This is a genomic window from Pseudomonas rosaeacicularis (assembly GCF_057128745.1).
The window spans coordinates 217,054-274,240 of sequence record NZ_JBSKHT010000006.1 but is presented as its reverse complement, the minus strand read 5'-3'; the positions used below and the strand labels follow the sequence as shown (position 1 = coordinate 274,240).

Below are 57,187 nucleotides of genomic sequence, written 5' to 3'. Positions count from 1 at the left end.
CCACCGTCAACGTGGTCCCGTGAATCATCGCCGCGTCATCGCTCAACAAAAACGCGATCGCTGCCGCTACTTCGCCTGGTTGGGCGAAGCGGCCCAGCGGTATGCGGGCCAGCATCGGGGCGGATTTGGCGTGGTCGCTCCAGGCTTTGTCAGCCATGGGCGTCAGGGTGACGATGGGGTTGACGCTATTGACACGGATGCCGTGTGGGCCGAGTTCCAGCGCCATGACTTGGGTGATGGCGTCGAGCGCGGCTTTGGACGCGCAATACGCGAGATGATCACGGGTGGCGACTTTGGCGGCCAGGCTGGAGACGTTAACAATCGCCCCGGGCTGGCCGCGTCGCACCCAATCCTGCGCCACCAGTTGCGCGACCAGGAGCGGCGCGCGGGTGTTGATGGCCAGGGTGCGGTCAAAGGTTTCCATGCTGGTTTCGAGTACCGATTCAAGCTCGACGATGCCAGCGCAATTGACCAGTTGATCGATGGGCAATACCGACGCGACGGCAATCCGGGTGGCATCGACATCGGCCAGATCCACCACCAGCGGATTGTCGCTGTAATCCAGGTCGGCAACGGTACGGCCCAGTGCAACGACCTCGGCGCCGAAGCGTGAGAGCAGTTGTGCGGTTTCGCGACCGATGCCTTTGCCGGCACCTGTGACCAGCACGCGTTTGCCGCTGAAATCATGTACCGCCATCAACCGTCACTCCAGGTTAGTGTGCCGGGCGCGCATGGCCTCGGCGCTGATGCCCAGCCGTTCGCGCAGGCGCAGCAAGAGGATTTCAAACAGCACGTATTGCGCGCCCTCGTAGGCGCTGCCCATCGATAACACTTTACTGGCGGTGGGGCCGGTATCGTTCAGCATGGTTTGCGCGGGCAACGTCACCACCAGGTCGGCGAAAATTGTCGCAGCGCCGTCGGGCTTGCCGGTGATGATTGCAACCTGAGCGCCAGCCGCTTTGGCCGTACAGATCAACGCCGACACTGTTGAAAAATCCCCCGGTCCGGCGCTGGTCATGAACAGATCGCCTGCGGCAAGCGGCGGGGTCGTCATGTCGCCGACCGGGTGCGCGTCGAGGCCTGCGTGATAGAGGCGCATGGTCAGCGCGCGCATCATCAGGCCTTCACGGCCGACGCCGTACAGCGCGATGCGGCGGGCACCGATCAGGGCGTCCACCAACGCGTTGACCTGGGTTTCATCAACGCGCGCAAACGTGGCGGCAATCTCGTCACAGGCCTGTTTTGCCAGTTGTGCGACTGATAAAGACATCTCAGATCCCTCGGTCAAACAGCTGCTGGGCGGTGGCCTCATCGATCACCAGTTCATGCACGAAATTGCGCAGTAGCACGGCGCGGATGATCTCGGCCTTGTACGGTCCCCCGGACACCAGCACCACTTTTTTGATGCGTTTGAGGTCGTCCAGCTCAAGGGAAATGGCCCGGTGATTGAGCGGGTGATTGACCTCCACGCCGTCGCGGTCGAGCCAGCGCCCCAGCAGGTCGCCCACGGCGCCTGCCGCTTTTAGGCTTTGCCGGTCTGCCGGGCTGACCATCCCCAGCTCGAAGATCAGCGAGCGCTCGGTCAGGTCACCCACGGTGACAAGCGCCAGGTCGGCCTTTTTGGCTTTGCCCAAGACATCCTGCACCGTAGGTTCGGCGAGGATCATGTCGCGATACTGCGCTGACGGCGCGTAGATCGGCGCTGCCAGGTAGTAATGCGAACCGCCGAACAGACCGGCAAAACTGGAGGCGATCTCCACCGTATTGTTCGCCGAGCCGTAATGCATGCCGCCCAGGAGCGACACCACAGTCATGTTTTGCAGCGCGCGGCTCTGGGTTTCCAGCACCGCCTGACGCAAGGTGCGCCCCCAACCAACGGCGACGATGCAGCCGTCGAACAGTTGCTCGTGAATGGTCGGCGCCACGCCGACGCCCAGCACCCGAAAAATCATCCGCGGGTCATCCGGCGTTGGCACCACCGTCACGCGGTCCAGGCCGAACAGCTCCTGCAGGCCGTGTTCCAGCTCTATGCAGGAGGTCAGTTTGGAGTTGATGCGGATCTGCACAATCCCGGTTTCGCGGCTGCTGGCCAGTGCCTTGTTGACTCGCAACCGGGTGATGCCCAAGCGGTCGGCGATCTGCTGTTGGGTCATGCTGTTGACGTAGTAATACCAGGCGATGCGGACCGTCAGTTGGTGCTCTGCGTTAAGCCGTTCGTCATCGGATTCAAGCTCAGGATGAAGGTCTTGCACGGTCTTTTTCCTTCATATTCATTGGGTTGCGCGAGTCTACTTCACCGCGCCCATGGTCAGTCCCTGTACCAGATGCTTGGAAACCATCAACGCGAAAATAATCACCGGGAACACAATCAGCGTGCCGGTGGCCATGATCTCGCCCCACGGCAGGTCGTAACCGCTCATGAAACTGGTGGCCGTGACCGGTGCCGTGCGCGCGACATTGCGGGTCAGCACCAGGGCGTAGAGCAGCTCATTCCACGAGAAGATGAACGAGAAGATCGCCGACACCGCGACCCCCGGCATCGCCAGCGGCAGGGCAATGCGCCAGAAAATCGTGAAGCGCGAAGCCCCGGACAGCCGCGCCGCTTCATCAAGGTCTTTGGGGACGCCGCGAAACTGGTCGGTGCAAATCCACACCACGATCGGCAGATTGAACGTCAGGTACACCAGGATCAGCACCAGACGCGTGTCGATCAAACCCAGGGTGCGAGCCATCAGGAAGATCGGCAGCGCGACGACGATCGGGCTGAGCATGCGATTGGTAATGAACCAGAACCATAAATCTTCCTTGCCCTTGAACTCGAAGCGCGCCAACGCGTAGGCCGCTGGAGTACCAAGGCCTACCGCCAGCGCCGTGGTGGAAGCCGAGACGATCAGCGAGTTGGCGAGACTGGACAGCACATCGCGGTTGAACAGTACCTGCACGTAGTTATCCAAGTGGGGCGTGAACACCCAGATCGGCGGTGATGCCAAGGCTTCGGCTTGGGTTTTCAGACTGGTGGCGACCATCCAGTAGAACGGAAACACGGCGAACAGAAAGATCGCCAGCAAGCCGACCAGGTGCCAACCATTGACTCGGCGGCGTTGTTTGACGATGGCAGGCAGGGCGGCGGAGGTGACGCTCGGGGTGGCCATGTCAGATTTCCTTGTAAACGAATTTGATGTACAGCCGCGCCAGCACGATGGTCAGGATCAGCAGCAGGATGGCCTGCGCCGAGGCGACGCCCTGGTCGAACACGCGAAAGCCGATGCGCTGGATGTAGACGCTGACGAACTCGGTGGCAGCGCCCGGTCCGCCGCGGGTCATGGTGAACACTGTGTCGAACATCTTGAGCACGTCGGCAGTGCGCAGGATCAGAATTACCGTGACGCTGGGCAGCAGAAACGGCAATTGCACATGGCGAATGATCTGCCAGCGGCTGCGGGTTTCCAGCCGCGCGGCTTCTTCGATCTCGGTAGGGACCATCGTCAGCCCTGCGAGCAATACCAGCGCGCAGAAGGGCGTCCACTGCCAGATGTCCATCAACGCCACGGCAATGAACGCATTGGTGGTTTCGCCTAGCCATTCCACAGGGCCAGCGTTGATCAGGGCGAGCAGGGCGTTGGCGACGCCGAAGTCGCGGTTGAAGATCAGGCGGCCAATCAAGCCCGCCACGGCAGGCGCAGTCGCCAATGGAACCACCAGCGCCATCCGCGCCAGCAATTTGAAGCCGGAAAGGCCGGGCTTGTGCAGCATCAGCGCGATGATCAGGCCAAGCACCAGTTGAATCGGCACCACGCTCGCCAGAAACATGAACGTGCGACCCAGCGACGCCCAGAACGAGGGGTCGTTGAACACGCTGATGTAGTTATCAAAACCAATGAACGGCGTCGCGTCGCGAGGCCGCGCCAGGTTGTACTGGCGGAACGAATTGACCAGCGCGAACACCGTCGGAAATATCCCGATCAGCGCCAGCGCCACAGTGGCAGGCGCGAGAAAGGCGAAGGCGACACGGGTGTTGTTCCACAGGGTCGGGAACACCGGTTTTTTGGGGGTGGACATGGTGGTCGGTCTCTTTTCAGCGCAACGATAAACCGCTCGATTTCGGTGTCTGGAGATATCTTGTGCCCCGCAACTGTGGGAGCGGACCTGTCCGCGAAGGCTGTCTGTCAGGCGCCAGATCTTTATCGGGCACAATGGCCTCTTCGCGGACAGGTCCGCTCCCACGATCCGCCGTGATATCAACGACGGCGTGGGGTTTGGAGGGGGATTTACTTCAGCAATTTAGCCTTGCCGTCGTAATAACCCGCTTTGCCCAGGATCTCTTCGACCCGCGCACCGATAGTCTTCGCCCCGGCTTCTACGGTGGTTTTGCCAAGCATGATCGCGGTGCCGTTTTCGCCGACCACTTCGGAAATTTCCGGCCATTGCGGGAAGCGCGGACGGTAGTCAGGCACGCCGCCATCCCATGACGTCACCATCGGTTGCACGAACGGGTACTTCTTCTGCACGTCCGGGTCTTTGTAGACCGAAGTTCGGCCACTGACGCCGCCGGCATCCAGATACGTCTTGGCCATGGCTTCCGAAGTGACCCACTGAATGAACAGCCACGCAGCGGCTTTTTTCTCATCCGTCGCGCTCGCATTGACGCCCAGCGAGAAACCGCCCAGTGCCGGTTTCAGCCCGGCAGGGCCTTTGGGCTCGGTGGCGACGGCCAGGCAATCGGTGATTTTGGATTTCTTCGGATCGGCCAAGGTGCTGTAGAACGCCGACCACTCGGTGATCATGGCCACGTTGCCCTGAGCGAGCGCGTTGACCGCTTCGTTATGGTCGTAATCGACGATGCCCGGCGGCATGAACTTCATCAGGTCCTGGCGGAATTTCAGGCCCGCCTGAGATTCTTTGGAATTGAGGTTGGACTTGAACTTGTCGTCCAGCAACGAGCCGCCGAACGGCCAAAGGAAACGCATGAAACTGTCCGCCGACTGGGTTTCGCCACGGCGCGATTGCAGGGCGTAAGCGTATTTGCCTTTGGCGGCGTCGGTAAGTTTTGGCGCGTAGACGTTGAGCAATTCGTCCCAGGTGGCAGGCGGCTTGTCGAAGCCGGCGTCCTTGAGCATGCATTTGTTGTAGAACAGCAGCCCCGAGTAGTTATCGAACGGCAGCCCGTAAACCTGTTTGTCCCAGGTGCCGAACGACTCCAGCAGGATGGGGAAGAAACCACTAAGGTTGAGGTCCGGGTCGGCCAGCTTCTTGTCGTCGGTGAACGTCTTGATCGGCTCCAGCCAGCCATTGCCGGCAAACTCACCCACCCACACCACGTCCGTAAGGACCACGTCCTGCTCTTCGCCGGAGGTGAACGTCAGCACTTGCCGCTCGCGGCTGTTTTCGTAGGGGATGGTTTCGTAGCTGACCTTGATCCCGGTGCGTTTTTCGAAGTCCGGGAGCATCTTGATAGCGGCGGCATAACCCGGCCGATCAAGGAAAATCGCCTTGATGGTGGTGCCTTTGTAGGGCGCTGCGGCTTCTTCCAGGGTCCACGCTTGCGCAGCCCCTGAGTTGAACGCTGCCCCGGAGCCGAGGGCAACCGACAGGGCAAGCGCGTTCCATACCAGCTTCTTCTTCATTACGTGACCTCATTTGTTTTTGTTGGTGAGGAGTAAGTCGTTCGGGCACGTTGGGAGCGCGCCTTGACATTTGTAATTCTTGAATTACAAATGATCGTAGAGCGAAAACGCTGACTGTCAAGCGTCACATGTCCTACCGTATTTGTACTCGTCACCTACATCCGAAACACCCCCGTGCTCACGCACCGCACAACAATAATCAAGGGGAAACCATTTTGACTGAGCTCAGATTGACCGGCGTCGAAAAGGCCTACGGCGACATCAAGGTCCTGCACGACATCCAGTTGGAAATCCAAAGTCGCGAGTTCGTGGTATTCGTCGGGCCTTCGGGCTGTGGCAAGTCAACGCTGCTGCGCTCCATTGCCGGGCTGGAAAGCATCACCCAAGGGCAAATCCGTATCGGCGCGCGCGACGTGACGTACCTGGAACCGGCCGATCGCGGCGTGGCCATGGTGTTTCAGTCATACGCGCTGTACCCGCACATGTCGGTCTACGACAACATCGCCTTTGGCTTGAAGATGCAAAAGCTGCCCAAGGCCGAGATCGAGGCCAAGGTGCGCAACGCTGCGCGTATTCTCCAACTTGAGCCGTTGCTCGACCGCAAGCCCAAGGCCTTGTCTGGCGGCCAGCGCCAGCGGGTGGCGATTGGTCGCGCGATCGTCCACGAGCCGGAGGTCTTCCTGTTCGACGAACCTCTGTCCAACCTCGACGCTTCGCTGCGAGTGCAGATGCGCATCGAGATCGCCAAGCTGCACGCCGACCTGCAAGCCACGATGATTTACGTGACCCACGATCAGGTTGAGGCCATGACCTTGGCCGACAAGATCGTGGTGCTCAACAAGGGACGGATCGAGCAAGTAGGCTCGCCGCTGGAGCTGTATCACCATCCGCAGAACCGCTTTGTGGCCGGCTTCATCGGCTCGCCACAGATGGGTTTTTTGCCGGTTCAGACTGTTGCGGTGGCCGCCGACGGGGTGCAAGTCAGTCTTCCGGGCGGCGAGCTGCTGTGGGTGCCGGTCAAGTCGGACGGCATCGCGATTGGCGCGGCGCTGACGTTGGGCTTGCGGCCTGAGCACCTGTCGGAGACGGGGCAGGGCGAGGCACGCATCCCGGCCAAAGCGCTGGTGGTCGAGCACTTGGGCGGCGAAACCTTCACCCACGCGCAAACGGCCGAAGGGCATAACGTGATGGTCAAGGGCGAAGGGCATTCGCAAATGAAGGCGGGGCAGACGCTGGCGATTGGTGTCTCTGGCGCGCGTTGTCATTTGTTCGAAGAGCACGGCGCGGCATTGCCCCACCTTACGCACTACAGCGCCATGGCGATCGAGGCACGGGCGGCGGGCTGAAGACCGACGAGCGCAGCACCAATCCTGCGGCTTGGTACTAGACTTCTACGGTTCCCCTGGCTGGGGAGCTGGTTAGTGATCGATCTGACCACCGCCTACAGGTAGTGGGTTCGAGATGCCCTTGCGGACGGTGGCCTTCTGACAGGAGGACACGTAATGGACGAGGCCAGACTCAATCAATTCGTTGGCAAGCTGATTTCCGACGTTGGCGCCGCAGCGATGCTCGCCAATGTCATCATCGGCGAAGAAACCGGTCTCTACCGGGCCATGGCCGACGGCCAAGCCCTCACCCCGCAAGCGCTTGCCGACAAGACCGGTTGCAATGCGCGGCTGGTGCGGGAGTGGTTGAGCGCCAACGCGGCATCAGGCTACATCGAACATCAGGATGGGCACTTCAGACTTCCCGAAGAACATGCGCTGGCGTTGGCGGTGGAGGATTCCCCAGTGTATATCGCAGGCGGTGCCGGCCTGGTGGCATCGCTGTTTCACGACAAAGACAAACTGGTAGCCGCTCTGCGCGGAGATGGCGGCCTGGCCTGGGGCGATCACCATCCGTGCATGTTCAGCGGGACCGAGCGGTTTTTCAGGCCTGGCTATAAGAATTATCTGGTGGCCCAGTGGCTGCCGACGCTGGAAGGCGTGGTGGAGAAGCTTGGCCGCGGCGCTTCGGTAGCCGATATAGGCTGCGGACACGGGGCTTCGACGGTGGTGATGGCGCAAGCCTTTGCAGCGTCGCGCTTCGTTGGTTTCGACTGCCACGCTCCCTCGATCGACATTGCCAATCAGCGGGCGAAAGAAGGCGGCGTGGCTGATCGGGTCAGCTTTGCCGAAGGCACGGCGAAGAACTACCCGGGCCATGATTATGATCTGATCTGCTTCTTCGATTGCCTGCACGACATGGGCGATCCAGTGGGTGCCGCGCAGCATGCGTATCAAGCTTTGAAGCCCGACGGCACGGTGCTGTTGGTTGAGCCATTCGCCAACGACACACTGGATGAAAACATCACCCCGGTCGGACGGCTGTTTTACGCCGCATCGACCCTGATCTGCACGCCTAACTCGCTGTCTCAGGAAGTGGGTCTGGGACTCGGCGCACAGGCGGGAGAAGGGCGACTGCGGGAAGTGTTCAGGCAAGCCGGGTTCAAGCATTTCCGTCGCGCGACCGAGACACCCTTTAACCTGATATTGGAAGCGCGCAAGTAGTGCGGTGCAACAGCGCTTGCGCCGCAATCATTGATGTGATCGCCCAGGTAACGCTGCTTACATTCACCAACTTGCTCAATAATGTCGCCAAGACCACCCTGGATTTCCCGCCTGGAAAAATGTAAATGCCGATGCTTTGAATTCGCCGCAAATGAACTATGGAGTGAACCATAGCCTCATTTGCGGCGTTTTCATTGGCGCTGCAAATGGTCGTTGTAACTGTTGAAAGCGCGATAAAAAACCTTCTATCGATCCGATCCCGCACCTCTTTTGGCCTAACCGATTTCGGTTACCTGGTCGGCGTGAATACGGCACACAAAAACTGTCCTGGTTAAAACAAAGATGACCGAAAAAGTGGGAAGTACGACATACAGTCGCAGAATTTCGGACGTAATCTAATTCCACTGAAACGACTTAACCATCTTGAGGATTATGAAATGACTATCGTAAAAGCTGCCGCAGTTCAGATCGCCCCAGTGCTTTACAGCCGTGAAGGCACCGTCGCAAAAGTCGTCGCAAAAATTCTGGAGCTGGGGGAGAAGGGCGTTGAATTTGCCGTCTTCCCGGAAACCATCGTCCCGTACTATCCCTACTTCTCGTTCGTGCAAACCCCCTATGAAATGGGCCGCGAGCATTACAAGCTGCTTGAGAACGCGGTGGTCGTGCCATCGGCAACCACCGACGAAATCGGCAAGGCTGCAAAAGCGGCGAACATGGTCGTCTCCATCGGCGTCAATGAACGCGACGGCAGTACCTTATACAACACGCAACTGCTGTTCGATGCCGACGGCACGCTGATCCAGGCTCGCCGTAAGTTAAACCCCACTTACCACGAACGCATGATCTGGGGCATGGGCGACGCGTCCGGCCTGCGGGCTGTAGACAGCGCCGTCGGCCGCATCGGCCAACTCGCTTGCTGGGAACACTACAATCCGCTGGCGCGCTATGCGCTGATCGAAGACGGCGAGCAGATCCACGCTGCCATGTACCCAGGCTCCTTTGCCGGCGAACTGTTCACCCGTCAGATGGAAGTGAGCATCCGGATGCACGCTCTGGAATCGGCTTGCTTTGTGGTCAACTCAACCGCTTGGCTGTACCCGGAACAACAGGCGCAGATCATGGCCGACACTGGCTGCGACATCGGCCCGATCTCCGGTGGTTGCTACACCGCGATCATCGACCCTCAGGGCGAAGTGCTGGGTGCGTTGACCGAAGGCGAGGGCGAAGTGATCGTCGATATCGACCTCTTCCAGATCGAAATCCGCAAGCGTCAAATGGATGCTCGCGGCCACTACAGCCGTCCGGAATTACTCAGCTTGAACATCGACCGCACGCCGCATCGCCATGTTCATGAGCGCAACGATCGTCCGGTTGTGCAGCCTCGTGATGTGAAAGCGCGTGATGTAAAAGAAGAAACAGCTTACTGATACCGGCTGTACCTGACTCGCGCCTGCCCTAGGGCAGGCGTGATCGTTTGATCACTTTCGACTGTTGCCTGGCTTCTGGCGACCAGACATCCGAGTCATCTGGCAAGGAAGAACGTTGCCCATTGGTGCCGTGGGCGAAATCCTCTAGGCTAGCGCCGTTGCCCCGAATGCTCCGGTCCCGGGCGGGCCGTCACCCCGTGTCGCTGATTTATCCCCCTCCAAACGACTGATCAGGATTTCTATGAGCGTCAATGACCGCGTTGCCGATTACCCGATCCATGAACAATTTACCCAGCGTTGGTCTCCGCGCGCTTTCGCCGATGAGGCCATCAGCGAAGACACGCTGTTGAGTTTTTTTGAAGCGGCGCGGTGGGCGCCTTCGGCCTATAACTCGCAACCGTGGCGCTTTCTTTATGCGCGCCGTGACACACCTAACTGGGAGCGTTATCTGGGCTTGCTCAACGAGTTCAACCGCAACTGGGCGCAACACGCCTCGGCGCTGGTGATCGTCATTTCCAAGACCACCTTCACGCCACCGGGCGCCACCGAAGAAGGACCGGCGTTGTGGCACAGTTTCGACACGGGGTCTGCGTGGGGATACCTCGCACTCCAGGCCAGTATCAGCGGATGGCACACTCACGGCATGGCCGGTTTTGATCAGGAACTGACGCGTAAAACGCTGAACGTGCCCGAGGAATACGCGCTGCACGCTGCCCTGGCGATAGGCAAGCTGGGCGATAAATCCACGTTGCCCGAGTACCTGCAGGGTCGTGAAACCCCAAGCCCGCGCCGCCCGGTGTCGGAGCTGGCAGCGGAAGGCGATTTCACCTTGTAATCCTGTTAACCGGGCTTCGGCCGAAGGGGAGGTCTCCTCAGGCGCCGAAGCACCCGGTATCGCTGTCTCTCAGGGCAGCGAGTACCTCGGCAGCCCCCACTTTACTGCGCGTGTTCTGCTTTGAACTCGCTTCCCTGCGTGCGCAAAACCCCCTCTGAAGACGGATGTGAAAATTTTGTTATCTGCTGATAACAATTTGCAATCACGACTGCTAGTATTTCCCGCTTATGAATGAGTCGTATTGCCAGGGAGGCATTTCATTATCCTTATGATGCCCGCTTAGGTACTCCGCCCCATGGTCTTTCCATTCCCGTCTCGCCCCACTTTGCTCGCACTGTGCTGCTCAGTCAGCTTCATGGCCCAGGCCGCCGATCCGGTGCTGGAACTCGGTGCTACCGACGTCAATGCCGATGCCGTAAAAACCAACTCCAACACCCTGCCGGACACCTTCGCGGGCGGTCAGGTTGCGCGGGGCGGTCAAATGGGCGTGCTGGGTAATCAGGACAGCATGAATGTGCCGTTTGTGATGACCAGCTATACGTCGAAGTTGATTGAGGATCAGCAGGCGGAAGACGTAGGCGATGTGCTGGCAAATGATCCTTCAGTGCGCCAGTCTTACGGATTTGGCAACCAGTCGCAGGTGTTCGTGATTCGTGGCTTGCCGCTGTCTGGTGACGACATTTCTTATAACGGCCTTTATGGCGTATTGCCGCGACAGATTCTTTCCACCGACGCTATCGAGCGTGTCGAAGTGTTCAAAGGCCCGAACGCCTTCATTAACGGTGTCAGCCCGACCGGCACCGGCCTGGGCGGCAGCGTCAATCTGCAGCCCAAGCGCGCTGGTGATGTGCCAACACGTCGTTACACGCAAGACATCAGCACTGACGGCCGTATCGGCGAACACTTGGATCTGGGCCAGCGTTTCGGCGAAGGTAATCGCTTTGGCGCACGGGTAAACCTCAGCCAGCGTGAAGGCGAGACGGCTGTCAACGATCAGGATCAGCGCAGCAAGCTGTTTGTCGCAGGACTGGATTACCGTGGGGACGACTTCCGGGTGTCCACTGATTTCGGTTACCAGAAACAACGCGTCAACCACCTGCGTAACACCGTGCAACTGGGCAGCGCGACCAGCATTCCTACCGCGCCCGACGCTGACCATAACTACGGCCAGGATTGGACATATACCGAAACCGAAGACACCTTCGGCATGATGCGTGGCGACTACGACCTGAACGACAGCTGGACCGCTTACCTGGCCGGTGGCGTCAAACACACCCGGGAAACCGGCGTGTACGGCACGCCTTCGCTGGTAGGTAATACCGGAACTGCGACCATCAGCGGCTCGGAAATCCCGCACAACGAAGACAACACCAGTTTCGCCGCTGGCCTCAACGGTCGTTTCCAGACCGGTCCTATCAGCCATCAGGTTGCTATTGGCGCCACGACCATCTGGACACAGCAAGAAAACGCCTACACGTTCTATAGCGCCACGGCGGGCAATACCAACATCTACAACAGCAACACACTGGCGAAACCTACCAACGGCTATTTGACTGGCGGTGACATGGGCGATCCGGGCGTCACCGGCAAAACCCGCAACCGCAGCTTGGCCATTTCCGATACGTTCGGCCTTTTCGATGACACCCTGTTGCTGACTTACGGCGTGCGTCGCCAGCAACTGCGGGTAGAAAACTACCTGTACGACGGCAGCACCTTCAACGGTCAGGCCAACCTCGCTAACGACGGTAGCCGCAGCTCGCTGTACGACGAAGCCATCACCACGCCTGTCTACGGCATCGTTTACAAACCCATCGAAATGGTCTCGCTCTACGCCAACCGCATCGAAGGTCTGGCGCAAGGTCCTGTTGCTTCCGGTACCGGCGTCACCAACATTGGCGAAGCGTTCCCGCCTGGTCGCACCAAGCAGCTGGAAGCCGGCATCAAGCTGGACATGCAAACCTTCGGCGCCAACCTCGCGGTGTTTCGCATCGAACGCCCGACAGACGGTTATGTAGACGCGAGTCAAAACCTCTATGTTCGCGACGGCAAACAGGTCAACAAAGGCGTCGAACTCAGCATCTTCGGCGAACCCATTGAAGGCCTGCGCTTGATGGCTGGCGGCACCCGCATGACCTCCGATTTGAAAAACACCTCAGGCGGTCTGAACGACGGCAACCACGCCATCGGCGTACCCACCTTCCAGCTCAACGCCAGCGCGGACTGGGATATTCCAGGCCTTGAAGGCGCCGCACTGAATGCCCGCATGCTGCGAACGGGCGGCCAATACGCCGATCAGGCCAACAACCTCAGCCTGCCAACCTGGAACCGGTTCGATGCGGGTGCTCGTTACAAGATCAAGATGCAGGACAAAGACCTGACCTTGCGCGTGAACGTGGAAAACATCACCGACAAAAACTACTGGGCCTCCGCCAACGGCGGCTACCTGACCCAGGGCGATCCACGTCTGGTGAAGTTCTCCGGCACCATCGATTTCTAATCCTTACTCAGCCAGCGGAACGCGCATAAACCTGCCGACGCAATGTCGGCAGGTTTGCCTGTAGCTACTTCAAAACCCCTTCTTACAATCGCCACTTCTCCCCGACAATCCAGACGATCCAGTCAATACTGACGGTGTTACCTTGGGCGCCAGCTGAACCGAGCCCCTTGATGGCCGGTCCCATCAAGTCTCAAGCATTGCCTTTGAGCGGCCCTGATGACCGCATCGACACGATACGAGGTTTGTCCCATGAGCGAAGCACCGTACGTTCCCCCCAAGGTCTGGCATCACGAAGCGCCGTCCGGCGGCCAGTTCGCCAGTATCAATCGGCCCACAGCGGGGCCGACCCACGAAAAAACATTGCCGGTGGGCGAGCACCCGTTGCAGCTCTATTCGCTGGCCACGCCCAATGGCGTGAAGGTCACCATCCTGCTTGAAGAGCTGTTGGCGTTGGGGCACACCGGTGCCGATTACGATGCCTGGCTGATCCGCATCAATGAGGGCGATCAGTTCTCCAGCGGTTTTGTCGATATCAATCCCAACTCCAAGATTCCGGCGCTGTTGGACCACAGTGCGCAGCCTCCGATTCGGGTGTTTGAATCGGGCTCGATCCTGCTGTATCTGGCCGAGAAATTCGGCGCCTTCCTGCCTGCTGATCCGGCGGGCCGCACTGAAACCCTGAACTGGCTGTTCTGGCAGATGGGGGCCGCGCCTTATCTGGGCGGGGGCTTCGGACACTTCTATGCTTATGCGCCGGAAAAGCTCGAGTATCCGATCAACCGATTCACCATGGAAGCCAAGCGTCAGCTGGACGTACTTGACCGTCGGCTGAGCGAAAGTCCTTTTTTGGCGGGCGCCGAGTACACCATTGCCGATATCGCCGTCTGGCCTTGGTACGGGCAACTGGTACGGGGCAATTTGTATTCGGCAGCCGAGTTTCTGGCGGTGGACGAATACACCCATGTGCAGCGCTGGGCCGAAGAGATCGCCAAGCGTCCTGCGGTGATTGCCGGCGGGCGGGTCAATCGAACCTGGGGTGATGAGGCCAGTCAGGTGCCTGAACGGCATCAGGCGGCGGACCTGGACTGAGCCGGGTTGCACGGCTGCGATTGAGCCGGATAATCGCGTGGCGCGCTGAGCGATGTTCAACGCGCCGGCATTTAACGCTGACTCACGTTAATCACTTCTACCAAGAGAGCCCCATGGCTAACCACGACATCACGTTTACTCCCGATCCTGATGCGGATTCCATCTCCTCGGACGTCGCCGGTTTCGGCGGGCTGCTGGTTTCTACGCAGGTGCCAACCCATGCCGATGGCAGTCTGGAACTGGGCGATATCGCGCTACAAAGCGAATGCACGTTGCAGGCCCTCAAGCTGGCGCTGGAAAAGGCTGGCAGCTCCATGGACCGGGTGCTGCACTTGACTATCTATCTCACCGACATGGCTGATCGCGCCGCCTTCAACGAGGTGTACAAGCGCTTCTTCGCCAAACCGTGGCCGGTGCGCGCTGCCGTCGGTGTCGCCGCTTTGGCCGTGGACGGCATGCGCGTGGAAGTGACAGCAATGGCGGCCAAGGCCTGATTGCCAGGCTCAACATAGCGGTCAGCCAAGCCGGTGGCCGTTTGCCAATACGAGACCATGCCAATGAACAAGCAAGCACTTTGCGAGCGTTATTGTGGCTACATCGACTGTCTCAATCGGCAGGATTGGGAGGCCTTGGCAGGGTTCGTCGACGAAGAGGTGCACTACAACGGCAACTGGGTCGGTCTGGCCGGTTATCGAAAGATGCTGGAAGCCGATTTTCAAGCGATCCCGGATTTGCGTTTCGTCATTGACTTACTGATCGCTGATGCCGGGCAAATCGCGGCGAGGCTGTTATTCGACTGCACGCCGGTGGGAGAGCTGTTTGGCCTGCCGGTGAACGGTCAGCGCGTCAGCTTCAGCGAGAATGTATTTTATGCGTTCAGCGAGGGCAGGGTTCGCACGGTGTGGTCGGTCATCGACAAGGCCGCCATCAGCGCGCAACTTGCCCGCTGAATGTTGCCAGTATCTCGGGCAGGCTGATCAGGCCGCAGTCCACTCGACGTTGGACAGCCCCAGGTCTTCAGCTTTCGGTTTGCTGAGCTTGGGGATCTTGTCAGAGCGAAACTTCGGGATCTGGCTGAGGCCTGCGTCCACCGATGCCCAGTGCCAGGCTTCGGAATTGTCCATCCCGGCGGCGCTGATATAAAACGTCTTGTAGCTGCCGTGCAGCAGATAGTCGATTCTGAAATGCTTGTGTCCGGCCATCATCCATTCTCCCAATCACGTGATGTCTTGAAAGAACAGATTGCTCGCCCCGCAAAAAATTCAGCTGATTAGCGCTTAACGGCAAATTTCTGTACGCCCCATGTACGCTTGTCCGATTACGCGTTCAAAATCGTTACAGCCGGCGTATTTTAAAAATGGTGAAGCCCCTGGAGGGTATCGCTATGAGTACCGACGCACGAATGCTTGCCTGGTGTTCGGCCTGGGCGCTGGCTGATGGTTTGGTTATTTGTCCTTTTTGCATGCGAACTCAGCTGCTGACCTTGGCAGACGAGCCCTTTCAACATGCACTTTCGTGCAAAGCCGTTAGACAACGCGACCCCCACCCGTGGGCAACGCTGCACGATATTCTTGACCGAGAGCGAGGCTAATTAACATCAATAACCCAAACGGATGGCTACACCGTTAAATCCATCTGCGCGAGGCTTGTCTGAAAAAACTCATCTGCTTAAGCTTGGCGATTGATATCAATAGTCTGATAGGCAACGGCAAGTATGGACACGTTCGGCAGTCGGTTGAGAGAAGAGCGTATCCGCAACAAGATGACTCAAACAGCACTCGCAGAGCTTGGCGGCGTGCAGCCCAATGCCCAGGGCCATTATGAGAGCGGCCAGCGCATGCCCCGTGTTGACTACCTCTTGGCAACTGCAAGCGTCATTGACATCGGGTATTTGATAACCGGATTGCGCACCTCAGAGGCTTTCGGTGAGCTGTCTCGGGAAGAGCACGACATACTTGCCGCACTTAGAAAGATGCCGCAGGAAGACAGAGACGCTGTCAGCCATCTATTCAAAGCGTTTGCTCGACATGTTTATTAATTGATAACTTCTTCTAAAGATATATATCTAATTAACGTTAAATTCTTTTCCCTATCTTATTAAGTTATTCGCCAATTCGATTGAATCAGCATCGGAAAACGGGTGAGGACCTGATCAGTCCCCACCCGTTTTTGTATCGGCCCAAAAGTTTCTACAGCCGATTCCTCAAGCCAGCATTTCAGCACCCAACTGGAAGGCCACCCACAAGGCCAGTCCAGTAGCGAAAGCCAGCGCGATGTTTTCGAACCAGTTATTGCGGTACTCCTTGCCCAGCAGTGATTTCTGGTTGGACATAATCAGCAGGCCCAGAGAGATGACCGGCAAACCCACAATGTTCAGCGCATTAACACCAATGGTCAACGTGACGAAGTCCGGCATGCCCGGCAGCGACCACACCAGCGGCGTCACCAGAATGAACAGCATGAACCACTTGTGCAGCGGGTCCTTGTGGAACTCCTTGCCATAACGCTCGCGGCGTTTAGGACGGATGTGCTGGAAGGCGTCGGTGATCAGCATCGGGAAGGCCGTGGTTTTGCCGGCAATGCTGGCGAACAAGGTGGCGAACACGCCGATGAAGAATACGAACCAGCCCAGAGGCCCGAAGAACATTTCCATGGCCTTGCCCAGGTCGCTCAAGGTCTTGACCTCAACCCCGTTTGGACGAAGGATTTCTGCGCCCACGACCCAGATCGCCAGGTTGATGACGATCCCCACCATCACCGCGAACAGCAGGTCGTTGCGTTGCATGCGCTTGTGTTGAGGGCCGGTCCAGCCTTTTTCGCGCATCACGTAAGGATGGACGAAGTTGGCAATGGAGCCAGCCACCGCGCCGATCACCGACACTGCGACGAGTACCGCGCCGTGCACGCCTTCATCCGGCGGAATGCTGAAACCGATGGTGCCCTTGAGAATGCCAAGCAGGTCCGGGCTGGACATCAGCGCCAGTGCAAGAAAGGCCAGGGTCATGACCGCCAGTAGCACTTTCATCACGCCTTCGATGAGGCTGTAGATGTTGCGACCCACCAGTAACCAGACCGCGATCACCACCACCAGCGAACACAGCAACGGCTGTTCGACGTGCAGCAGCATGGCGAGGGCTTCACCGGCACCTTTGATCATGTAGGCGTTGATCAAGTGGCCCATGAGCAGCGCGTAGCCAAACATGAACCAGGCAAACAATGGGTGCAGTTGGGCGTAGCCCTGCAGGATGGTCATGCCCTGGTTATTGCACAGCTGGAACCTGGCAATGATGTTGACGATCAGGAACCGGAGCAGCAGTGATACCGCCAGCACCCACATCATCGCGTAGCCATAACTGGCGCCCGCGACGGAGGAGGTGATGAGATCGCCGGCGCCCAGCCATGACAGGACCGCAATGATGCCCGGTCCCAGTAGCTTGCCCAGTTGAGCCAGACGCGACACTGGCTTGCCTGCAGGTTTTTCTTCGACTGAACTGCCAATCGCCATGAGCGAAACCCTCGTTGTTATTGTTAGTTGGAGGTCGCAAGTTGAGCACTGGGATATGATGTCGTACAACTGTAAAAGGGGCGGTAAAGTGTTTTCAGATGTTGCGAATACGAATCTTGCCGTCGGCGTGGATCCCTGTAGGAGCGAACTTGTTCGCGAGACGGGCTTCCTGACACACCTCGAAGACCTCTCGCCAACAAGTTGGCTCCTACAGAAAAGTCGCGCCGTCTGCAGGCGTGTTATCTAACCAAACAAGCACATCCCTTCAATCCCGCTCGCCTGCATGGCTTCATCCTCAATCGGTCCGGCAACGATCCGTTGTCCCAACCTTGATGTGAGGAAACCCATGCGCTCATCTCCCGCCGCAATCGCCGGTGGCCTGTGCCTGACCCTGGCGATGTTTTCCGCTCTGGCCAGCGCAGAACCTGTGCCGCAACAAAAGACTCAAGCTGCGGGTTATTTCCGGCTGGCCGTCGGTGATTACGAAGTGACGGCCTTGTTCGACGGCTACAACGACCTGTCTCCCCATCTGCTCAAAGGCCTGAGCGACGAGCAAATCCGCGCGTTGCTGGCGCGTCGGGACCTTGATGCGCCCGGCATGCAAACTGCGTTCAACGCATTTCTGATCAATACCGGCAAACGGTTGATTCTGGTGGATACCGGGGCAGGGCAATGCATCGGCGAAACGGCGGGCAACCTCTCGGCCAATATCCGCGCCGCCGGTTATGCACCGGAGCAGGTCGATACGATCTTGCTCACCCATTTGCACCTGGATCACGTCTGCGGACTGGTCGACGCCAAGCACCAGGCGATCTTCGCCAATGCGATGGTCTATGCCTCCAAACCCGAGGCGGATTTTTGGCTGGACCCCAACGCCATTGCCCGCGCACCTGCGGCTGGCAAGGAGGGTTTCAAGATCGCCCAGGAGTCAACGGCGGCCTACATTGCAGCGGCGCGATTCAAGACGTTCAATCCTGGTGAATCCCCTGTCGAAGGTGTGAAGACTGCGCTGGAAGCAGGGCACACGCCGGGGAGTACGACGTATCAATTCACCTCGAACGGCCAAAGCATTTTGTTCATGGGCGACTTGATTCATAGCCTGGCGGTGCAGTTTGAACACCCGGAAGTCTCGATCAGCTTCGACTCCAACGCCAAGGCCGCGATCGCCAGTCGAGAGCAAGTGTTCAGTGCGGCAGCGGTCAGCAAAACGTGGGTGGCGGCTGCGCATTTGCCATTCCCCGGCATCGGCCACATCACCCGCGTGGACAAGCATTTCAACTGGATACCCGTAGAATACGGCCCTTATCAGCGCGCCGCGCATGTGCCGTTGCTTGAGTGATTGATTAAGTGCAAGCCTGGCCTGGATTTCAGCCGTACCGCACATTCATTATGGGAGCGGACCTGTCCGCGAAGGCTGTGCGTCAGGCGCTGAATGCGTTTCTGATTCACTTGCCCCTTCGCGGACAGGTCCGCTCCCACGGGGTTTGTGCCTTAGCGAAATCCTGGCGCTGTTGAGAGTCACTGTAGGAGCGAACTTGTTCGCGAGACGATCAGCCTGACACACCGGGTATCCGTCTCGCCAACCAGTGGGCTCCTACAGCAATCTGCCGAAGCTACCAACTCATCTTCAGCTCGACGCCCAGGTAATTGCTGTCATGCCCACCCGCATCGCGCAGGGTCTGGCCGATGTCGTAATGGACCGCTTCGATGGCGCCGGTCAGGTTGGAGGTGAAGGCGTAATCGGTACGAATCTGGCCGTACGCCCCTGTCCAGCGATCGCCTTGCCCGGCGGTTCCGGCGGCGGCAATGTTCGGTTGCGTGTACACCGCATCGTCGGTGGTTTCACGCCAAAGCAAGCCGACGGCAGTCTGCACACTGAGCCTGGCGATGGGTTTGACCGTGATCGACGGCTTGATGTGAATGAGGTTGCTGTAGCCGGTGTAACCTGCGAGCGAGAAGTAGTAGCCGTTGGGGAACAGCGGATTGAAGGTGCCAACGGTGCCATCGCCGGCACTGCGATCACCGGAGGCAATGTCCATCTGCAAACCGATGCGCGGGGTCCAGGTTACCGTCTCAAATGTGTAACCCAACCGACTGCCGCCAGCCCAGGCGCGAATGTCTTTTCCGCCCACCGAGCCCCGTTGCAGCATGCCCTCGACGTCCCAGTCATAGCCCATGGCTGCGCCGCCCAGGCGGGCGTCGAAAATGTGCCGGGTTTCGTTGCCTTCGGCGTCCAGGTAATTTGCGTCGTTGCGCTCGTACAGGCCGTAGTAGGCCGACAGCTCATTTTTCCCGCCAATCAGCCGCTCGACCCGCAACATGTGGAAACGCAGGTCGCCGTTTGATTTGTCGTCGAAGTTACGGTCGTCCAGGTACTGCACCGGATGGCTGGCGATGCCGATGAAGCGCCAGTTCTCGGTCTCCCAATCCGCCCACAGCGCGTCGAACGATTGCCGCACGTTCGGGCCGTCCCGTGAAGAAACAAAGCGCTGCAGGTCGAAGGCGAAATCCTGCCGGCCGACGCGACTCTTGAACGTACCGGCGTCGAACGTCTTGATGTATTCCAGAAACGCCAGACGCAGATCAACGCGGTTTTGGTCCGCACCACCGATGGAAGTTTTGTCGAAAGCGCGGGCGTCTTCGAATTGGGTAAACAGTCGCCAGTTCTCATTGAAATGCAGGTCCGCGTGCACCTGAAAGCGCTGTATCAAATAGGCATCGCGGGCCACATCGCGCAGGCCGAACGCACTGGCGTCGTTCATCTCAAAGCGTTCGCGCAGGGTTGCGCCGAGTGAGAGGTAAGTGAACGGATTGTCGCTGGACAGCGAGATGTACTTGAGGCTGTCCAGCGGCTGGGTGCGCAGCGCCGGTTCCTTGAGCACTGACCAGTCTTCCTGCCAGCGGTTGGCTTTGATGGCAGGGCGGGTGGGCTGATCGTCGGCATGAACGCTGCTACACATGAACGGCCCGAGCAGGGGCCACACCAGCGCCATTTTCCACCCCGACGCTCGTATCCAGTCTCGACGGCTCATGAATGACCTCCCCCGGTGGTTGGCGATCACTTGGCTGCAATCAGCTGGTGGATCTCTGCGACATAACCCCCGGGGAACTGCACCATGGCCGAACTGCGGCCGTTACTGGTGAACGGCTGGACCAACACCTTGGCACCCGAGCCCGTCGCCTTGGCCAAAGTCTGGGTCAGGTCGGTGACTTCGTAGCCGGTGGTGTCATGGCCGAACGGGTAGGGCAGTTGACCGTTACTGACCAGCACAGTCATGCGCCCGAAGGTGGACTCGATGCTGACGCGGCGATAGGTTTCACCGCTGCGGCCAATGTCGATGGCAGGGGCGTGTTTGTCGTCTGCAACGACTTTGCCGTGGGAGAAGCCGACGAAGGATTTGATGAACGCATCGGCACGGTATGGCGAGACGTAAATGCGGTTTTCCGGAATGCTCTGGAACGCAGCGTAATTAGGGGTTTTGGTGTGCCAGTAAAACTGCATGTTGATGCCGCCCGGCCACTGGATGACCACGTCACGACCGATAGGATCGGGGAAGTCGCTGACGATCACATCGGCACCGTTTTGCCGGGCTGCCTTGATTGCAACATCCATGTCCTTGACCAGATAGCCGTTGCGCTCCTGCCCGAACGGATGCGGGACCGGCGTCGTGAAACCAAACAGTGAGACCGTGCCGACCGGCGTTTGCAGCAGTTGCGATGTGGTGCTGCTTGGCACTGGCAGGACGTTGACCACCACCTGTTTGGTGCTCTGTCCCCCGAAGGTGGCGGTGAAACTCTGGACGAACGCTTCAACGTCGGCCGGAGCGACGTAGACGTGGCTGGTGTCGTACTGCGGCGCGACTGCAACCACCGCCGACTCGGCAGCCTGAGCGCTGCCCATCATCTGTACGGCCAACAAAGTGAGGGCAAGGGTTGCCCCGATCAAACCGTTACGCATGCGTACCTCCAACACTGATGAACGACGTGCATCGCCGCGAACTGACCGACGCAGCCAGCCCGGTTGCCGGGATATCGACGTGATAGAAGCCGCGAGGTTAAGGGCGCACTGGCTCAGGGAATTGAACAGACGTGCTATTGAGTACCGGATGCGAAATCTATGGCGCGCGAAAACCGCAGGGAGCTGTGCCTGGCTCAAATTGCAGCAGCGCTGGGATTCTTGTTGGAGCGAGGCTGACAACGCGGTTTACCTGACACACCTCATTCGCAGCTTCGCGGGCAAGCCTCGCTCCAACAGGTTTGTGTTTGACCGGACGTCAGCAGCGCCGCACATCCAAAGTGGGAGCGGACCTGTCCGCGAAGGCTGTTTGTCAGACGCCGAAAATCTATCGAATGTAGCGGCCTCTTCGCGGACAGGTCCGCTCCCACGGGGTTTGTGCCTGGCTTGAAAGACGAGTGAAATCTTCGTTGGAGCGAGGCTTGCCCGCGAAGCTGACGCCTGCGGTTTACCTGGCACACCTCATTCGCAGCTTCGCGGGCAAGCCTCGCTCCAACAGGTTTGTGTTTGACCGGACGTCAGCAGCGCCGCAGAGCCAAAGTGGGAGCGGACCTGTCCGCGAAGGCTATTCTTCAGGCGATTAACATCTATCGGATGTAGCGGCCTCTTCGCGGACAGGTCCGCTCCCACGGGGTTTGTGCCCGGCTTGAAAGACGAGTGAAATCTTCGTTGGAGCGAGGCTCGCCCGCGAAGCTGATGCCTGCGGTTTACCTGACACACCTCATTCGCAGCTTCGCGGGTAAGCCTCGCTCCAACAGGTTTGTGTTTGACCGGACGTCAGCAGCGCCGCACATCCAAAGTGGGAGCGGATCTGTCCGCGAAGGCTGTTTGTCAGACGCCGAAAATCTATCGAATGTAGCGGCCTCTTCGCGGACAGGTCCGCTCCCACGGGGTTTGTGCCTGGCTTGAAAGACGAGTGAAATCTTCGTTGGAGCGAGGCTTGCCCGCGAAGCTGACGCCTGCGGTTTACCTGGCACACCTCATTCGCAGCTTCGCGGGCAAGCCTCGCTCCAACAGGTTTGTGTTTGACCGGACGTCAGCAGCGCCGCAGAGCCAAAGTGGGAGCGGACCTGTCCGCGAAGGCTATTCTTCAGGCGATTAACATCTATCGGATGTAGCGGCCTCTTCGCGGACAGGTCCGCTCCCACGGGGTTTGTGCCCGGCTTGAAAGACGAGTGAAATCTTCGTTGGAGCGAGGCTCGCCCGCGAAGCTGATGCCTGCGGTTTACCTGACACACCTCATTCGCAGCTTCGCGGGTAAGCCTCGCTCCAACAGGTTTGTGTTTGACCGGACGTCAGCAGCGCCGCAGAGCCCAAAGTGGGAGCGGATCTGTCCGCGAAGGCCGTTACGCCCGCCCGCGCGTATCCGCCAGAATCCGCGCCGCATCGCGCGCAGGCGGCAGGCCGAATACGCGGGCGTAGTCGCGGCTGAATTGAGTGGCGCTTTCGTAGCCGACATCGAAGGCGGCGCTGGTGACGTTTTTCGCGTTGGCGACCATCAACGTGCGCGCCTGAAGCAGCCGAACCCGCTTCTGATACTGCAAAGGGCTGAGAGTGGTGACGGCTTTGAAATGACGGTGAAAAGCGGAAACACTCATCGCGGCCCTGTGCGCCAGCGTTTCGATCCGGATCGGCTTGGCGAAGTCCTGGCGTATCCATTGAATGGCCTGGCTCACCCGGGCCATGGCCGTGTCGGGGGCCGCGATTTCCCGCAGCATCCAGCCATGCGGCCCTTGCAACACCCGGTACAGAATTTCACGCTCGTAGACCGGACTCAGCGCCGTGATGTCGCCTGGTCGGTCCATCAACCGCAGCATGCGCACCCACGCGTCCATCAATTCAGGTGTGACCGCTGCCACAGAAAACCCGGCTTCTTGTGCCATACGTCCGTCAGGTGTTGGCAAATCCGCCAGCAAGGTCGCCAGCACTGCGGGGTCAAGCGTCAGGCTCACCGCCAGATAAGGCTCGCCCGTCGCAGCAGGGTGCACGGTGCCCACCGCAGGCAGTTCGATCGACATCACGAAATAGGTCGCCGGGTCATAGCGCAACGTACGATCACCGACGGTCATTGACTTACTGCCCTGCAGGATCAGGTTGATCATCGGGTCGTAAACCGCTGCGAGCATGTGCTCAGGGATCGCACCCTGAACCATGGCCACGCGAGGGATGCCGGTCTCTGTGCGCCGGTTTTCAGCCCTGGCGGCCAGCGAACGAAGTTCATCGAGTTGAGTATTCATGATCGGCATCTGAACCCAGCCCGACCGCTGGCGCAACACAAAAGCAGAAACAGGCAGGATTGGAGCAGGATCGGTTGCGCCTGCCCACCCTGCGCTCGCTACTGTGGACGCTCACTTGATCGACAGCGGAGCATCACATGAGCGTCATCGTTATTACCGGCGGCAGTCGCGGCATCGGCGCCAGTGCTGCCGAACACTGCGCACAGCGCGGCATGGGCGTCATCCTGACCTACAAGAGCAACCCCGAGGCCGCGGCTGCAGTGGTGCAGCGCATCCAGTCCAATGGCGGCAAAGCGGTTGCGCTGGAACTTGACGTTGCCGACGCCGGAAGTTTCGCCGCCTTTGGTGAAGCGGTGCGGCAGACACTGCAAGCGACTTGGGGCATCTCTACCTTGAGCGGGCTGGTCAACAACGCCGGGTACGGGCTGTTCAATCCGCTGGAAAGCGTCACCGAGGCGCAGTTTGATGGCCTGTTCAACGTCCACCTCAAGGGCCCGTTTTTCCTCACCCAAACATTGCTGCCGCTGCTGAAGGAGGGTGGGAGTATCGTCAATCTCACCAGTGCCACCACCCGCGTAGCGACGGCCGGCGTTGCCCCGTACGCTGCATTCAAGGGCGGTCTGGAAGTGCTGACCCGTTACATGGCCAAGGAATTTGGCGAGCGACGCATCCGGGCCAACTCGGTGTCGCCTGGCGCCATCCGCACTGAGCTGGGCGGCGGTCTGAATGACGAATTCGAAGCCTTGCTCGCCTCGCAAACCGCGTTGGGTCGGGTGGGCGAACCGGGCGATGTCGGTCGCGTCATCGCCACATTGCTGTCCGCTGAAAGTGCATGGATCAACGCGCAAAGCATCGAAGTCGCGGGCGGCTACATGATCTGAATTCGGCACCCCTTCCACATCCCGTTTGAGAGGCACCCATGCTTGATCATATTTTTCTGAGCGTGAGCGACGTCAATCGCTCCATTGATTTCTACACCGCTGGGTTGACGCCGCTGGGGATCACCGCGCGGCTGGATTACGACGGCAAAAACGGCCCGCCCGGCCACCCGGACCTCAAGGGCTTCGGTGCGAACGGGCGGGTGTTTTTCTGGTTGCGCGCGGGCGTGGTGGAAGGCCAGTCGGTGCACGTCGGGTTCGTGGCCAACAGCAAAGCCGAAGTCGATGCGGCCTACACCGCTGCGATGCTAGCAGGGGCTACCGACAACGGCGCGCCGGGTGCCCGCTTGCATTACGACCCTGAATACTATGCCGCCAATGTGCTGGACCCGGACGGATACAGCCTTGAGTTCGTTTACAAAAGCTGGCAGCACGGGTGATCAGTAATGGCCTGTGTCGCGCGGCTAACATCAACCCGTGGGAGGGAGCTTGCTCGCGAAGGCGCCAGTCCAATTGCATCATCTTCAGGGTCTGATCCTAACCCTTCGCGAGCAAGCGCCCTCCCAAAGGGCCTGGCGCAAGCAGATCTGTTTTAAACGGGCTCAGCGACCTCAGCCAGCACGGGATAGTCGGTATAACCCACCTCACCGCCGACATAAAAATGCTCTCGGCGGACGTCGTTGAGCGGGGCGTTTACCTTGAAGCGCTCGGGCAGATCCGGGGTTGCAATGAACGGTACGCCGAAGGCGATGGCGTCCGCTTTGCCCGTCGCGAGCCAGGTATTTGCGGCGTCTTTACCAAATTCTTCGTTGGCGATGTAAGGACCGCCGAACACCTGCTTGAGCATCGGGCCAATGCTGTCAGGGCCTTCCTTTTCCCGGGTGCTGATGAACGCGATCTTGCGCTCGCCCAATTCCTTGGCAACGTGCTTGAAGGTTTCGACCGGGTTGTCATCGCCCATGCCGTGATCGACATAACTGCCGACGCCGCCGTCGCCCCGTGGTGCCAGATGAACCCCGACCCGGCCTGGGCCCCAGACGCTGACCGCCGCGTCCGTCACTTCCAGCAGCAGACGGGCGCGATTGGCGTGGGAGCCGCCATAGATATCAGTGCGCGTATTGCTCGAGCTTTGCAGGAACTGGTCCAGCAAATAACCATTTGCGCCATGGATGAGCACGCCGTCGAAGCCCGCGCGTTTGGCGTTCTCGGCGCCTTTGCGGTAGGCCTCGATGATCCCTGGAATCTCCTCAAGCTCCAGTGCTCGTGGCGTCGGAAAAGGCACCTTGGGCCGAAGATGGCTCACGTGGCCGCCGGGCTGAATGGCGCTGGGAGCGACCGGCAATTCGCCGCCCAAGAACACCGGGTGGGAAATCCGTCCGACGTGCCACAGTTGCAGGACGATCTTGCCCCCTGCCTGATGCACGGCGTCCGTCACCAGGGACCAGCCTTGCACCTGCGCTTCGGACCAGATGCCAGGGGTGTCTGCGTAACCGACACCCATGGGCGTGACGGAGGTGGCTTCGCTCAGGATCAAGCCGGCTGAGGCGCGTTGCGCGTAGTACTCGGCCATCAATGCGTTGGGGATACGGTCAATGGCGCGACTGCGGGTGAGGGGTGCCATGACGATTCGGTTAGCCAGTTCGATATCACCGAACGTGACGGGGTCAAAAAGAGTGGTCATCAAGTGTTCCTGTGTTCCTGAAAATGACGCGAACTCGCCCGACCCTCTGAACCAGAGGGCAACAAAACGGGCGGGCTCAAATGCGCGAGATAAACATCCGAGCGCCGTGTCTCGGCGCCCGGATCAGTGACGGCGGTTCGGGTTTCAGCCCTTGCCCAACTTGACCAGCAGTGCTTTGGCGGCTGCTTCGGAGGAGGCCGGGTTTTGCCCGGTGATCAGCAAGCCATCCTCGACCACGTAGGACTGCCAGTCGCCAATCTTCGAGTACTGGCCACCGTTCTGTTTGAGCATGTCTTCGACCAGAAACGGCACCACGTCGGTCAGGCCCACGGCCTCTTCTTCGGTGTTGGTAAAGCCCGTTACCGATTTTCCGGAGACCAGCGGCTTGCCGTCGGCGGCTTTGGTGTGGCGGAAAATGCCTGGGGCGTGGCACACCGCAGCCAGTGGCTTGCCCGCCGCCAAGGTGCTTTCGATCAAAGCGATGGAATCGGCGTCTTCTGCCAGATCCCACAGCGGGCCGTGGCCGCCTGGGTAGAACACGGCGTCGAAGTCATCATGAGCAACGTCTTTCAAGCGCAGCGTGGTGGACAGTTGCGATTTAGCGCTGCTGTCTGCCTCGAACCGGCGAGTGGCATCGGTCTGGAAGTCGGGCTCATTGCTTTTCGGATCAAGCGGGGGCTGGCCGCCTTTGGGCGAGGCCAGCACGATGTCCGCGCCGGCGTCCTTGAACACGTAATACGGCGCCGCCAATTCTTCCAGCCAGAAGCCGGTTTTCTTGCCGGTGTTGCCCAGGTCTTCGTGGGACGTCAGAACCATCAGAATCTTCATGGGTGTTACCTCTGGTTTGAGTGGATAAGTGTTGTCGAGCAATCAAGCACCTGCCGTGTGGCCGACATCGCCTCATCGAACGGCGCGGTGGTACGCGTTATCTTTGCCATGACACTGGCGCCCAGCCACATTTGATACAGCCTCAGCGCTAGCGTTTGCGGCGTATCGGAGAAGACAAAGGATCCGTCTTCCAACCCTCGTGAAAGCGCAGCTGTCAGGCGTTTTATGACCTGCGCGGTGCCCCGTTCAAGCTCGAGCCTCATGGACTCGGAAAGATCGGCAACCTCCGCACCCAGCTTCACCACCAGGCATTTGCCGAAGTCGTGATGGCGGGTCTGGCTGTCCAGCCAGCGCTGCCAGTAGGTCATCAGTTTCAAACCCTCGCTGCCTGTGGCCGGCTGAAATATCTGATCCATGTCGGCCAGATAGGTCTGAAAGTACGATTCGAGCAGCGCTTGGCCGAAGGCGTCCTTGGAGCTGAAGTAATGGTAGAACGAACCCTTGGGCACCTTCGCCGACAACAGCACTTCGTTCAGACCTACCGCAGCAAAACCCTTCTTGCCGATAATCTGCGCGGCGGCATCGAGAATGCGTTGTCTGGAATCGGTGGGGGCGGGGCTGCTCATCATTGCGTCTCTCTCAGTAGACCAGTCGTCTAGTGGCTGAGTGAATGGTAGGCATTGGGGTCAGCCCCAACAATGTCGTATCCGCAAGGATTTCGGACACGGCCACAAAGATGCGTGCGCCACGGGCACACGGCGAGATAGCATCGGCCCCAGTCGCAGAAAGGCTGGCTGCTCGCCCGCACTGACACTCAGCCATGACCCGCGCAATTGCCGAAGAGGGCGTGATGCATACCGTTGCTTTGATCGTTTATCCCAATTTCCAGTCGCTCAGCCTGTCCGTGGGCTCGGTGTTCGAATGCGCGAACCTGATGCGTGGGGAGCCTGCCTACGCGTTTCGCCTGGTGTCCGAATCGGGTGGGGCCGTGATGTCGTCCCAAGGCTTTTCGGTGCTGACCGAGCCGCTTAATCCTGACGGCTACGACACGGTCATTATCAGCGGCCACATGGAATTCGAGCTGCCAACCCTGAGCCTGCTGCAATTCGTGCAGGCTGCCTCGACGCATTCACGTCGGATTGTGTCGCTGTGTACCGGCAGCTTCGTGCTGGCCGAAGCCGGGTTGCTGGACGGCAAGCGCGCCACCACCCACTGGATTTACGCCCCGGCGTTCAAGAAGCGCTACCCCGATATCCAGCTGGAGGAAGATCGACTGTTCGTGGTGGACGGGCAGATCTGGACCGGCGCCGGCATGAGCGCCGGCGTTGACCTTGCGCTGGCGATGGTGGAGAACGACCTGGGCACCGACATTGCCCGTCGCGTGGCGCGCAAACTGGTCATCTACCAGCGCCGTGGCAGCGAGCAGTCGCAGCTGTCGGCGCTGTTGGAGCTCGATCCAAAGTCCGACCGGGTTCAACTGGCGCTGGTCTACGCCCGCGAAAACCTGAAAAGCGATTTGTCAGTCGAAGCGTTGGCCGCCGTCGCGCGATTGAGCCCTCGTCAATTCAGTCGGGTGTTTCGTGAAGAGACTGGGCAGACGCCCGCCAAAGCCATCGAATGCCTTCGCGTCGAGGCCGCACGGGTCATGATGGAAACCAGTCGCCATCCAATAGAAATCGTCGCGCGCGAAGCCGGGTTTGCTAATCGCGAGCAGATGCGCCAGGCGTTTTTGCGCACCTTCGGCCAGCACCCGCAGGCGATGCAGCGAGCGTTGGCCCACACCGAGCGCGCTGGGTAACCCTGGTGAGCAATCACGGGGTGCCAGGTTTCCAGGTGGTCAGGTGATTTCGGCCAAAACATTTCGTCACGAAAAGCGCTGAACTAACGTCCAAGCGCAGGGCTCCTCTCTTGTGCGCAGTTAGCGCGACCTTGAAAAACCAGTGCTCCCGCACTGAGTCATCGTCCAGGTTCGCCGAACATTAAGGAGCCACCGTGATCCCAACCGCCCACCCCGTCTACCGAAGCACGCCAAGCCCGCTACACGCGATCTTGCTTGCCGGCACCGTGCCGCTGTTTCTCGGCGCACTGCTCAGTGATATCACCTACTACAACACCTACCAGATCCAGTGGGCCAACTTTGCGTCATGGCTCATCGCGGGCGGCTTGGTGTTTTGCGGCTTTGCCCTATTGTTCGCGCTGGTCAACCTGATCCGCGCAGACCACAAGGCTGGTCGTCCCGTGCTGTATTTTCTGCTGTTGCTGGTGACGTGGGTGATCGGGCTGGTCAACGCGTTCGAACACGCCAAAGACGCCTGGGCTGCCATGCCGATGGGGCTGGTGCTGTCCGTGATCGTGTTTGTGCTGACCCTGGTGTCGGCCTGGACCGGCCTGAGCAATCTGCAGTCGCAGCCCCATTCAAACGTGCGCACGGGAGAAGCCAAATGAAGCATTCCAACGCACTGACTGCATTGAGCATGGCGCTGCTTTTGAGCGCCTGCGGTGGCGAAGCGGACAGCACTCAAGCACGCGGGCCTGACCCGAAAATGCCCGAACCCCAAGGCGGTTTGCTACCCAGCATGAAGATCGCTGAACCCATGGCCTGGGGCGATCAGAAGCCCACGGTGCCACAGGGCTACCGCATCACGGCGATTGCTTCGGACCTGAAGATTCCGCGCCAGACCCTCGTCTTGCCCAATGGCGACATCATTGTGGCCGAGGGCCGAGGCGGCAGCGCTGCCAAGCTCAAGCCCAAAGACGTGATCGCCAGCTACATCAAGGCCCAAGGCAATACGCAGGTCAAAGGCGGCAATCGCCTGACCTTGCTGCGGGACGCGGACGGGGATGGCACCTACGAAACCAAAACAGTGTTCGCTGAAAACCTCAACGCGCCCTACGGCCTGGCGTTCGCCAACGGCAAGCTGTACGTCGCCAACCAGGACGCGCTGGTGAGCTTCGATTATCAAGACGGCCAGACCAAGGCCAGCGGTGCGCCGACCACCATCACCGACCTGCCGTCGAAGATTAACCACCACTGGACCAAGTCGCTGACCGTCAGCCCTGACGGTCGCTATCTGTATGTCGGGATCGGCTCGAACAGCAACGTCACCGAGCGCGGCATGGAAGTCGAGATCGATCGGGCGATGGTGTGGCAGATCGATGCCGTGACCGGTGCGCACAAGCCTTACGCCACCGGGGTCCGTAACCCGACCGCGCTGACCATCGAGCCTGAAACCGGCCAGTTGTGGGCCGTGGCCAATGAACGCGACGAGCTGGGGCCTGATCTGGTGCCGGACTATCTGACGTCGATCCGCGAGGGCGCGTTTTACGGCTGGCCTTATAGCTATTGGGGCCAGAACGTCGACACCCGCGCGCAACCGCAAAACCCGGAACGCGTCGCTGCCGCAATCAAACCCGATTACAGCCTGGGCTCCCACGTGGCCGCGCTGGGGGTGGATTTCTCCTTGCCGGCCATGGGCGACAAGTTCGCTGAAGGCGCGTTTGTCGGTGAGCACGGCAGCTGGAACCGGGACAATCCGGTGGGCTACAAGGTGATCTTCGTGCCGTTCAAACAAGGACGTCCAGCGGGTGAGCCCATCGATTTCGCGACGGGCTTCCGTGGCAACGACGGCAAGACTCGCGGCCGACCTGTCGGTGTGACGGTCGACCCGAAAGGCGCACTGATCATCGCCGACGACCTGGCCAACACCGTGTGGCGCGTCACCCGCAACAAGTAACACGCGATCCGGCACGGGGCGGGCAGTCGCCCCGTGTTATTCCTTGATGGCGTCCGGTAACTTCGCGATCACCTTGATCTCGAATTGAAAGCCGTACAGCCATGTCACGCCGACGCAGGTAATCGTCGGGTGTGGCGCTTCTCCCCAGAATTCCGGCACGACCTCCCAGATTTGCTCGAACGTCGCTTCCGGGTTGACGATGAACACGGTGACGTCTTGCACGTCCTCGAATGTACAGCCCGCAGCGCCCAGCACTGCGTTCAGATTGGTGAACGCCAGCCGCACTTGCGCCTGCAAATCGGGCTCCGGGGATCCGTCTTCGCGGCTGCCCACCTGCCCGGAAACGAACAACAAACCATTGGAGAGAACGGCGGGGGAGTAGCGATTGCGCTCATACAGCGCATGGCGGCCGGGCGGGAATACAACTTCACGTTTGCTCATGGTATGGCTCCTTCGTCGGGTCAGAGGCGACCCGCAATTAACGATGAGCTGACTTTAGGTACTTGTGCCGATGGGATAAACGCGCAACTCTGCCCATCACTGTTTGCCAATCCCAAACAATCGCACAATGCCGGAGGCTGGACGTGGACCGTTTCGATGCGATGCAGGCCTTTGCCCGGGTGGTTGAAACCGGCAGTTTTACCAAGGCCGCCGACACACTGCACATGAGCAAGACCACCGTCACGCAACTGGTGCAGCAACTGGAGGCGCGGCTGCGGGTCAAGCTGCTTAACCGCACCACGCGCAAGGTCAACATTACTGCCGATGGCGCTGCGTACTATGAGCGCGTGGTAAAGCTGCTAGCGGACATGGACGACGCCGAGACCAGTCTGTCCAGCGCTGCAGCCTTGCCCCGAGGCCGCTTGCGAGTGGATGTGCCCAGCCCGTTCGCCACTCTGGTGCTAATGCCGGCGCTGCCTGATTTCCACGCGCGATACCCGGACATCCAGATCGACATGGGCGCCAGTGATCGGGTGGTGGACATGATCCGCGAGAACGTGGATTGCGTGGTGCGCGGCGGCGAGTTGACCGATCAGTCTCTGATGGCTCGGCGTATTGGCGACCTGCAACTAGGCGTTTATGCCGCGCCGGCTTATCTGGAACGCCTCGGCACGCCGGCCCATCCTCAGGATCTGGAAAACTCCCATCACCGCATCGTCGGCTACCTCTGGGCGCGCACCGGCAAGGCGCTGCCCTACGCCATGCGCCGCGATGGCGAGAGCCTGAAAGTGCACGGGCGTTACGTGCTGTCGGTGGACGATGGCAACGCCTACATGGCAGCGGGTTTGGCCGGAATGGGGGTTTTATGGTTGCCCGAATACATGGCCAAAGCTTGCGTCACGCGCGGCGATTTGGTGCCGCTGTTCGAGGACTGGCGTCTGGAATCAATGCCGATGTTCGTCGCGTTTCCGCCCAACCGGCACATCAGCATCAAGCTGCGGGTGTTTATCGATTGGGTCATCGAGTTGATGGCGCAGCATGCCCCGTTTAGGCCGGCCATTTGATTCTGTCCGGAGGGTAGCCAAGAAGATGTCTGGTGCGCGGCTGTTTTTGTAGGAGCTGACGAGCCCGTGCGAGGCTGCGATGCGGTACACCTGACACACCGCAATCGCAGCCTCGCGCGGCTCGTCAGCTCCTACCGGTCCGTTACACGTTTCGCAATTAATGCACCGCCCAGCTCAACGCCAATCGTCGAGCACCCAGGCATTCTTGTGATCGTAGCCGGCGCCGCCGCGGTGCATGGAAATGCCCAGAATCTCAGTGCGAAATCCTTCGTTGACCAACCATTGATAAGCGCCCTGACGCGCTGTGTTAACGCCGACTGTCAGGGTAGTCTGGCCCGCTTGCTGTGCAGCGGCATCGCAGGCAGCGATCAGTTTTTCAAACAGGTCTGGCGCCTGCGGGCCCGGCGCAACGGCGGCGAATTTGACGTAGAAAACCCCGGCCCCCGCTTCACTGTGTGGGCCGAAATGACAGACGGCGAAAGCCTGCGGCTGAGCGGCTTCATCCAGCAAAATCAGGGTCGTGCCCAGATTCTGTTGCTGCACGGCGTCCATCTCGCCACTCACATCGAGTCCCGACAAGATGCTGTCAGTGATGGCGATGCATGCCGCTTTCTGCCCCTTCGAATCGCTACCGGGCTGGCCGTAATGCACCACGCTATGAACTTGGTGCCAGAGCTTTACCGGGCGCTGCAGGATGGCGATCAACGCGGCGGGCCAGAATCCGAATCTCTGATACAAACCGACATGTTTCGGGCTGTCGGGAAAGGTCATCAAGCCTGCGTGAGTGACGGCCCAATCATCGAGCTGTTCGACCGCAGTCGTCATCAACCCCTTGGCGATCCCCCGATCCCAATAATCAGGATGTACGGCGACCGGGCCGACGATTGCACTGCTGCCCCATCGTGAAACGCACAGCACGCCGACCATGCGATCGTCGATCAAGGCCTTGAACCAGCGACTGTGAGGGGAGTTCCAGCGGTTATGCACGTAGTCGCGATCGTTCCAGAACTCACCGGGTTCCACGGCGCCGATGTAAGTCGCGAAAGCAAGCCTGACCAGCTCGGAGGCCTGACTCAAATCCCCTTTGTTCAGCGGCACCACGCGGGGCGTTTCGGCATGTTTTGACGGTGTGGGCATGGCACGTTCTCGGCGGTGGGGCGCAATGGCCTGGCAATCACTTGCGCACATTCTGATACAGCATCAGCCTCGAAGTTTCATGCGTGCCGCGCGTCAACTCCACCGGGCGTTTGAACGCTGTGGGGTTCTGCCCGGCGACCTCATCCGGCGTCGTCTGCGTGGCCTTATGGTTAAGCCAGTGTGTGCAGCGCTTTGAACGGGACTGTTTGCGACAAGCGGTGAGCGGATTAATCAGCGATTGCCCGTATCACGCCCCACATCAGCAATCCCCAGATCAATACGAACAATCCTGCCATGACCCAGCGCCCCTTGAGGCTCACCCGTTGGCCCGCCATGGCCTGGGCCTGTGGACGGCAGCGCGAAAGGAGGGCGTCAGGTATCAGCCTCATAGCCAGCGCAATACCCAGCGGCAACAGGATCACATCATCCAGATAGCCCAGCACCGGAATGAAATCCGGGATCAGGTCGATGGGGCTGATCGCGTACGCTACGGTGATCAGCGCGACGACCTTGGGCAGCCAGGGCATGTCCGGTTCGCGGCAGCACAGCCATAGCAAGATCAGATTGGCTTTTAGGCGTTTGGCCCAGGCTTTGAGACGTTGAATCATCGGTTGTCGCTCTTGCGGTCAGGGTGGGAGGGAGCTTGCTCGCGATGAGGCCGGCCCCTTCGACGCATTTGTTCTGGTGCCTTGAATCTGATCGTTCTCGCATCTGCCCTAGGCGAACAATCACGACTTATGTCGCGCTGCCGTCTCGCTTCTGCCGAAGGCGTAGGAGCTTCCGGAGGTTCTTGATCGTCCCCACGCTTCGCGTGGGAATGCCGTGAATGACGCTCCGCGTCAAAGGGACGCGGAGCGTCCGGCTCACCGTTACCACGCAGAGCGTGGGAACGATCATTTATGTCGCGCCGCCGTTGCGCTTCTGCCCGGAGGGTGTAGGAGTCCGGCTTGCCGACGATGGGGCGCGCAGCGGTCCTGAACCTGTCACCCCCGATTTCAGCTGAAACACCGCGTGCACCGGTTTTACTGCCGGTCTCCGGCAGATCGCGAGCAAGCTGCGCTCCTACGCCCTGCGGGCAGAATCATTCTGCGGCGTTTCCACACTCTGCGGCAGACGCATCTGATCGTCCCCACGCTCAGCGTGGGAATGCAGTGAATGACGCTCCGCGTCAAAGGGACGCGGAGCGTCCGGCTCACCGTTACCACGCAGAACGTGGGAACGGTCAAACGATCACGAACTACCGCCAAAACAAACCTGCGCGTGAAATACGAACGGCACGTCGGGCAGGGTGGTGAATTCGTTTATCAACCGTCGGTATTGGGCATCCGGGTCCAGATCGGCGAAAGCATCAGGCCAGAACAGTTTCGCCAGCCATTGCGCGCCGACGATGTTGAACACGCTGTTGTAGAACTGGTGATTGAGCCCCTGCACGCAGCTTTCCGGCGACTGGGCAATCGCCGAAAACCCTGACCGAGCCATCAACCGCTGCATCTCGCCATTGACCTGCGCGACGCTGGCGCCATAGCCAAACGGGATAGCCCCGACGCCATTGCGCAGGCGCTGGGTGCCGGTCATCAGGTAAATATCGGGCTTGCTCAGGATCAGGGTTTCCAGCGCCACGTCGGCGCGATTCGCTGCGCAAATAACGTGAGCCCAGATTGATTGCACCAAGGTTTTCACTCAGCAATCCCCAGCCGCTATGGCCTTGGGTATGACAGCAACCGCCTGCGCCGGCCTGACCGGCACGCGCCTCGACGAACACCTTAGGCGCCTTCAGCCCTGCGGTGCGTTGTTTGAGCTGCGCCAGTTGCGCCCGGTACACCTGCAGATAAGCCTGAGCCTGCGGCCCGCGATCCAACACCTGCCCCAACAGCTCCAGACTGCGCGGCACATTGACCAGCGGATCCAGCTCGTTATCGACGTAAACCAGCGCAATGCCCAAGCGCTGCAACACGCTGTCCAGCACCGTATTCTCTATCGCAGCGCGAGCACCAAGCCGCGCGACAATCAGATCAGGTCGGGTGCGCAACAGGCTTTCAATGTCCAGTTGCCCGCTCTGCGGGAAGTCGATCTCGCGGATGCGTTTCGCCTCAGGCCAGCGTTGGCTGACGACGGTCCACAGCCCAGGATCCGAACTTGCCAGGTTGTTGTCCCAGGCGACGATGCGGGCCAACGGTTGTTCACGCTCCAGCAGCGCAATCGACAGCAGATCATTGCTGTCCTGCAACACAATGCGTTGCGGCGCGTGGCGCAGGGTCACGCTGCGCCCAGCCAGATCGATGACGGTCATTGGATAATCCGCGGCCTGCAACGACGTACAGAATAGCCACAACAGGCACAGCAGCCGGATCATGAAACAGACCCGTCAACATGGATCTGCACCCGGCCAAGGCTGCAACGCTCGACCCGCGCCTGCACCCGATAAACCTGCTCCAACATCGTCGGCGTCAGCGTCTGTTCCGGCGTGCCTGCGGCGTGCAGTCGGCCGCGCTCAAGCACCATGATCCGGTCCGCCCAGCGCGCCGCCAGCCCCAGATCGTGCAGCACCACCACCACAATGCGGCCCTGATCGGCGAGCTGCCGGACCATACTCATCACGTCATTCTGATAGCGCAGATCCAGAGCGCTGGTGGGTTCGTCGAGCAACAGCAAGCGCGGCTGACGAATCACCGCTTGAGCCAGGCTGACCATCTGCCGTTGCCCACCGGACAAGCTGTCCAGCGGCTGAAGCGCCAGGTGCTGAACGCCCAATTGCTCCAGCACGCCGAACGCACGCTCTTGCTGCTGTCGAGCACTGCCTTGTGCGCTCAACGGGTCGCCGCCGCGCAAGGCGCCGAGCAGGGTTTCCAGCACGCTCAACGCAATGCCTTCGGGAAGTGTCTGCGGCATGAAGCCCAGCACCGCCGCACGCTCGCGCCGGTTACAACGCAGCAGATCCAGCTCGCCCAAACGCAGATCGCCGGTCGCCGGTAACAGCCCGGCCAAGGTGCGCAGCAGGGTGGATTTGCCTGCGCCATTAGGACCCACCAGCGCCACCACCTGACCCGGCGCGATGTCCGGCAGATCGATGCCGTGCAGCACGGTCTTGCGCTTGTAGCCAACGGTCAACTGACGCACATGCAGCAGACTCATGCCCGGCCTCGCTTGAGGATCAGGCTCATGAACAACGGCACGCCGACCACCGCTGTGACGATGCCTATAGGCAGGACCACACCGGGGATCAGCTGTTTGCTGACGATGGCCGACAGCGACATGATCAGCGCGCCCATCAAGGCACTGACCGGCAGAAAGAAACGGTGGTCTTCGCCGATCAGCATGCGTGCGATGTGCGGGCCGACCAGCCCGATGAAACCGATGGTGCCAACAAACGCCACGGCAGTGGCCGCCAACAGGCTGATGCGCAGCAGCGCGCCAAGACGCAGCCGCGCCACATCAATGCCCAAGGTGGCGGCACGCTCGTCACCCAGACGCAGGGTGGTCATCTGCCACGCCGCACGCAGGCTGAACGGCAGCACTACGAAAAATATGATGGCCAGGGTTTGCACTGCCGGCCAACTGGCGCGGCTCAGACTGCCCATGCTCCAGAACACCAATTGCTGCAGGGCGTCGGCCGAGGCCAGATACTGCAAAAGTGCGACCATCGCGTTGAAACTGAACACCAGCGCTATGCCGAACAGCACCAGCGACTGCACCCCTCCGGTCATGCTCGCCACCGCCTGCAACAGCAGCACCGAGGCGAACGCAAAGACGAAAGCGTTGGCGGTGATCAACCAACTGGCGGGCACGCCGGGAATGCCGAGATCGAGCACAATGGCGAGCGCCGCACCCAGCGATGCCGCCGACGACACGCCCAGGGTAAACGGGCTGGCCAAGGGGTTGTTGAGGATGGTCTGCATCTCGGCGCCGGCCAGTGACAATGCCGCGCCCACCAGCACCGCCATCAGCGCGAAGGGCAGGCGCAATTCACGCACGATCACCTGTGTATCGGGATCGACACTGGTCGGGCTGAAAATCGCCTTGAGCACATCGCTTGCAGCAAACGACGTGCTGCCCAGCGTGATGTCGGCCAGTAGACAGACCAGCAAGGTCACTACCAGCAGGGCGCAGATCAGCAGGCGCTTACGCAGGATTTTGGCGTAAGCGATGTGCAGCGTTTCGGCGTTGAGGGTGGGTGGTGACTGGCTCAAAACTTCATGCTCAGCGTCGCGACCACTTCGGCGGGATCACCGGCGTAGTTGCCGTCGGTACTGGCCACGGTTTCGATGTATTTGCGATCGGTCAGGTTGCGGCCGTTGAGCGACACGCGGGTCTTGTCGTTGATGTCATAGAACACGCTGGCGTCGATCCGCGCATAGCCGCTGACGTCATAAGTGTTGTCGATATCGCCCTTGCGCTCGCCGACTGCGATCACTCCGGCGCCGAAACCCAGCCCGCGCAACGGACCTTCCTGCAACTGATAACTGGACCATAGCGAGCCGCTCATGATCGGTACGCCTTCGAGCCGGTTGCCGGTCTCAATCACCGTATCCTTGGTGACTTCGGCATTCAGCGCGCTGACGTTACCGATGATTTCCCAGCCTTCGAGTGGCGTACCCGTGACGTCCAGTTCAATACCGCGCACGCGCTGCTCCCCGGTCTGCACCGAGTAATTGTCGTCGGTCGGATCGGGCGCTGCGACGTTCTTGCGGGTGATCTGGAACACCGACAGGGTGGCGCTGAGTTTGTCGGGAATCACATCGAACTTGGCACCGACTTCGTACTGGTCGCCTTCCTCCGGGTCCAGCGTGCTGCCGTTGCTCTGGATGTCGCTCTGCGGGGCAAATGAAGTGCTGTAACTGGCGTAAAGCGCCAGCCAATTGGTCGGCTGATACACCAGTCCGATCCGCGGGGAGACCTTGCTCGGGTCGACGTCAGTGCGCGTCACTTCATAGTCGGCGTTGGTGGTCACGTTCTTTTGCCGGGTGTCGTCGTAACGCGCGCCGAGGATCAACTTCCATTGCTCGCTCAGGTCGATCTGGTCCTGAAGATAGAAGCTGTAGGCTTCCAGGTCGTAGGCAGCCTTTTCGTTGAATGCGAAGGGGCCGGGCGTGGCGCCGTAGACCGGATTGAAGATATCGATGGACGCCAACGACGCGCGATCACTGGTCACCCGGCGTTTGCCGTCGATGTATTCAAAGCCGGCGAGGGCGGTGTGGTTCAGGCCGCCAGTGGCGAAACGGGCAATCGCTTCGAACTGCATGTCCAGGGTCTTGATGCGCTCGTCGCCATCGGTTGCCCGGCGGGACAAGGTGCGGCCGTCGCTGCCGATTCCACGCAGATCGACCACATAGCGGTCTTTGTGCGACTGATCCCAGCGCGTCATCTGGCGCAGGGTCAGCCAGTCGTTGACGTCGTGTTCGGCGCGGTACCACACGGAGAACTTATCGGCCTTGTCCCGCGACCAGGGCTCGCCCAGATAGCGATCGGCGTTCATGTTGATCTTGCCGTTTTGCGGCAGCAGACCACGATCGAATGGGCTGGTCTGGTTGATGTATTCCATGCCGCCATCGACCCGCGTCGAATCGCTCGGCTCCCAGCGCAACGTCGGGGCGATGTAGGTGCGATTGCTGTCGCGGAAGGTGTCGCGAAAACCGCGATCAGTTTGCGTGGCCACGGTCATGCGACCGGCCAGGGTTTTTGCTTCGTCCAGCGGGCCGCTGGCATTGGCTTCCAGTCGGTAAAAGTCATAGGAACCGGTTTGCGCCTTGACCTGTGCCTCGGGCGTGAAACTCGGCTGGCGGGTAACCAGATTGATCAGGCCACCGGGGTTGCCACGCCCGTACAGCACCGATGCCGGGCCTTTGAGCACTTCGACGCGCTCGACGTTGGCCAGGTCGCGCAGCGCTTCGGGGCGCGATACCAGCGGGTTGATCAGCATCCCGTCCACTGCGTAAGTGTTGGCCTTGAAGCCTCGAATCACGAAGCTCTCGGATGAGCCGCCGTGGGTGTTGCCGCGCTGAACGCTGCTGACGTTGGTCAGTGCATCGCCCAGGTTGTTGACCTGTTGGTCTTCCAGCACTTGACGCGAAACGACTTGAATCGACTGCGGGATGTCGCGCAGGGCGGTGTCGGTTTTGCTGCCGGCGGCGCTGCGGGTGGCGCGATAGCCTTGCACCGGACCGTCGGCGTGTTCAATGAATTCGCTGGAGGTAATCACCGAAGGCGCCAGGTTCAACGAACCGCTGGCGGGCTGGGCAAACAGCAGCAGCGTGCGCTCGGCGGTCAGCGACCAGCCCAGTCCGGAATTGCTCAGCAGCTGCGCCAAAGCATCCTGTTCACTTAATTCACCCGCAATCGCCGGGGCCATCTTGCCCTGCGCCAAGGCGGCGTCGAAGCTCAGTTGCAGGCCATTCTGCCGGGCGAACTGGGCCAGGGCGGATGCCAAAGGCTGGGCGGCGATGGCGTAATGCGCGGTAGGTCGTTGCACCGAAGAATCGGCCGCCCAACTACTGCTCATCGGCAACATGCACAGCAGGGCCAGCGAGGGCAGTGAATGGAAGCGTGGCATGGATGCGATCCTTCATACGACTGAATTGCGTTTGAGAGAAATTCTCAAACCGACTATGAAAGACGTAGTGCTCGGGGATTTTTTCCACCCAAAGGCGAAAATAATTCAGAAATTACCTAATGCATGCACCCAAGGGGTCATTTGCCGGCTCTGTACGGCCAGCGATTGCGCCAGCGCCGTGAGCGCGCGATCAGGGTTTTGCAGGTCGAAGACGCCGGTGATGCGTCGCTGTTTCAAGGCCGGATCAGTGATGATGATCCAGCCCGGTGTGTAGCGCTGCAGGTGCGCAACGATGTCGGCCACGCTCTGGTTTTCGACGAATAACGAACCGCTGCGCCAGGACGCCACTTGCGAGGGGTCGAGCTGCGAGCGCTCGACGGCACCCGATCGCCAACTGAACTTCAGGCGTTGCCCCGGCATCAAGCGCTCGCTCAGCGGCGGCTGGGCATTCTCGGCTTGCACTTGGCCGTGCTCAAGCGCCACTTCGGCGGAGTCGGCGTGCAGTTCCAGGTCAAACGCGGTGCCCAATACCCTCACCGATAACTCGCCAGCTTTCGCGATAAACGGATGCTGCTGATCGGGCGCCACCTGAAAGTAGGCCTGACCTTGCATCAACTCCACCTGACGCGCATCGCCGCTCACCAGACGCAGCGCGCTTTGCGGGCTCATAGTGATCGTGGAGCCGTCGGCCAGTTGCACGGCGCGGGTTTCGCCGACCCCGGTGTGGTAATCGGAACGCAACGCCAGTGTCGCTTGCGGCGCGATGATCACCGCAACCGCGGCGAGCCCTGCCGCCATCGCCATACTGAGCCATCGCCGACGGCGCATGGGTCTTGATGTCGCAATCGGCAACGGCGGCGGGGCAGGGTGAGCAACTCGGGGTGGGGTGATTTCACCCAGCGCGCCCCATAGTTTTTCCATGGTCTGCCACGCCGCGCGATGCTGGGCGCTGGCGTGCAACCACCGCTCGAATTCAGCACGCGCGTGAGGGTCTTCCTGAAGACGCAACTGCCAGTCGGCGGCTTGCTCCAGCGGGTCGTCTTCAGGGTTCACGGGAAGGATTCCGCTTGTTGTCATCGCTGTCGTCCGGCTCATCGACTTCTCGCGCCAGCTTGACAAGCGCATCGCGCAGCAGGCGGTGTGCGGTGGTCAATGACACGTCCAGCTGGCGGGCGATTTCGGCCAGCGTGCAACCACCGAAACGGTGCAATTCCAACGCACGACGGCTGGCTTCGGGCAGGGCTTGCAGGGCATTGGAAACGCGGTCGAGGGTCATGCTGTGCTGGCACATGTCTGCCGGGTCGCTGCCATGGGTGGGCAATAACCACACCGGCGGCGCGGCCTCGTGGGTCTGTTCGCGCAGGCGGTTGCGTTTGAGGTCCAGCGCCAGGTTGCGCACGATGCGGTACAGATAGGCGACAGGCTGATCGATGGCCGGAGCGCTCGACGCCTGATTGGGGATGAAACGAATCCAGGCTTCCTGCACCACGTCCTCGGCCTGGGTGTGGTCGCCGGTGATTTTCGCCGCATAACTGACCAGCTCGCGGCGCACGCCGAGAAACAGGTGCAGATGTGCGGTGGGTTCGGTCATGGCAAAGGGACTCGGGCGTTGTGCCCGGTCGAACATCGATTCGGGATTGCCCGCAGTTTAGGCCTGAACGATAAACGTTTTCAATTGCGTTGTGAGGGAAGCTCAGGTCGGTGCAATGCTCCCGCCTAGCTGCGTTGTTTTTCTAGTGCTGAGCGTTGTTGCGAAGGGCGGCCCACGCGAACGCAGCGGAGCCAATGAGAACCGCCACGCCAAAGGCAAACGGACTCCACCAGCCCATGGCATCAAACATCAGTCCGCCAAGGCCGGCGCCCATGGTTATTGCCATCTGGATGGTCGCCACCATCAGCCCGCCGCCCGCCTCAGCATCATCGGGTAGGGTTTTGCTCAGCCACAGACCCCAGGCAACCGGTGCTGGAGTTGCGACCAGGCCCCAAGCGGCGAGCAGAAAACCGGTGGCCAGGCTCGAACTGCCCATCGCGATAAGGATCGCGGCGACGACGGCCATCGATAACGGAATACCGATCAGGTAGGCATACAGGCGTTGTTGCAGCAGCGACCCGATGAAGTAAGTGCCGACGACTCCGAAAACGCCGAGCAGCAGCAACATCAGAGACAATGTGTTGACGCTTACATGCGTGACTGTTTCAAGGAACGGGCGCAGATAGGTGAAGACAGCAAATTGCCCCATGAACAACAGCATGATTGCCAGCATTCCAAGTGCTACCTGAGGATGACCAAGGAGCCGGAAGGGGTTGCTGGAGCGCGTGCCGGGTTCACTGCGCATCGCCGGGATGCTTGCCCACTGCCAGGCAAATGCCAGGACCGCTAACGGCACTACCAGGAAGAACGATCCCCTCCATCCAATGTACTGGCCCAGAAAGCTACCCAACGGGGCCGCAATGGTCGCGGCTAATGCGTTCCCACCGTTGATGAGTGCCAATCCCTTCGCGACAGAATCTTTAGGGACGAGCTTCATGACCGTGGCAGTCGACATCGACCAGAACCCGCCGATGGATATACCCAAAAACGCCCGACCCGTCATAAACATCGGCCCGTTGTGCGCGAAGGTGACTACCAGACCTGACACCGTCAATAGCAAGCTGAAGCCGAGCAGGACTTTCTTGCGATCCAACCCTCCCGTCAGCGGTGTGTTCAGAAGGCTGGTCAGTACTGCGAAAAATCCCGAAATCGAGATGGCCTGGCCTGCCTGGCCCTGGCTGATACCCAGATCCTGAGCGATAGGTGTCAGCAGGCTGACCGGCATGAACTCCGATGCGATCAGAACAACGACGCATAGCGCCATTGAAAATACGGCTCCCCATGCAGGGGGATGCCCGGTGGCTGTTGCTCGCCCAAGCGTAGCGTCAAATGTGCTCATATCACTGCGTACCTAGTGGCTCTGCACCTGCCTGGGCAACGTTATTACCCTCGGCAAATGGCGCTAACAGATGGATTTCGAAGTTGAGTGACAGCTTACAGCGCAAACATTACCCTGATTAGCCACCATAATTTCCATGCGGTAATGAGAAAATCTCAGCAATGAACACCCAAAAAGTTAACGATCTCCAAGCCTTCCTGGCGGTAGCCCGTGACCAAAGTTTTACCAAGGCTGCTGCAAAGCTCGGTGTTACGCCTTCGGCCCTGAGTCATACGATCAGGGGCCTGGAAGCTCGCCTGGGCGTGCGATTGCTCGCGCGAACGACCAGGAATGTTGCGCCAACCCAGGCGGGCGAAAAGCTGATGGGCTCGATAGGGCCGCTGTTCGACCAGATCACCGCTGCAGTGGAGACGCTCGGTGAGTTGCGTGATAAGCCAGCCGGGAGGATTCGCGTGACCTGCTCGGACGATGCAGCCGAAAGCATCCTCAGGCCGATGCTCACTGGATTTCTTGCGCAGTACCCTGATGTCACGGTGGAAATCAGCATCGACTATGGCTTCACAAACATAGTGGCCGACCGATTTGATGCGGGCATACGCTTGGGCGAATCAATCAGCAAGGACATGATTGCGGTCCGAGTCAGCCCGGATTGGCGTCTGGTCGTAGTGGGGTCGCCTGCTTACTTCGCGCGTCATCGAGCGCCTGTTACCCCCCAGGATCTAACGCAGCATAACTGCATCAATATTCGTCACTCGATGGATGGCGGGTGCTATGCGTGGGAGTTCGAGAAAGGCAATCGCAAGCTCAATATTCGAGTGACGGGTCAACTCACGGCCAACAGCATGATTCATGTAGTCAATGGAGCGCTCGATGGCATCGGACTGGCCTATGTTCCTGATTTCATCGCCAAACCTTATCTCGCTGATGGGCGGCTGGTTGAAGCGATGCCGCAGTGGTGCCCCTTCTTTCAGGGCTTTCATCTCTATTACCCGAACCGGCGACAGGCGTCATCGGCCTTCACCGCATTCGTGGAGGCGGTAAGGTATCGCGGCTGAGCCTATCGAGTTTGACGTTTGCTGTGGACCTACACCCGGCGTAGGTCAAAAGATCACGAGGAGCGACCCACTTCACTGCCCATTTTTCAGGTGAACCCAAGGCAGCTCTGCCGACCGCTAACAATGTGCATTCAATGTTAAAAAATGATAACTCGCCGCTGAATCTCCCTGTTCAGGTCCTGGCGCGAGGTTCGGCTTAGGTTGTCGTGTTAATCCTTGTTAAATAAATTGACCTTTCTGTGAAAATCGCTCTAAGGTGGTATCACTCGGTAACAACAAATCCAATAACATTGCTTGTCATCCGGTGGTCGTTACCGTCTTACGTTTTCACCGAGGACGATCCATGAATTTCGAATTACTGTTTGCAGACCAGTCTCAGCCCGTTCGATACGCATTGACCGGCGCCAAGGGTGGGTTTTCCCGCACGTTGCTTGCGCAAACCCTGAGAATGCCGCGCATCAGCGCAGCAGCGTTGTGTGACCTGGATGTGCCGGGCCTGCGCGCGCTGTGCCTGGAGCTGGGTTTCGCCGCAGAGCGCTTGGTCGAATGCACCGACGCCGCCGCGGTTGCCGCAGCGCCTGCTGACGCCATCGTGCTGGTAGCCGATGTCGAACTGTTGGCCGCTGCCACCTATGACATCCTCGTCGAAGCCACCGGTAACCCGGCCATAGGCTATCGCACCGCCAAACGTGATATCGAAGCCGGCCGCCATGTCGCCATGGTCAGCAAGGAAGTCGATGCGGTGTCCGGCATCAGCCTGTCTCGTCTCGCCGCCAAACATGGCGTGGTCTACACCACCGCCGACGGCGACCAGCCAGCCAACCTGATCGGTTGGGTCAGCTGGGCGCGGGTCTTGGGCCTGGACATCGTGGCGGCCGGTAAATCGAGCGAATACGATCTGGTGTTCGATCCGAAAACCGGCGCCATCACCCAGCTTGATCAAACCATTTCTGCACCGGCCATGGGCGAGTTGTTGTCCCTGGGCGACGACATCCCCGCGACCCTGGCGGCCCGCCGTGCAGCCCTCAATGGCCTGAAGACTTCGGCCACCGCGGACTACTGCGAAATGTCGGTGGTGGCGACCAACACCGGCTTGATCCCCGACGTCGAACTGCTGCATTACCCAATCGCCCGCACCAGCGAATTGGCCGATATCTATGCCCTGCGCGAAGACGGCGGCGTCCTCAGCCAGACCGGCGTGATCGAGGTCTTCAACGTCCTGCGTCTGCCGGATGAAGCCAGTTTTGCCGGTGGCGTGTTCGTCATCGTGCGCACCCACGACCAGGAAACCTGGCAACTGCTGGCGCAAAAAGGTCATGTGGTCAGCCGCAATGGTCGCTATGCGTGCATGTACCTGCCGTATCACTTTATGGGTGTGGAAACGCCGATCACGCTGCTTAATGCGGTCCTGCACAAGCGCGCTTCTGGCACTGACAAACCAACCCAATGCACCGTGCTGTCGGGCCGTGCAACGGTGGATATCGCTGCTGGCACGGTGTTGAAAATGGGTGGGCATCACCACGACGTCACCGGCGTACAGGCTGTTCTGCTGGCCGCCAAGGACGCCGACGAAGATGTCGCGCCGTTGTATCTGGCAGCCCATGCCACTGCTGCACGGGACATCAAAGCCGGTGCGTTGCTGCGGATTTCCGATCTGAGCGGCTACAGCGCGGACCTGCATCGGGCATGGCTTGCGGGTCGTAAGAGCGCCTGAAACAAGGCGCCCGCTCAGCGGGCGCCCCTGAAGGCGCAGTGCCTCAACTTATTGGCGTAAAACAGGCTCAATACAACAATGAATAGCGAACTGTTTACCTTCTCGATGGCGGCGGGCGCCATCGTTGTGCTCATCGTCCTGATCACCAAACTCAAGCTCAACCCCTTTCTTGCGCTCACGCTCACCGCCTTGGGTCTGGGCGTGCTCAGCGGCGTCAGCTCGGCGGATACCGTCGACAGCTTCGCCAAGGGATTCGGCGGCGCGCTGGCCAAGACCGGTCCGGTGATCGGTCTGGGCACGTTGCTCGGCGGGATTCTGCTGGGCTCGGGCGGGGCAGACCGCATCGCCAACGCCTTCATCGGCAAGCGCCCGGTTCAGTACGCGCCTTGGGCGATCTGCGCGGCCGCCTTGCTGATTGGCATGCCGCACCTGTTCGACGTCAGCTTCATCATGCTGGCGCCGCTGGTGTACACGGTCGCCAAACGCACCAACAGTCACTTGCTCTACATCGGTTTACCGTTGGCGGCGGGTTTGTATGTGTCCCACGGTTTGCTGCCGCCACACCCTGCGCCAACACTGGCGGTCGCTGCGTTTCATGCCAATACCGGGCTGACGATTTTCTACGGTTTGCTGATTGCCATTCCGGTGGCAGTTATTTGCGGTCCGGTGTTCACCAAAGTGATTAGCCCCTGGTTTGGTCCGGCGCCGGATCTGACCGCAGGCCCGGTCGGTGCGCGGGAAGTGGTTGAAGGTCAGCCGCAAGCGTCGCTGGCCGCTTCAATCATCGCTGTACTGCTGCCGCCCGGCCTGATGCTGATTGGCACGCTGGGCATCGCGTTCTCCGTCAAAGGCACGGCGATGTACGGCTTCTTCAATGCGCTGAACAATCCGATCCTGTCGTTGCTGGCCGCTGTGATTTTTGCCTTCTTCGCTCTCGGCCTGCGCTCGGGCTTTAACCTGGGTCAGGTGCAAAAAATGGCTGGGCAGGGCTTGGCGCCACTGGGTGCGATCGTGATGATTTTGGGGGCGGGCGGTGGCTTCAAGGAAATGCTCACCACCACCCACGTGGACGTGCTGATCACTCATCACGCGTCTGGCTGGGCGATCAATCCGTTGATTCTCAGCTGGGGCATCGCGGCGTTGCTGCGCATTTGCCTGGGATCGGCCACCGTGGCGACTGTGGCCGCAACCGGCATCGTGGCACCTCTGGCGCTGGCGCATCCGGGCCTTTCCCCTGAGCTGTTGGTGCTGGCCACCGCGTCCGGCGCGGTGATGTTGTCCCACGTCAATGACTCGGGCTTCTGGCTGTTCAAGGAGTACTTCCAGCTCACCGTGGCGCAGACCTTCCGCACCTGGACGCTGATGCTGAGCCTGCAATCGTTGCTGGGGCTGATTGGAGTGTTGTTGATTGAGGCGGTTATCCGCTGAGTCGCAAGGTCGGCAAGTGATTGGCAGGGCAAGGGTGTGCATGAAAACCCAGGCCCGACAGGGTATCGTGCGCAGCTGGCTGGGCTTTGGTAGATTCTGCCAACCCATTGCCAGCTGCGAACAAGCAGTTCCCTGTCGTGCTTTGAACCCGGAAACATCATGGCCAAAACTCCTGCAAAGCCCTCCGTCGCGGCGGCTTCACCCCAGCCGAAAAAAGCCTCCAGCCTCACCCTGATTGACGTCGCCAAAGTGGCGGGCGTGTCGCCCATGACCGTTTCCAGGGCGTTGCATCGTCCCGAACTGGTCAGCGAAGACACCCGTGACAAGGTGCGCGAAGCGGTACGCACCACCGGTTATGTGTCGAACATGCTGGCGGGCGGATTGGCGAGCAACAAGAGCCGGCTGGTCGCGATCTTTCTGCCGACTATTGCCAACTCGATCTTTGCCGACACGGTGCAGGCGTTGATGGATCGCTTGACCGAAGCGGGCTACCAGACGTTGCTCGGGCTGACCGGCTATTCGGCCGAGCAGGAAGAAAAGCTGCTGGAAGCGGTGCTGGGTCGGCGCCCGGACGGCATCGTCCTGACCGGCACGCTGCACACCGAGTCCAGTCGCTTGCGTCTTGCCCAATCGGGTATTCCGGTGGTGGAAGCCTGGGACCTCAGCGAGCAGCCGCTGGACATGCTGGTGGGGTTTTCCCATGAGCGCGTCGGCGAGGAAACCGCCCGGCATTTGCTGGACAAAGGCTACAAGCGCTTCTCGGTGGTGACCATCGGCGACCCCCGTGGTCTGCGTCGTTGCAACAGCCTGATCGCCGAATTGAAGCAGCAGGGCATCAAAAAAGTCCCCATGGAAGTGATGACGCCACCGGCCACCCTTGAGGTCGGCAGGGAAGGGCTGCGCCGTTTGCTCGATCAAAAGCATCGCCCTGATGTAGTGGTTTGCAGTTCTGACACCATCGCTCAGGGCGTGTTGGCGGAAGCAGCGAGTCGCGGGCTACAAGTCCCGGCGGATCTGGCGGTCATGGGCTTTGGTGATTTGAGCAGCGCCTCCCAGGTCTATCCGGCGCTGTCCACCGTTCGGGTTGACGGCAAGAACATCGGCCAGCAAGTGGCGCAAGCGCTCCTGGACCGCTTCAACTACCCGCAGGGCAGTCATGACCCTGTGCGTATTGACACCGGTTTCACGCTGATCGATCGCGAAAGCACTTAACTCTCCGTTGTTGAAAATATGACGAACGCGCCGTTGAATGATTGCGCAATCAGTGTAAGATCGGCCCCAGGTGATCTGCTCAGCCAGCGGCGCACTTTTTTTTGATGTGGATATGATTGCGCAATCATTTACTTGCGCCAAGTCTCTGTTCAGGACCAGCAACGCAACGCACAACATCGCGACAAACACACAATAAGGACAATAAAAGTGAACGACACCACGCCATCGATAGCGAAGACCAACGTCCGCTATCTCATCCTCGCGATGATTTTTATCGTCACCGTTTTCAATTACGTCGACCGGGCAACGCTGTCGATTGCGGCGCCCAGCATGCGTGCCGATCTGGGTTTCGACGCCATTACCATGGGTATCGCGTTCTCGGCATTCGGCTGGGCTTACACCAGCATGCAAATCCCCGGCGGCATCGTGCTCGACCGTTACGGTTCGCGGCTGGTGCTGGGCATGAGCCTGATCATCTGGTCGGCGCTGACCTTTCTCCAGGGTTACGTTGACCTGTTCAGCTCCGCATTCCTCGCGTTGTTCGTCCTGCGTTTTCTGATGGGCGTGGCTGAATCCCCGGCATTCCCGGCCAACAACCGCCTGACGGTGATGTGGTTCCCGCGCCATGAACGTGGCCTGGCGACAGCGATTTTCCAGTCGGCCCAATATTTTGCGCTGGCCGCGTTCACCCCCTTGATGGTGCTGCTGCTCAACAGTTTCGGCTGGCAGCATGTGTTCTTCTGGACTGGCGGGGCAGGGATATTGATTGGCCTGTTGTGGTTCAAGATGGTCCATGAGCCACGCAAGGACAAACGCGCCAACCAGGCAGAAATCGACTACATCGAGGCCGGCGGTGGCCTGCCCAACATGGGCGACGTGAAAACCCCTTTCAGTTGGAAACGTGTTCGCGCCATTGGCGGCAACCGCATGATGCTGGGCATTTACCTGGGGCAATTCTGCCTGACATCGATTACTTGGTTCTTCCTCACCTGGTTCCCGACTTACCTGATTGAAGCCAAGGGCATGACCATGCTCAAAGTGGGGCTGGTGGCGGCGATCCCGCCGATTGCCGGCTGCCTGGGCGGCATGATCGGCGGCGTCTGGTCGGACTGGATGCTCAAAAGAGGCTTCAGCCTGACGGCAGCGCGCAAAACCCCAATCATCTGCGGCCTGCTGCTCTCAAGCTCCATCGTCGTCGCCAACTACACCCAGTCGATCACGTTGGTGATCGCCGTGATGTCGCTGGCGTTCTTCGCCAAGGGCGTGGGCAATCTGGGCTGGTGCATCGTCGGTGACGTCTCGCCCAAACGTGCCATGGGCATCAGCGGCGCGATGTTCAATTTCTGCGGGAACATCGCCAGCATCGTCACCCCGATCGCCATCGGCGTTCTGGTCAATCAACTCGGCTCGTTTGACTCAGCCTTGATCTACGTCGCTGCCATGGGCTTGCTCGGCGCCTTCGCTTACCTGTTTATCGTCGGGCCACTCAAACGCCTGGAAATCGACGACGCCGACGAGTTGCCTGTCCCGGCAGTTCGCGCTGGCGCTTCTGACGGCCAAGTACCTGGCCGCGCGCTGTAAATACAATTTCTGTGTTCCAAGGAGAACCTCATGCTCGCACAACAACAAAACCTCAAATCCTCCGATGACGACCGTATTGCCTGGGTTCGGGTGTCGTCTGTTTTCCTGCCGCTGGCCAACCCGATCAGCGACGCCAAAGTGCTGACCGGCCGGCAAAAACCGATGACCGAAATCGCCATCCTGTTCGCCGAAATCGAAACGGTCGATGGCCATCGCGGGCTCGGCTTCAGTTATTCCAAACGGGCAGGTGGCCCTGGCCAATTCGCCCACGCCAAGGAAATCGCACCGGCCTTGATCGGTGAGAACCCCAGCGACATTTCCAAACTGTGGACCAAGTTGTGCTGGGCCGGAGCGTCCGTTGGCCGCAGCGGTATGTCCACCCAGGCCATTGGCGCATTCGACGTGGCGTTGTGGGACCTCAAGGCCAAGCGCGCCAACCTGTCGTTGGCCCGCCTGCTGGGCGCCGAGCGTGATTCGGTGCGTTGCTACAACACCTCCGGCGGTTTCCTGCACACGCCGCTGGACCAGCTGATGAAGAACACCGACCTGTCCCGGGAAAAAGGCATCGGCGGTATCAAGCTCAAGGTCGGCCAACCGGACTGCGCCATTGATATCCACCGCGTCAGCACTGTGCGCAAACACCTGGGCGACAACTTCCCGCTGATGGTCGATGCCAACCAGCAATGGGACCGCCCAACCGCGCAGCGCATGTGTCGGCGCTTTGAAGAATTCAACCTGATCTGGATCGAAGAGCCACTGGACTGCTACGACGCTGAAGGCCACGCAGCCCTCGCGCAGCAATTCGATACGCCGATTGCCACCGGCGAAATGCTCACCAGCGTGTCCGAGCACGCCGAATTCATTCGCTTGCGCGGCGCCGATTTCCTGATGCCCGATGCCCCGCGAGTGGGCGGCATCACGCCGTATTTGAAGGTGGCGGCGATGGCCGAACAGGCCGGTGTGATGCTCGCGCCGCACTTCGCCATGGAACTGCATGTTCACCTGGCGGCGGCGTACCCGACCGAGCCGTGGGTGGAGCATTTCGAGTGGCTGGAGCCGCTGTTCAACGAGCGTCTGGAAACCCGCGACGGCCGCATGTTGGTACCGAAGCGTCCGGGCCTGGGCTTGTCGATGAGTGAGCAGGTCAAAGCCTGGACCGCGCAAGAGGCCGAAGTCGGCACTCGCCCGTAATTGTTTTGGCCGTGCAGCACGCAGGTGCTGTGCGGTCGTTTTTTAACGCCGTGTGAAACCTGTCGGACCGCTTTTTTACATGAAAAAGCGTGCGCACCCTCGCGCCCGTTTTTTGACCCGAACGATAAAAAATACAAGAAGAGGACTTTCATGTGGACCACTCCAACGTTGCAGATTCCGCTCCCTCCGCCGTTGCCACCGCAGCGCGGAGCAAGGTGCGTTACTACATTCTGGCGATGCTGTTTATCGTCACCGCCATCAACGTCGGCGACCGGGCGACGCTGTCGATAACCGGCACCGCACTCACGCAGGTGCTGGGGATCAACTCGATCACCCTGGGCTATATTTTCTCGGCGTTTGCCTGGGCCTATGTCTTGGGCCAGTTGCCGGGTGGGTGGTTGCTTGACAAGTTCGGCTCGGCGCGGGTGTACGGGGTTTCGTTGTTTCTGTGGTCAACGATCACGGTAGCGCAAGGCATGATCGGCTTTCTGTCGGTGCCCATCGCGGTGACGACTTTGTTCGTGCTGCGCTTTCTGCTGGGGCTGATCGAGGCGCCGGTGTACCCGGCCAACAACCGCATCGTTGCAGCGTGGTTCCCGTTGCAGGAGCGCGGCCTGGCGACGGTCATCTACAACTCGTCGATGTATTTGTCGGTGGTGATGCTGGCACCGTTGATGGGCTTCATCGCCCACACCTATGGCTGGGAGCACGTGTATTGGTTCATGGGTGGCCTCGGGATTGTGGTCAGTTTCATCTGGTTCAAACTGGTCAAGGGCCCAACGGATCACCCGATGGTCAACGCCGCCGAGCTTGAGCATATCCGCAGCGGCGGCGCTGAAGTGGACATGGACAAACCCAAGGCGGCAGGTGCTTTCAAGCCACGTTTTGCTGACCTGAAAGTACTGCTGCGCAGCCCCATGATGTGGTCGATTTATCTGGGCAAATACTGCGACACCTCGCTGCAGTACTTCTTCCTGACGTGGTTCCCGATTTACCTGGTCAAGGGCCGGGGTTTGAACATCATGGAGGCCGGTGCGATTGCTGCAATTCCGGGCATTTGCGGACTGCTGGGGGCTTTGTTCGGCGGGGCGGTCTGCGACTTTTTGCTACGCCGGGGATTCTCGCTGACAGTCGCGCGCAAGATCCCGCTGGTGTGCGGCATGAGCATGGGCGCCACCTTGGTGCTGTGCAATTTCACCGATTCGGTGTGGGTGGTGACGTTGTTGATGTCGTTGGCTATCTTCGGCAAAGGCATCGTTGCGGTGGACTGGACGCTGGTGTCGGACACCGCGCCCAAGCAGATCACTGGCATGGCTGGCGGCTTGTTCAATATGTTCGGCAACATCTCCGGGATCATCACCCCGGTCATCATCGGTTACATCGTGCAGACCACCGGATCGTTCGAGGGCGCGCTGTATGTGGTGGCGGGGCATGCGTTGCTGGGCGCATTGGCGTTTCTGAGCATGGGCACGTTGCGCAAGCTTGAGCTGACTCGAGCGGTTTGACTGACGGACCGATGTTTCTGTAGGAGCCAACTTGTTGGCGAGAAGGCTGGCGCGGTGCGTCAGGCAAATTGTCTCGCGAACAAGTTCGCTCCTACAGGTTCGTCGTTGTTGCGCAGGGCGCTGCCGGGTATCAGGGATTTCGGCGTTTCCACTCATTGACCACATCGCCCATGACCTTGGGCGATCCGTCCTTGATCCAGGCCATGAACTCCCGATCAAACCGGAACGTGACGCCGCATTGCTCAAGCATGAAACGGCGCACGTTCTGGGTGTTTTTGTAGTGGGGATCGACGGGGGTGGCGGCGGTGATGGGGTTGCTGTGCCAATCGAACGTCATGCTGTCCTCTTTCGCAATCATCGGGTCGTTAATGGGGAGGCAGTGTAGATGCTCACCGCCCAAACGCATGCGCAGGATAAACACAAAACGAGGTAGGAGCTGACGAGCCCGAGCGAGGCTGAGAAGCGGTGTGTCTGACACACCGTATCGGTCGGGCGCGACCCCGGAGCCTCGCCCGGGCTCGTCAATGTCTACTCCATTAATTGAGGTGCGCTTTGAGCTCCCCAGCCGCCTGACGCATCGCCGCTTTTACTTCCGGAATCTGGCTCAGCGGGTTCAGCAGACCGTAGTCATGCACCATGCCGTTGTAGCGCACGGCAGTCACATCGACCCCAGCCGCATCCAGTTTGCGAGCATAGGCCTCGCCCTCATCGCGCAACACGTCCAGGCCTGCGGTTTGAACCAGCGCCGGTGGCAGGCCTTTGAGCTGCTCAAGCGTTGCACGCAACGGGGAAGCATGAATCTCGGCACGCTGCGCCGCGTCGGTGGTGTAGCTGTCCCAGAACCAGGTCATCATGTTTTTGGTGAGGAAATGCCCCTCGGCATATTGCTGGTACGAACCGGTGTCGAAGTTGGCGTCAGTCACCGGCCACAGCAACAGCTGGAAGCGCAGTTTCGGGGTGTTCTGCTCCTTGGCCATCAGCGCCACAACAGCTGCCATGTTACCGCCCACACTGTTGCCCGCCACCGCCAGACGCTGGCCATCGACGTTGATGTCTCTGCCGTGTTCAGCCACCCACTTCGTGGCGGCATAGGCCTGGTTGATCGCGGTCGGGTAGTGCGCTTCCGGCGACGGTGTGTAATCCACATAAACCGCCACGGCCCCCGAACCCACCACCAAGTCATGAATCAAGCGAGCGTGCGTCGGGTAATCGCCGAGCACCCAGCCGCCACCGTGGAAGAACATGAATACTGGCAACTGACCTTTGACGTTGGCCGGTCTCACGATGGTCAGTTTGATGTTCTGACCGTCAGCGCTGATGGTCTTCTGACTGACCTGGGTGCCGGACAAATCCACTTTCACCGAGTTCTGGGCGCCGGTCAGCACGGCGCGTGCATCTTTCGGGCTCAACTGCTCAAGAGGCTTGCCGCCGCCAGCGGCCAACGCATTGAGAAACCCTTGAGTCTGGTGTTCCGGTACCGCGTTTTCAGCTGCGAACGCAGTGCTGATGGACAAGGCAAGCAGGGTAGCGGTCAGGGCTTTTTTGACGTTGTTCATGGTGGCTCACTTAATAACAAGAAGAGGGGGAGAGCAGCGGGCATCAGCGGCGAAAATATCGGCCGCGATGCCCGTGGCGATCGGTCAGGACACCGTGCGCTGCGGTGCGCCGTGGACCATGGTGTAGGCGTAATCGACGCCGATGCCGTAAGCGCCGCTGTGTTCGCGGACCAGTTCCATCACCGCTTCGTAGGTCTCTTTGTGAGCCCAGTCACGCTGGAATTCGAGCAGCACTTGTTGCCAGGTCACCGGCACTGCGCCGGCCTGAATCATGCGCAGCACCGACATGTCGTGAGCTTCTTTGGTGGTGCCGCCCGAGGCGTCAGTGACGATGTAAACCTCGTAACCTTCAGCCAGTGCGTCCAGCGTCGGGAAGTTCAGGCAGACCTCAGTCCACAGCGCGGCGATGATCAGTTTTTTGCGTCTTGTGGCCTTCACTGCTTCCACAAGCGCTTTGTCTTCCCACGAGTTCATCGAAGTGCGTTCGATAGGCTGTTGATCCGGGAACACGCCCAACACTTCTGGCCAGATGTAGCCGCTGAAGCTCTTGGTTTCGACCGAGGTAAGGATGGTCGGCACGTTGAAAATCTTCGCCGCTTTGGCCAGACCGACTGTGTTGTTCTTCAGGGTCTGGCGATCGATCGACTGCACGCCGAAGGCCATTTGCGGCTGGTGATCGATGAGGATCAGGGCGGAGTTGGTTGGGTTGAGCAGTTCACGGATAGACATGGCGCGTTCCTTTTGATGTCGATAGTCGAGTCGTAGATGAGTGAGCCGCTGTGCTCGCTGGAGCGTTGCTGGCTGGCTTGGGAGTGAATCTACGGACTAATCGATAACGCAACAATTACCCTAAATTGAGACTCATTGTTTCTATTTTGGGGACGTCCTCAAACACACGGATGCGGTGCGCAATTCTCAAACGACAGGCAGAAAAAAGCCCGCTGGGGCGGCGGGCTTAAAGAGGATCAAAAGGAGTCATTGGAAGATGCGCCGATGGCCGTGAAGATTTTGTGAAAAGCGTTATTGAAAACGATTCTTCTTTGTTGCGGCCGATGAACGGTCATGCCACGGCCGCGTTACAGGCTGCTCAGCCTATCGATAGCCCCGCGCTTGCAGGTCAAACAGTTGCGCGTAGCGACCGGCTTGCGCCATCAGGCTGGCGTGATCGCCGCGCTCTAGAATGCTTCCCCGGTCCAGCACTACAATGTGTTCGGCGTTGCGAACGCTGGAAAACCGGTGGGAAATCAGCAGGCTCATTCGGCCTTGGGCGTACTCACGAAAGTGCTCGAAGACCGCGGCCTCCGCGCCAGCATCCAGCGCGGCAGTCGGTTCATCAAGGATCAGAATGTCGGCGTCGCGACGCATGTAGGCCCGCGATAGGGCGATTTTCTGCCACTGCCCGCCGGATAATTCCTGCCCGCCTGCAAACCATTTGCCGAGCTGCGTCTGGTAGCCGTTGTCCAGGCTGTCGATAAAGGTCGCGGCCATGCCTTGCGCAGCGGCTTCGCGCCAACGGGTCTCATCGTCAAACGCACGCACATCACCGACGCCAAGGTTTTCGCCGACTTTCATTTGATAGCGCAGGTAATCCTGAAAAATGACCCCGATGCGCCGGTGCAGCGTGGCCTGATCCCAGTCCTGAAGATCGCTGCCGTCCAGCAGGATGCGGCCTTCGCTGGGGCTGTAAAGACGGGTCAGCAGCTTGATCAGCGTGGTTTTGCCCGAGCCGTTTTCGCCCACCAGCGCCAGACTTTGACCGGGCTGCAGATGCAGGTCGATAGCGCGCAGCACCGGATTGGACGCGCCGGGATAAGTAAAACCGACGCCCTCGAAACGCAGCCCGTCCCCCGGTTGTACGCCGGTGGTGAGGTGCCCGGTTTCAGCGTTGACTGGCTGGCCGAGGTACTCATACAAATGCGTCAGGTACAGGCCGTCTTCGTAAAGCCCGCCGATGGCGCTGAGGCTGGAACTGATCGCCGATTGCCCTTGCTTGAACAGCACCAGATACATGGTCATCTGGCCCAGGGTGGTGCTGCCGTTGACCGTGTCGAGCACGACCCAGGCATACGCCACGTAAAAACCCAGCGTGCCAAGCAGCCCAAGGGCAAAACCCCAACCGTCGCGGCGCAGGGTCAGGCGGCGATCTTCGGCGTACAGACGGGAGAAGGTTTCCCGATAACGCTTGAGCAACAGCGGCGCGAAGCCGAACAGCTTCACTTCCTTGATGTGGCCTTCCTGGGAGAGCAGGGCTTCGATGTAATTCTGCTGACGGGTTTCCGGGGCGCGACGGGTGAACAGTCGAAACGCATCCCCCGAAAAGTGCGTTTCGGAGAAGAACACGGGCAGCGCGCCGATCACCAGAATCGCCAGCGCCCAAGGCGAAAAGTGCACCAGCAACACGGCAAAACTCACCAGCAAGATGAGGTTCTGCACCAGCCCAAGGGATTTGATGACCAGACCCAACGGCCGGGTCGAGGCATCGCGACGCACCCGCACCAGCTTGTCGTAGAAGTCCGAATCCTCGAACTGTAACAACGACAGCGTCTGGGCTTTTTCCAGAATCAGCAGATTGACCTTCTGCCCCAGCTGCACCCGCAACAGCGATTGCTGCACCGACAGCGCTCTTTGTGCAGCCGCCAGCAACGCCAGTACACCGGCTTCTGCCAGCACAAAACGCAGCACTGGCCACAACGGCGCGTGGCCTTGGCTTGCATGCAATTGCATCCCTTCGAGCACCGCATCGACGATGCGCTGCCCGAGCCAGGCGGCCAGCGCGGGTAAAACTCCGGCGACCAATGTCGCAACGATCAAGCCGATGAACAGCCCTTTGGACGTGCTCCAGACCAGACCAAGTGCGCGCCGGGTTTGATCCAGAAATGCCCTGAGGCGGGTGAAAGACGTCATGTATCGACAAGCTCCGAGAGGGG

51 protein-coding genes (1 of these 51 cut by a window edge) are annotated in these 57,187 nt (G+C 59.9%); 23 read left to right on the top strand and 28 right to left on the bottom strand.

Translation table 11 applies throughout. The features are described from left to right. The 6 genes from ACWKWM_RS10330 to ACWKWM_RS10305 form a co-directional block, all read right to left on the bottom strand. A protein-coding gene (locus tag ACWKWM_RS10330) for an SDR family oxidoreductase (RefSeq protein WP_483846050.1) crosses the window boundary here: on the bottom strand, positions 1–697 show its 5' portion. It extends 23 nt beyond the left edge of the window; the window shows 697 of its 720 coding nt (coding positions 1–697); it begins with the start codon at positions 695–697; the stop codon falls past the left edge of the window. A gap of 6 nt (positions 698–703) precedes the next feature. After that, on the bottom strand, positions 704–1,270 hold the full coding sequence (locus ACWKWM_RS10325) for a phosphoheptose isomerase family protein (protein ID WP_483846049.1): 567 nt from the start codon (positions 1,268–1,270) through the stop codon (positions 704–706). Position 1,271: 1 nt separating this feature from the next. Continuing rightward, the gene (locus tag ACWKWM_RS10320; protein WP_483846048.1) at positions 1,272–2,252 is read right to left on the bottom strand and encodes a sugar-binding transcriptional regulator; all 981 of its coding nucleotides are present in this window, start codon (positions 2,250–2,252) and stop codon (positions 1,272–1,274) included. Between the two features lie 36 nt (positions 2,253–2,288). Further along, positions 2,289–3,152 carry a carbohydrate ABC transporter permease gene (locus ACWKWM_RS10315; protein WP_483846047.1) on the bottom strand — a complete coding sequence of 288 codons (864 nt, stop codon included), beginning with the start codon at positions 3,150–3,152 and terminating at the stop codon, positions 2,289–2,291. A 1-nt stretch (position 3,153) separates the two neighbouring features. Next, complete coding sequence (locus ACWKWM_RS10310) at positions 3,154–4,059, bottom strand: carbohydrate ABC transporter permease (RefSeq protein ID WP_483846046.1); 906 nt, start codon at positions 4,057–4,059, stop codon at positions 3,154–3,156. A 209-nt stretch (positions 4,060–4,268) separates the two neighbouring features. After that, positions 4,269–5,624 (bottom strand): ABC transporter substrate-binding protein, encoded by a 1,356-nt coding sequence (locus ACWKWM_RS10305; RefSeq protein ID WP_483846045.1) that lies wholly within the window; start codon positions 5,622–5,624, stop codon positions 4,269–4,271. 215 nt (positions 5,625–5,839) lie between these two features. Here ACWKWM_RS10305 and ACWKWM_RS10300 point away from each other — a divergent pair, with 215 nt between their 5' ends. The 8 genes from ACWKWM_RS10300 (at position 5,840) to ACWKWM_RS10265 (ending at position 14,971) form a co-directional block, all read left to right on the top strand. Further along, positions 5,840–6,970: an ABC transporter ATP-binding protein gene (locus ACWKWM_RS10300; RefSeq protein WP_483846044.1), complete on the top strand. Its 1,131-nt coding sequence runs from the start codon at positions 5,840–5,842 to the stop codon at positions 6,968–6,970. Positions 6,971–7,126: 156 nt separating this feature from the next. Continuing rightward, positions 7,127–8,173, top strand: a complete 1,047-nt coding sequence (locus ACWKWM_RS10295; protein ID WP_483846043.1) for a class I SAM-dependent methyltransferase — start codon at positions 7,127–7,129, stop codon at positions 8,171–8,173. A 437-nt stretch (positions 8,174–8,610) separates the two neighbouring features. Continuing rightward, complete coding sequence (locus ACWKWM_RS10290) at positions 8,611–9,600, top strand: nitrilase-related carbon-nitrogen hydrolase (protein ID WP_483846042.1); 990 nt, start codon at positions 8,611–8,613, stop codon at positions 9,598–9,600. Between the two features lie 241 nt (positions 9,601–9,841). Then, on the top strand, positions 9,842–10,435 hold the full coding sequence (locus tag ACWKWM_RS10285; protein WP_483846041.1) for a nitroreductase family protein: 594 nt from the start codon (positions 9,842–9,844) through the stop codon (positions 10,433–10,435). Between the two features lie 295 nt (positions 10,436–10,730). After that, complete coding sequence (locus ACWKWM_RS10280; RefSeq protein ID WP_483846040.1) at positions 10,731–12,932, top strand: TonB-dependent receptor; 2,202 nt, start codon at positions 10,731–10,733, stop codon at positions 12,930–12,932. A gap of 249 nt (positions 12,933–13,181) precedes the next feature. Continuing rightward, positions 13,182–14,021, top strand: a complete 840-nt coding sequence (gene yghU / locus ACWKWM_RS10275; protein ID WP_483846039.1) for a glutathione-dependent disulfide-bond oxidoreductase — start codon at positions 13,182–13,184, stop codon at positions 14,019–14,021. A gap of 113 nt (positions 14,022–14,134) precedes the next feature. Beyond that, positions 14,135–14,515: a RidA family protein gene (locus ACWKWM_RS10270; protein WP_483846038.1), complete on the top strand. Its 381-nt coding sequence runs from the start codon at positions 14,135–14,137 to the stop codon at positions 14,513–14,515. Positions 14,516–14,578: 63 nt separating this feature from the next. Next, positions 14,579–14,971 carry an ester cyclase gene (locus ACWKWM_RS10265; RefSeq protein ID WP_483846037.1) on the top strand — a complete coding sequence of 131 codons (393 nt, stop codon included), beginning with the start codon at positions 14,579–14,581 and terminating at the stop codon, positions 14,969–14,971. Positions 14,972–14,998: 27 nt separating this feature from the next. On the opposite strand, the gene ACWKWM_RS10260 is transcribed toward ACWKWM_RS10265, so the two are convergent. Beyond that, positions 14,999–15,223: a DUF6555 family protein gene (locus ACWKWM_RS10260; protein WP_483846067.1), complete on the bottom strand. Its 225-nt coding sequence runs from the start codon at positions 15,221–15,223 to the stop codon at positions 14,999–15,001. Between the two features lie 512 nt (positions 15,224–15,735). Between ACWKWM_RS10260 and ACWKWM_RS10255 the strand changes: the two genes are divergently transcribed. Beyond that, a complete protein-coding gene (locus ACWKWM_RS10255) occupies positions 15,736–16,059 on the top strand; it encodes a helix-turn-helix domain-containing protein (protein WP_483846036.1) in 324 nt (107 codons plus the stop codon). Positions 16,060–16,224: 165 nt separating this feature from the next. Here the strand turns inward: ACWKWM_RS10255 and ACWKWM_RS10250 are convergent, their stop codons facing one another. Further along, on the bottom strand, positions 16,225–17,526 hold the full coding sequence (locus tag ACWKWM_RS10250) for an Nramp family divalent metal transporter (RefSeq protein WP_483846035.1): 1,302 nt from the start codon (positions 17,524–17,526) through the stop codon (positions 16,225–16,227). A gap of 346 nt (positions 17,527–17,872) precedes the next feature. On the opposite strand from ACWKWM_RS10250, the gene ACWKWM_RS10245 reads away from it, so the two are divergent. Beyond that, positions 17,873–18,865 carry an MBL fold metallo-hydrolase gene (locus ACWKWM_RS10245; protein ID WP_483846034.1) on the top strand — a complete coding sequence of 331 codons (993 nt, stop codon included), beginning with the start codon at positions 17,873–17,875 and terminating at the stop codon, positions 18,863–18,865. A gap of 274 nt (positions 18,866–19,139) precedes the next feature. Here ACWKWM_RS10245 and ACWKWM_RS10240 read toward each other — a convergent pair whose 3' ends face one another. The 3 genes from ACWKWM_RS10240 to ACWKWM_RS10230 form a co-directional block, all read right to left on the bottom strand. Then, positions 19,140–20,558, bottom strand: coding sequence for an alginate export family protein (locus ACWKWM_RS10240; protein ID WP_483846033.1), 1,419 nt, complete (start codon positions 20,556–20,558; stop codon positions 19,140–19,142). Positions 20,559–20,584: 26 nt separating this feature from the next. Continuing rightward, positions 20,585–21,484 carry a glyoxalase gene (locus ACWKWM_RS10235; RefSeq protein ID WP_483846032.1) on the bottom strand — a complete coding sequence of 300 codons (900 nt, stop codon included), beginning with the start codon at positions 21,482–21,484 and terminating at the stop codon, positions 20,585–20,587. 1,403 nt (positions 21,485–22,887) lie between these two features. Next, a complete protein-coding gene (locus tag ACWKWM_RS10230; RefSeq protein WP_483846031.1) occupies positions 22,888–23,778 on the bottom strand; it encodes an AraC family transcriptional regulator in 891 nt (296 codons plus the stop codon). A gap of 137 nt (positions 23,779–23,915) precedes the next feature. Here ACWKWM_RS10230 and ACWKWM_RS10225 point away from each other — a divergent pair, with 137 nt between their 5' ends. Continuing rightward, positions 23,916–24,659 carry an SDR family NAD(P)-dependent oxidoreductase gene (locus ACWKWM_RS10225; RefSeq protein ID WP_483846030.1) on the top strand — a complete coding sequence of 248 codons (744 nt, stop codon included), beginning with the start codon at positions 23,916–23,918 and terminating at the stop codon, positions 24,657–24,659. Between the two features lie 38 nt (positions 24,660–24,697). Then, positions 24,698–25,096 carry a VOC family protein gene (locus tag ACWKWM_RS10220; RefSeq protein WP_483846029.1) on the top strand — a complete coding sequence of 133 codons (399 nt, stop codon included), beginning with the start codon at positions 24,698–24,700 and terminating at the stop codon, positions 25,094–25,096. A gap of 152 nt (positions 25,097–25,248) precedes the next feature. On the opposite strand, the gene ACWKWM_RS10215 is transcribed toward ACWKWM_RS10220, so the two are convergent. From ACWKWM_RS10215 to ACWKWM_RS10205, 3 genes are all read right to left on the bottom strand, one after another. After that, on the bottom strand, positions 25,249–26,337 hold the full coding sequence (locus tag ACWKWM_RS10215; protein ID WP_483846028.1) for an alkene reductase: 1,089 nt from the start codon (positions 26,335–26,337) through the stop codon (positions 25,249–25,251). Positions 26,338–26,481: 144 nt separating this feature from the next. Beyond that, positions 26,482–27,165: a type 1 glutamine amidotransferase domain-containing protein gene (locus ACWKWM_RS10210; RefSeq protein WP_483846027.1), complete on the bottom strand. Its 684-nt coding sequence runs from the start codon at positions 27,163–27,165 to the stop codon at positions 26,482–26,484. Positions 27,166–27,170: 5 nt separating this feature from the next. Continuing rightward, complete coding sequence (locus ACWKWM_RS10205) at positions 27,171–27,791, bottom strand: TetR/AcrR family transcriptional regulator (RefSeq protein WP_483846026.1); 621 nt, start codon at positions 27,789–27,791, stop codon at positions 27,171–27,173. Between the two features lie 224 nt (positions 27,792–28,015). On the opposite strand from ACWKWM_RS10205, the gene ACWKWM_RS10200 reads away from it, so the two are divergent. From ACWKWM_RS10200 to ACWKWM_RS10190, 3 genes are all read left to right on the top strand, one after another. Further along, the gene (locus ACWKWM_RS10200; protein ID WP_483846066.1) at positions 28,016–28,963 is read left to right on the top strand and encodes a GlxA family transcriptional regulator; all 948 of its coding nucleotides are present in this window, start codon (positions 28,016–28,018) and stop codon (positions 28,961–28,963) included. A 194-nt stretch (positions 28,964–29,157) separates the two neighbouring features. Then, positions 29,158–29,610 carry a DUF2231 domain-containing protein gene (locus ACWKWM_RS10195; RefSeq protein ID WP_483846025.1) on the top strand — a complete coding sequence of 151 codons (453 nt, stop codon included), beginning with the start codon at positions 29,158–29,160 and terminating at the stop codon, positions 29,608–29,610. After that, complete coding sequence (locus ACWKWM_RS10190) at positions 29,607–30,899, top strand: PQQ-dependent sugar dehydrogenase (protein WP_483846024.1); 1,293 nt, start codon at positions 29,607–29,609, stop codon at positions 30,897–30,899. Before ACWKWM_RS10195 ends, ACWKWM_RS10190 begins: the two co-directional genes overlap by 4 nt. A gap of 36 nt (positions 30,900–30,935) precedes the next feature. Here ACWKWM_RS10190 and ACWKWM_RS10185 read toward each other — a convergent pair whose 3' ends face one another. After that, positions 30,936–31,340, bottom strand: coding sequence for a RidA family protein (locus ACWKWM_RS10185; protein WP_483846023.1), 405 nt, complete (start codon positions 31,338–31,340; stop codon positions 30,936–30,938). Positions 31,341–31,483: 143 nt separating this feature from the next. Here ACWKWM_RS10185 and ACWKWM_RS10180 point away from each other — a divergent pair, with 143 nt between their 5' ends. Further along, positions 31,484–32,404 carry a LysR family transcriptional regulator gene (locus tag ACWKWM_RS10180; protein ID WP_483846022.1) on the top strand — a complete coding sequence of 307 codons (921 nt, stop codon included), beginning with the start codon at positions 31,484–31,486 and terminating at the stop codon, positions 32,402–32,404. A gap of 174 nt (positions 32,405–32,578) precedes the next feature. On the opposite strand, the gene ACWKWM_RS10175 is transcribed toward ACWKWM_RS10180, so the two are convergent. From ACWKWM_RS10175 to ACWKWM_RS10135, 9 genes are all read right to left on the bottom strand, one after another. Continuing rightward, entirely contained in the window at positions 32,579–33,541 is a 963-nt protein-coding gene (locus ACWKWM_RS10175) for a GNAT family N-acetyltransferase (RefSeq protein WP_483846021.1), read from the bottom strand. 227 nt (positions 33,542–33,768) lie between these two features. Then, positions 33,769–34,149: a YkvA family protein gene (locus tag ACWKWM_RS10170; protein WP_483846020.1), complete on the bottom strand. Its 381-nt coding sequence runs from the start codon at positions 34,147–34,149 to the stop codon at positions 33,769–33,771. Between the two features lie 740 nt (positions 34,150–34,889). Continuing rightward, positions 34,890–35,831, bottom strand: coding sequence for an ABC transporter substrate-binding protein (locus ACWKWM_RS10165; RefSeq protein ID WP_483846019.1), 942 nt, complete (start codon positions 35,829–35,831; stop codon positions 34,890–34,892). A gap of 59 nt (positions 35,832–35,890) precedes the next feature. Beyond that, a complete protein-coding gene (locus ACWKWM_RS10160; RefSeq protein ID WP_483846018.1) occupies positions 35,891–36,673 on the bottom strand; it encodes an ABC transporter ATP-binding protein in 783 nt (260 codons plus the stop codon). Further along, on the bottom strand, positions 36,670–37,728 hold the full coding sequence (locus ACWKWM_RS10155) for a FecCD family ABC transporter permease (RefSeq protein ID WP_483846017.1): 1,059 nt from the start codon (positions 37,726–37,728) through the stop codon (positions 36,670–36,672). The genes ACWKWM_RS10160 and ACWKWM_RS10155 overlap by 4 nt, the downstream gene beginning before the upstream one ends. Further along, on the bottom strand, positions 37,725–40,088 hold the full coding sequence (locus ACWKWM_RS10150) for a TonB-dependent siderophore receptor (RefSeq protein WP_483846016.1): 2,364 nt from the start codon (positions 40,086–40,088) through the stop codon (positions 37,725–37,727). Before ACWKWM_RS10150 ends, ACWKWM_RS10155 begins: the two co-directional genes overlap by 4 nt. Positions 40,089–40,193: 105 nt before the next feature. Further along, positions 40,194–41,141, bottom strand: coding sequence for a FecR family protein (locus ACWKWM_RS10145; protein WP_483846015.1), 948 nt, complete (start codon positions 41,139–41,141; stop codon positions 40,194–40,196). Further along, positions 41,131–41,679 (bottom strand): RNA polymerase sigma factor, encoded by a 549-nt coding sequence (locus ACWKWM_RS10140; RefSeq protein ID WP_483846014.1) that lies wholly within the window; start codon positions 41,677–41,679, stop codon positions 41,131–41,133. Before ACWKWM_RS10140 ends, ACWKWM_RS10145 begins: the two co-directional genes overlap by 11 nt. 142 nt (positions 41,680–41,821) lie before the next feature. Then, the gene (locus tag ACWKWM_RS10135; protein WP_483846013.1) at positions 41,822–43,018 is read right to left on the bottom strand and encodes an MFS transporter; all 1,197 of its coding nucleotides are present in this window, start codon (positions 43,016–43,018) and stop codon (positions 41,822–41,824) included. A gap of 161 nt (positions 43,019–43,179) precedes the next feature. Here ACWKWM_RS10135 and ACWKWM_RS10130 point away from each other — a divergent pair, with 161 nt between their 5' ends. The 7 genes from ACWKWM_RS10130 (at position 43,180) to ACWKWM_RS10100 (ending at position 52,704) form a co-directional block, all read left to right on the top strand. Next, positions 43,180–44,073: a LysR family transcriptional regulator gene (locus ACWKWM_RS10130; RefSeq protein WP_483846012.1), complete on the top strand. Its 894-nt coding sequence runs from the start codon at positions 43,180–43,182 to the stop codon at positions 44,071–44,073. Positions 44,074–44,416: 343 nt separating this feature from the next. After that, entirely contained in the window at positions 44,417–45,787 is a 1,371-nt protein-coding gene (locus tag ACWKWM_RS10125; protein ID WP_483846011.1) for a hypothetical protein, read from the top strand. Between the two features lie 78 nt (positions 45,788–45,865). Further along, positions 45,866–47,215, top strand: a complete 1,350-nt coding sequence (locus ACWKWM_RS10120; RefSeq protein ID WP_483835438.1) for a GntT/GntP/DsdX family permease — start codon at positions 45,866–45,868, stop codon at positions 47,213–47,215. A 159-nt stretch (positions 47,216–47,374) separates the two neighbouring features. Next, positions 47,375–48,427 (top strand): LacI family DNA-binding transcriptional regulator, encoded by a 1,053-nt coding sequence (locus ACWKWM_RS10115; protein WP_483846010.1) that lies wholly within the window; start codon positions 47,375–47,377, stop codon positions 48,425–48,427. A gap of 264 nt (positions 48,428–48,691) precedes the next feature. Continuing rightward, positions 48,692–50,008: an MFS transporter gene (locus ACWKWM_RS10110; RefSeq protein WP_483846065.1), complete on the top strand. Its 1,317-nt coding sequence runs from the start codon at positions 48,692–48,694 to the stop codon at positions 50,006–50,008. 30 nt (positions 50,009–50,038) lie between these two features. After that, complete coding sequence (locus tag ACWKWM_RS10105; RefSeq protein WP_483846009.1) at positions 50,039–51,199, top strand: L-talarate/galactarate dehydratase; 1,161 nt, start codon at positions 50,039–50,041, stop codon at positions 51,197–51,199. A gap of 236 nt (positions 51,200–51,435) precedes the next feature. Beyond that, positions 51,436–52,704 (top strand): MFS transporter, encoded by a 1,269-nt coding sequence (locus tag ACWKWM_RS10100; RefSeq protein WP_483846064.1) that lies wholly within the window; start codon positions 51,436–51,438, stop codon positions 52,702–52,704. 130 nt (positions 52,705–52,834) lie between these two features. Here ACWKWM_RS10100 and ACWKWM_RS10095 read toward each other — a convergent pair whose 3' ends face one another. The 4 genes from ACWKWM_RS10095 to ACWKWM_RS10080 form a co-directional block, all read right to left on the bottom strand. After that, a complete protein-coding gene (locus tag ACWKWM_RS10095) occupies positions 52,835–53,041 on the bottom strand; it encodes a DUF6434 domain-containing protein (RefSeq protein WP_483846008.1) in 207 nt (68 codons plus the stop codon). Positions 53,042–53,240: 199 nt separating this feature from the next. Then, on the bottom strand, positions 53,241–54,260 hold the full coding sequence (locus tag ACWKWM_RS10090) for an alpha/beta hydrolase (protein WP_483846007.1): 1,020 nt from the start codon (positions 54,258–54,260) through the stop codon (positions 53,241–53,243). Between the two features lie 84 nt (positions 54,261–54,344). Next, positions 54,345–54,989, bottom strand: coding sequence for a hydrolase (locus ACWKWM_RS10085; RefSeq protein WP_483846006.1), 645 nt, complete (start codon positions 54,987–54,989; stop codon positions 54,345–54,347). Between the two features lie 363 nt (positions 54,990–55,352). After that, complete coding sequence (locus ACWKWM_RS10080) at positions 55,353–57,164, bottom strand: ABC transporter ATP-binding protein (protein ID WP_483846005.1); 1,812 nt, start codon at positions 57,162–57,164, stop codon at positions 55,353–55,355. Positions 57,165–57,187 lie beyond the last annotated feature (23 nt).

Coding starts and splice junctions, on each gene's coding strand:
- ACWKWM_RS10325 (WP_483846049.1), bottom strand. CDS start 1,270: ATGTCTTTATCAGTCGCACAACTGGCAAAACAGGCCTGTGACGAGATT.
- ACWKWM_RS10315 (WP_483846047.1), bottom strand. CDS start 3,152: ATGGCCACCCCGAGCGTCACCTCCGCCGCCCTGCCTGCCATCGTCAAA.
- ACWKWM_RS10310 (WP_483846046.1), bottom strand. CDS start 4,059: ATGTCCACCCCCAAAAAACCGGTGTTCCCGACCCTGTGGAACAACACC.
- ACWKWM_RS10305 (WP_483846045.1), bottom strand. CDS start 5,624: ATGAAGAAGAAGCTGGTATGGAACGCGCTTGCCCTGTCGGTTGCCCTC.
- ACWKWM_RS10295 (WP_483846043.1), top strand. CDS start 7,127: ATGGACGAGGCCAGACTCAATCAATTCGTTGGCAAGCTGATTTCCGAC.
- ACWKWM_RS10290 (WP_483846042.1), top strand. CDS start 8,611: ATGACTATCGTAAAAGCTGCCGCAGTTCAGATCGCCCCAGTGCTTTAC.
- ACWKWM_RS10285 (WP_483846041.1), top strand. CDS start 9,842: ATGAGCGTCAATGACCGCGTTGCCGATTACCCGATCCATGAACAATTT.
- ACWKWM_RS10280 (WP_483846040.1), top strand. CDS start 10,731: ATGGTCTTTCCATTCCCGTCTCGCCCCACTTTGCTCGCACTGTGCTGC.
- yghU (WP_483846039.1), top strand. CDS start 13,182: ATGAGCGAAGCACCGTACGTTCCCCCCAAGGTCTGGCATCACGAAGCG.
- ACWKWM_RS10270 (WP_483846038.1), top strand. CDS start 14,135: ATGGCTAACCACGACATCACGTTTACTCCCGATCCTGATGCGGATTCC.
- ACWKWM_RS10265 (WP_483846037.1), top strand. CDS start 14,579: ATGAACAAGCAAGCACTTTGCGAGCGTTATTGTGGCTACATCGACTGT.
- ACWKWM_RS10260 (WP_483846067.1), bottom strand. CDS start 15,223: ATGGCCGGACACAAGCATTTCAGAATCGACTATCTGCTGCACGGCAGC.
- ACWKWM_RS10255 (WP_483846036.1), top strand. CDS start 15,736: ATGGACACGTTCGGCAGTCGGTTGAGAGAAGAGCGTATCCGCAACAAG.
- ACWKWM_RS10250 (WP_483846035.1), bottom strand. CDS start 17,526: ATGGCGATTGGCAGTTCAGTCGAAGAAAAACCTGCAGGCAAGCCAGTG.
- ACWKWM_RS10245 (WP_483846034.1), top strand. CDS start 17,873: ATGCGCTCATCTCCCGCCGCAATCGCCGGTGGCCTGTGCCTGACCCTG.
- ACWKWM_RS10240 (WP_483846033.1), bottom strand. CDS start 20,558: ATGAGCCGTCGAGACTGGATACGAGCGTCGGGGTGGAAAATGGCGCTG.
- ACWKWM_RS10235 (WP_483846032.1), bottom strand. CDS start 21,484: ATGCGTAACGGTTTGATCGGGGCAACCCTTGCCCTCACTTTGTTGGCC.
- ACWKWM_RS10230 (WP_483846031.1), bottom strand. CDS start 23,778: ATGAATACTCAACTCGATGAACTTCGTTCGCTGGCCGCCAGGGCTGAA.
- ACWKWM_RS10225 (WP_483846030.1), top strand. CDS start 23,916: ATGAGCGTCATCGTTATTACCGGCGGCAGTCGCGGCATCGGCGCCAGT.
- ACWKWM_RS10220 (WP_483846029.1), top strand. CDS start 24,698: ATGCTTGATCATATTTTTCTGAGCGTGAGCGACGTCAATCGCTCCATT.
- ACWKWM_RS10215 (WP_483846028.1), bottom strand. CDS start 26,337: ATGACCACTCTTTTTGACCCCGTCACGTTCGGTGATATCGAACTGGCT.
- ACWKWM_RS10210 (WP_483846027.1), bottom strand. CDS start 27,165: ATGAAGATTCTGATGGTTCTGACGTCCCACGAAGACCTGGGCAACACC.
- ACWKWM_RS10205 (WP_483846026.1), bottom strand. CDS start 27,791: ATGAGCAGCCCCGCCCCCACCGATTCCAGACAACGCATTCTCGATGCC.
- ACWKWM_RS10200 (WP_483846066.1), top strand. CDS start 28,016: ATGCATACCGTTGCTTTGATCGTTTATCCCAATTTCCAGTCGCTCAGC.
- ACWKWM_RS10190 (WP_483846024.1), top strand. CDS start 29,607: ATGAAGCATTCCAACGCACTGACTGCATTGAGCATGGCGCTGCTTTTG.
- ACWKWM_RS10185 (WP_483846023.1), bottom strand. CDS start 31,340: ATGAGCAAACGTGAAGTTGTATTCCCGCCCGGCCGCCATGCGCTGTAT.
- ACWKWM_RS10175 (WP_483846021.1), bottom strand. CDS start 33,541: ATGCCCACACCGTCAAAACATGCCGAAACGCCCCGCGTGGTGCCGCTG.
- ACWKWM_RS10170 (WP_483846020.1), bottom strand. CDS start 34,149: ATGATTCAACGTCTCAAAGCCTGGGCCAAACGCCTAAAAGCCAATCTG.
- ACWKWM_RS10165 (WP_483846019.1), bottom strand. CDS start 35,831: ATGACCGTCATCGATCTGGCTGGGCGCAGCGTGACCCTGCGCCACGCG.
- ACWKWM_RS10160 (WP_483846018.1), bottom strand. CDS start 36,673: ATGAGTCTGCTGCATGTGCGTCAGTTGACCGTTGGCTACAAGCGCAAG.
- ACWKWM_RS10150 (WP_483846016.1), bottom strand. CDS start 40,088: ATGCCACGCTTCCATTCACTGCCCTCGCTGGCCCTGCTGTGCATGTTG.
- ACWKWM_RS10140 (WP_483846014.1), bottom strand. CDS start 41,679: ATGACCGAACCCACCGCACATCTGCACCTGTTTCTCGGCGTGCGCCGC.
- ACWKWM_RS10135 (WP_483846013.1), bottom strand. CDS start 43,018: ATGAGCACATTTGACGCTACGCTTGGGCGAGCAACAGCCACCGGGCAT.
- ACWKWM_RS10130 (WP_483846012.1), top strand. CDS start 43,180: ATGAACACCCAAAAAGTTAACGATCTCCAAGCCTTCCTGGCGGTAGCC.
- ACWKWM_RS10125 (WP_483846011.1), top strand. CDS start 44,417: ATGAATTTCGAATTACTGTTTGCAGACCAGTCTCAGCCCGTTCGATAC.
- ACWKWM_RS10120 (WP_483835438.1), top strand. CDS start 45,866: ATGAATAGCGAACTGTTTACCTTCTCGATGGCGGCGGGCGCCATCGTT.
- ACWKWM_RS10115 (WP_483846010.1), top strand. CDS start 47,375: ATGGCCAAAACTCCTGCAAAGCCCTCCGTCGCGGCGGCTTCACCCCAG.
- ACWKWM_RS10110 (WP_483846065.1), top strand. CDS start 48,692: ATGATTTTTATCGTCACCGTTTTCAATTACGTCGACCGGGCAACGCTG.
- ACWKWM_RS10105 (WP_483846009.1), top strand. CDS start 50,039: ATGCTCGCACAACAACAAAACCTCAAATCCTCCGATGACGACCGTATT.
- ACWKWM_RS10100 (WP_483846064.1), top strand. CDS start 51,436: ATGCTGTTTATCGTCACCGCCATCAACGTCGGCGACCGGGCGACGCTG.
- ACWKWM_RS10095 (WP_483846008.1), bottom strand. CDS start 53,041: ATGACGTTCGATTGGCACAGCAACCCCATCACCGCCGCCACCCCCGTC.
- ACWKWM_RS10090 (WP_483846007.1), bottom strand. CDS start 54,260: ATGAACAACGTCAAAAAAGCCCTGACCGCTACCCTGCTTGCCTTGTCC.
- ACWKWM_RS10085 (WP_483846006.1), bottom strand. CDS start 54,989: ATGTCTATCCGTGAACTGCTCAACCCAACCAACTCCGCCCTGATCCTC.
- ACWKWM_RS10080 (WP_483846005.1), bottom strand. CDS start 57,164: ATGACGTCTTTCACCCGCCTCAGGGCATTTCTGGATCAAACCCGGCGC.